General features: G+C 69.9%; 49 protein-coding genes, 3 tRNA genes and 1 pseudogene. 21 read left to right on the top strand and 32 right to left on the bottom strand.

What is annotated here, in order from left to right; all coding sequences use genetic code 11:
* Positions 1-150: 150 nt before the first annotated feature.
* From OKJ99_RS35420 to pdhA, 4 genes are all read right to left on the bottom strand, one after another.
* Positions 151-1,146 carry a DUF6457 domain-containing protein gene (locus OKJ99_RS35420; RefSeq protein WP_326022369.1) on the bottom strand — a complete coding sequence of 332 codons (996 nt, stop codon included), beginning with the start codon at positions 1,144-1,146 and terminating at the stop codon, positions 151-153.
* 72 nt (positions 1,147-1,218) lie between these two features.
* Positions 1,219-2,649 (bottom strand): dihydrolipoamide acetyltransferase family protein, encoded by a 1,431-nt coding sequence (locus tag OKJ99_RS35415; RefSeq protein ID WP_326022367.1) that lies wholly within the window; start codon positions 2,647-2,649, stop codon positions 1,219-1,221.
* A gap of 14 nt (positions 2,650-2,663) precedes the next feature.
* Positions 2,664-3,686 carry an alpha-ketoacid dehydrogenase subunit beta gene (locus OKJ99_RS35410; RefSeq protein ID WP_326022366.1) on the bottom strand — a complete coding sequence of 341 codons (1,023 nt, stop codon included), beginning with the start codon at positions 3,684-3,686 and terminating at the stop codon, positions 2,664-2,666.
* Positions 3,683-4,825 (bottom strand): pyruvate dehydrogenase (acetyl-transferring) E1 component subunit alpha, encoded by a 1,143-nt coding sequence (gene pdhA / locus OKJ99_RS35405; RefSeq protein WP_326022365.1) that lies wholly within the window; start codon positions 4,823-4,825, stop codon positions 3,683-3,685. The genes OKJ99_RS35410 and pdhA overlap by 4 nt, the downstream gene beginning before the upstream one ends.
* Positions 4,826-4,999: 174 nt before the next feature.
* On the opposite strand from pdhA, the gene OKJ99_RS35400 reads away from it, so the two are divergent.
* On the top strand, positions 5,000-5,509 hold the full coding sequence (locus OKJ99_RS35400) for an Lrp/AsnC family transcriptional regulator (protein WP_326022364.1): 510 nt from the start codon (positions 5,000-5,002) through the stop codon (positions 5,507-5,509).
* Positions 5,510-5,562: 53 nt separating this feature from the next.
* Here OKJ99_RS35400 and OKJ99_RS35395 read toward each other — a convergent pair whose 3' ends face one another.
* Positions 5,563-6,171 (bottom strand): TetR/AcrR family transcriptional regulator, encoded by a 609-nt coding sequence (locus tag OKJ99_RS35395; protein WP_326022363.1) that lies wholly within the window; start codon positions 6,169-6,171, stop codon positions 5,563-5,565.
* Complete coding sequence (locus tag OKJ99_RS35390) at positions 6,168-7,676, bottom strand: 3-hydroxyacyl-CoA dehydrogenase (protein WP_326022362.1); 1,509 nt, start codon at positions 7,674-7,676, stop codon at positions 6,168-6,170. Before OKJ99_RS35390 ends, OKJ99_RS35395 begins: the two co-directional genes overlap by 4 nt.
* Before the next feature lie 205 nt (positions 7,677-7,881).
* Between OKJ99_RS35390 and paaN the strand changes: the two genes are divergently transcribed.
* On the top strand, positions 7,882-9,609 hold the full coding sequence (paaN, locus tag OKJ99_RS35385; RefSeq protein ID WP_326022361.1) for a phenylacetic acid degradation protein PaaN: 1,728 nt from the start codon (positions 7,882-7,884) through the stop codon (positions 9,607-9,609).
* On the opposite strand, the gene OKJ99_RS35380 is transcribed toward paaN, so the two are convergent.
* The 3 genes from OKJ99_RS35380 to OKJ99_RS35370 are packed head-to-tail and all read right to left on the bottom strand — an operon-like array spanning position 9,606 to position 12,539.
* On the bottom strand, positions 9,606-10,397 hold the full coding sequence (locus OKJ99_RS35380; RefSeq protein ID WP_326022375.1) for a TrmH family RNA methyltransferase: 792 nt from the start codon (positions 10,395-10,397) through the stop codon (positions 9,606-9,608). The two genes, paaN and OKJ99_RS35380, sit on opposite strands and share 4 nt — an antisense overlap.
* Before the next feature lie 46 nt (positions 10,398-10,443).
* Positions 10,444-11,634 (bottom strand): HTTM domain-containing protein, encoded by a 1,191-nt coding sequence (locus tag OKJ99_RS35375; protein WP_326022374.1) that lies wholly within the window; start codon positions 11,632-11,634, stop codon positions 10,444-10,446.
* Between the two features lie 23 nt (positions 11,635-11,657).
* A complete protein-coding gene (locus OKJ99_RS35370) occupies positions 11,658-12,539 on the bottom strand; it encodes a DUF5819 family protein (RefSeq protein ID WP_326022359.1) in 882 nt (293 codons plus the stop codon).
* Positions 12,540-12,827: 288 nt separating this feature from the next.
* On the opposite strand from OKJ99_RS35370, the gene paaA reads away from it, so the two are divergent.
* The 6 genes from paaA to OKJ99_RS35340 all read left to right on the top strand — a co-directional run bounded on the left by paaA (position 12,828) and on the right by OKJ99_RS35340 (position 17,892).
* Positions 12,828-13,838 carry a 1,2-phenylacetyl-CoA epoxidase subunit PaaA gene (gene paaA, locus OKJ99_RS35365; protein WP_326022358.1) on the top strand — a complete coding sequence of 337 codons (1,011 nt, stop codon included), beginning with the start codon at positions 12,828-12,830 and terminating at the stop codon, positions 13,836-13,838.
* Positions 13,835-14,146 (top strand): 1,2-phenylacetyl-CoA epoxidase subunit PaaB, encoded by a 312-nt coding sequence (gene paaB / locus OKJ99_RS35360; protein ID WP_326022357.1) that lies wholly within the window; start codon positions 13,835-13,837, stop codon positions 14,144-14,146. Before paaA ends, paaB begins: the two co-directional genes overlap by 4 nt.
* Complete coding sequence (gene paaC, locus OKJ99_RS35355) at positions 14,143-14,895, top strand: 1,2-phenylacetyl-CoA epoxidase subunit PaaC (protein WP_326022356.1); 753 nt, start codon at positions 14,143-14,145, stop codon at positions 14,893-14,895. The genes paaB and paaC overlap by 4 nt, the downstream gene beginning before the upstream one ends.
* Complete coding sequence (paaD, locus tag OKJ99_RS35350; protein ID WP_326022355.1) at positions 14,889-15,485, top strand: 1,2-phenylacetyl-CoA epoxidase subunit PaaD; 597 nt, start codon at positions 14,889-14,891, stop codon at positions 15,483-15,485. Before paaC ends, paaD begins: the two co-directional genes overlap by 7 nt.
* The gene (gene paaE, locus OKJ99_RS35345) at positions 15,485-16,621 is read left to right on the top strand and encodes a 1,2-phenylacetyl-CoA epoxidase subunit PaaE (protein ID WP_326022354.1); all 1,137 of its coding nucleotides are present in this window, start codon (positions 15,485-15,487) and stop codon (positions 16,619-16,621) included. The genes paaD and paaE overlap by 1 nt, the downstream gene beginning before the upstream one ends.
* A gap of 116 nt (positions 16,622-16,737) precedes the next feature.
* The gene (locus OKJ99_RS35340) at positions 16,738-17,892 is read left to right on the top strand and encodes an acyl-CoA dehydrogenase family protein (RefSeq protein ID WP_326022353.1); all 1,155 of its coding nucleotides are present in this window, start codon (positions 16,738-16,740) and stop codon (positions 17,890-17,892) included.
* 19 nt (positions 17,893-17,911) lie between these two features.
* Here the strand turns inward: OKJ99_RS35340 and OKJ99_RS35335 are convergent, their stop codons facing one another.
* The 4 genes from OKJ99_RS35335 to OKJ99_RS35320 form a co-directional block, all read right to left on the bottom strand.
* Complete coding sequence (locus tag OKJ99_RS35335; RefSeq protein ID WP_326022373.1) at positions 17,912-18,241, bottom strand: rhodanese-like domain-containing protein; 330 nt, start codon at positions 18,239-18,241, stop codon at positions 17,912-17,914.
* A 61-nt stretch (positions 18,242-18,302) separates the two neighbouring features.
* Positions 18,303-19,121, bottom strand: coding sequence for a hypothetical protein (locus tag OKJ99_RS35330; RefSeq protein WP_326022372.1), 819 nt, complete (start codon positions 19,119-19,121; stop codon positions 18,303-18,305).
* A gap of 208 nt (positions 19,122-19,329) precedes the next feature.
* Positions 19,330-20,790 (bottom strand): DUF2252 domain-containing protein, encoded by a 1,461-nt coding sequence (locus tag OKJ99_RS35325; protein WP_326022352.1) that lies wholly within the window; start codon positions 20,788-20,790, stop codon positions 19,330-19,332.
* A 164-nt stretch (positions 20,791-20,954) separates the two neighbouring features.
* Positions 20,955-21,344, bottom strand: coding sequence for a winged helix-turn-helix transcriptional regulator (locus tag OKJ99_RS35320; RefSeq protein WP_326022371.1), 390 nt, complete (start codon positions 21,342-21,344; stop codon positions 20,955-20,957).
* Positions 21,345-21,493: 149 nt separating this feature from the next.
* On the opposite strand from OKJ99_RS35320, the gene OKJ99_RS35315 reads away from it, so the two are divergent.
* Positions 21,494-22,147 (top strand): FMN-dependent NADH-azoreductase, encoded by a 654-nt coding sequence (locus tag OKJ99_RS35315; protein ID WP_326022351.1) that lies wholly within the window; start codon positions 21,494-21,496, stop codon positions 22,145-22,147.
* A 190-nt stretch (positions 22,148-22,337) separates the two neighbouring features.
* On the opposite strand, the gene OKJ99_RS35310 is transcribed toward OKJ99_RS35315, so the two are convergent.
* A tRNA-Leu gene (locus OKJ99_RS35310) sits at positions 22,338-22,420 on the bottom strand.
* A gap of 333 nt (positions 22,421-22,753) precedes the next feature.
* On the opposite strand from OKJ99_RS35310, the gene OKJ99_RS35305 reads away from it, so the two are divergent.
* From OKJ99_RS35305 to OKJ99_RS35275, 7 genes are all read left to right on the top strand, one after another.
* Complete coding sequence (locus OKJ99_RS35305; RefSeq protein ID WP_326022349.1) at positions 22,754-23,608, top strand: DUF3662 and FHA domain-containing protein; 855 nt, start codon at positions 22,754-22,756, stop codon at positions 23,606-23,608.
* A gap of 10 nt (positions 23,609-23,618) precedes the next feature.
* Positions 23,619-24,140, top strand: coding sequence for an FHA domain-containing protein FhaB/FipA (locus tag OKJ99_RS35300; RefSeq protein WP_326022348.1), 522 nt, complete (start codon positions 23,619-23,621; stop codon positions 24,138-24,140).
* Positions 24,141-24,289: 149 nt separating this feature from the next.
* Positions 24,290-25,804: a Stp1/IreP family PP2C-type Ser/Thr phosphatase gene (locus OKJ99_RS35295; RefSeq protein WP_326022347.1), complete on the top strand. Its 1,515-nt coding sequence runs from the start codon at positions 24,290-24,292 to the stop codon at positions 25,802-25,804.
* A gap of 25 nt (positions 25,805-25,829) precedes the next feature.
* Positions 25,830-27,257, top strand: coding sequence for an FtsW/RodA/SpoVE family cell cycle protein (locus tag OKJ99_RS35290; RefSeq protein WP_326022346.1), 1,428 nt, complete (start codon positions 25,830-25,832; stop codon positions 27,255-27,257).
* Positions 27,254-28,720: a peptidoglycan D,D-transpeptidase FtsI family protein gene (locus OKJ99_RS35285; protein ID WP_326022345.1), complete on the top strand. Its 1,467-nt coding sequence runs from the start codon at positions 27,254-27,256 to the stop codon at positions 28,718-28,720. Before OKJ99_RS35290 ends, OKJ99_RS35285 begins: the two co-directional genes overlap by 4 nt.
* A gap of 199 nt (positions 28,721-28,919) precedes the next feature.
* Entirely contained in the window at positions 28,920-30,920 is a 2,001-nt protein-coding gene (gene pknB, locus OKJ99_RS35280; RefSeq protein WP_326022344.1) for a Stk1 family PASTA domain-containing Ser/Thr kinase, read from the top strand.
* Positions 30,921-30,994: 74 nt separating this feature from the next.
* On the top strand, positions 30,995-32,182 hold the full coding sequence (locus tag OKJ99_RS35275; protein ID WP_326022343.1) for a restriction endonuclease: 1,188 nt from the start codon (positions 30,995-30,997) through the stop codon (positions 32,180-32,182).
* Positions 32,183-32,278: 96 nt separating this feature from the next.
* Here OKJ99_RS35275 and OKJ99_RS35270 read toward each other — a convergent pair whose 3' ends face one another.
* From OKJ99_RS35270 to OKJ99_RS35245, 6 genes are all read right to left on the bottom strand, one after another.
* The gene (locus OKJ99_RS35270) at positions 32,279-33,022 is read right to left on the bottom strand and encodes a class E sortase (protein ID WP_326022342.1); all 744 of its coding nucleotides are present in this window, start codon (positions 33,020-33,022) and stop codon (positions 32,279-32,281) included.
* A gap of 61 nt (positions 33,023-33,083) precedes the next feature.
* Entirely contained in the window at positions 33,084-34,340 is a 1,257-nt protein-coding gene (locus OKJ99_RS35265) for a class E sortase (RefSeq protein WP_407700825.1), read from the bottom strand.
* Positions 34,341-34,345: 5 nt separating this feature from the next.
* Entirely contained in the window at positions 34,346-34,993 is a 648-nt protein-coding gene (locus OKJ99_RS35260; RefSeq protein ID WP_326022340.1) for an aminodeoxychorismate/anthranilate synthase component II, read from the bottom strand.
* Positions 34,990-35,151, bottom strand: a complete 162-nt coding sequence (locus tag OKJ99_RS35255) for a hypothetical protein (RefSeq protein WP_326022339.1) — start codon at positions 35,149-35,151, stop codon at positions 34,990-34,992. The genes OKJ99_RS35260 and OKJ99_RS35255 overlap by 4 nt, the downstream gene beginning before the upstream one ends.
* A gap of 41 nt (positions 35,152-35,192) precedes the next feature.
* Positions 35,193-35,888, bottom strand: a complete 696-nt coding sequence (locus OKJ99_RS35250; protein ID WP_326022338.1) for a class E sortase — start codon at positions 35,886-35,888, stop codon at positions 35,193-35,195.
* Positions 35,889-35,918: 30 nt separating this feature from the next.
* A complete protein-coding gene (locus OKJ99_RS35245; RefSeq protein ID WP_326022337.1) occupies positions 35,919-36,686 on the bottom strand; it encodes a DUF881 domain-containing protein in 768 nt (255 codons plus the stop codon).
* Between the two features lie 153 nt (positions 36,687-36,839).
* On the opposite strand from OKJ99_RS35245, the gene crgA reads away from it, so the two are divergent.
* Positions 36,840-37,097, top strand: coding sequence for a cell division protein CrgA (gene crgA / locus OKJ99_RS35240; RefSeq protein ID WP_326022336.1), 258 nt, complete (start codon positions 36,840-36,842; stop codon positions 37,095-37,097).
* A gap of 275 nt (positions 37,098-37,372) precedes the next feature.
* Here the strand turns inward: crgA and OKJ99_RS35235 are convergent, their stop codons facing one another.
* Positions 37,373-38,272: a rhomboid family intramembrane serine protease gene (locus OKJ99_RS35235; RefSeq protein WP_326022334.1), complete on the bottom strand. Its 900-nt coding sequence runs from the start codon at positions 38,270-38,272 to the stop codon at positions 37,373-37,375.
* Positions 38,273-38,452: 180 nt separating this feature from the next.
* Positions 38,453-38,980 carry a peptidylprolyl isomerase gene (locus OKJ99_RS35230; protein WP_326022332.1) on the bottom strand — a complete coding sequence of 176 codons (528 nt, stop codon included), beginning with the start codon at positions 38,978-38,980 and terminating at the stop codon, positions 38,453-38,455.
* A gap of 281 nt (positions 38,981-39,261) precedes the next feature.
* Between OKJ99_RS35230 and OKJ99_RS35225 the strand changes: the two genes are divergently transcribed.
* Positions 39,262-39,960, top strand: a complete 699-nt coding sequence (locus OKJ99_RS35225; RefSeq protein WP_326022370.1) for a DUF5324 family protein — start codon at positions 39,262-39,264, stop codon at positions 39,958-39,960.
* A 61-nt stretch (positions 39,961-40,021) separates the two neighbouring features.
* Here OKJ99_RS35225 and OKJ99_RS35220 read toward each other — a convergent pair.
* Positions 40,022-40,094: transfer RNA gene (locus OKJ99_RS35220), tRNA-Ala, on the bottom strand.
* A 183-nt stretch (positions 40,095-40,277) separates the two neighbouring features.
* Here OKJ99_RS35220 and OKJ99_RS35215 point away from each other — a divergent pair.
* The gene (locus OKJ99_RS35215; RefSeq protein ID WP_326022331.1) at positions 40,278-40,826 is read left to right on the top strand and encodes a helix-turn-helix domain-containing protein; all 549 of its coding nucleotides are present in this window, start codon (positions 40,278-40,280) and stop codon (positions 40,824-40,826) included.
* 54 nt (positions 40,827-40,880) lie between these two features.
* Positions 40,881-42,587, top strand: a complete 1,707-nt coding sequence (locus OKJ99_RS35210; RefSeq protein WP_326022330.1) for a protein kinase domain-containing protein — start codon at positions 40,881-40,883, stop codon at positions 42,585-42,587.
* A 57-nt stretch (positions 42,588-42,644) separates the two neighbouring features.
* Here the strand turns inward: OKJ99_RS35210 and OKJ99_RS35205 are convergent, their stop codons facing one another.
* Positions 42,645-44,150 (bottom strand): hypothetical protein, encoded by a 1,506-nt coding sequence (locus OKJ99_RS35205; protein WP_326022329.1) that lies wholly within the window; start codon positions 44,148-44,150, stop codon positions 42,645-42,647.
* A 148-nt stretch (positions 44,151-44,298) separates the two neighbouring features.
* A complete protein-coding gene (locus tag OKJ99_RS35200; RefSeq protein WP_003999697.1) occupies positions 44,299-44,427 on the bottom strand; it encodes a DLW-39 family protein in 129 nt (42 codons plus the stop codon).
* 251 nt (positions 44,428-44,678) lie between these two features.
* Between OKJ99_RS35200 and OKJ99_RS35195 the strand changes: the two genes are divergently transcribed.
* On the top strand, positions 44,679-45,011 hold the full coding sequence (locus OKJ99_RS35195) for a DUF6344 domain-containing protein (RefSeq protein WP_326022328.1): 333 nt from the start codon (positions 44,679-44,681) through the stop codon (positions 45,009-45,011).
* A gap of 345 nt (positions 45,012-45,356) precedes the next feature.
* Here OKJ99_RS35195 and OKJ99_RS35190 read toward each other — a convergent pair.
* From OKJ99_RS35190 to OKJ99_RS35160, 7 genes and pseudogenes are all read right to left on the bottom strand, one after another.
* A tRNA-Ile gene (locus OKJ99_RS35190) sits at positions 45,357-45,430 on the bottom strand.
* Between the two features lie 131 nt (positions 45,431-45,561).
* Complete coding sequence (locus OKJ99_RS35185) at positions 45,562-46,251, bottom strand: DUF3566 domain-containing protein (protein WP_326022327.1); 690 nt, start codon at positions 46,249-46,251, stop codon at positions 45,562-45,564.
* Positions 46,252-46,269: 18 nt separating this feature from the next.
* Positions 46,270-48,897 carry a DNA gyrase subunit A gene (gyrA, locus tag OKJ99_RS35180; RefSeq protein ID WP_326022326.1) on the bottom strand — a complete coding sequence of 876 codons (2,628 nt, stop codon included), beginning with the start codon at positions 48,895-48,897 and terminating at the stop codon, positions 46,270-46,272.
* 41 nt (positions 48,898-48,938) lie between these two features.
* Positions 48,939-50,987: a DNA topoisomerase (ATP-hydrolyzing) subunit B gene (gene gyrB, locus OKJ99_RS35175; protein WP_326022325.1), complete on the bottom strand. Its 2,049-nt coding sequence runs from the start codon at positions 50,985-50,987 to the stop codon at positions 48,939-48,941.
* A 299-nt stretch (positions 50,988-51,286) separates the two neighbouring features.
* Positions 51,287-51,847, bottom strand: coding sequence for a DUF721 domain-containing protein (locus OKJ99_RS35170; protein WP_326022324.1), 561 nt, complete (start codon positions 51,845-51,847; stop codon positions 51,287-51,289).
* On the bottom strand, positions 51,844-52,968 hold the full coding sequence (gene recF, locus OKJ99_RS35165; protein ID WP_326022323.1) for a DNA replication/repair protein RecF: 1,125 nt from the start codon (positions 52,966-52,968) through the stop codon (positions 51,844-51,846). Before recF ends, OKJ99_RS35170 begins: the two co-directional genes overlap by 4 nt.
* A gap of 55 nt (positions 52,969-53,023) precedes the next feature.
* A pseudogene (locus OKJ99_RS35160) lies at positions 53,024-53,143 on the bottom strand (6-phosphogluconate dehydrogenase); the annotation flags it as partial.

The raw sequence follows: 53,143 nt of genomic DNA, 5'->3' as shown, positions 1-53,143 counted from the left end.
CGGCGGCCCGGGTGCCGCCGGGCCGCGTGTCGTCGGGCCGGTTGTGGTGGGGCCGGTGGTCGTTCGCCAGGGCGAGCGCCTCGTCCACGTCGACGTCCATCGGGTCGACATCCACCGGGGCGGTCTGCGCGGACCGCCCGCTGTGGGCGTTCATCCCGCGTCCGGCTTGGCGTCGGACTCCGGCTCGGAATCGGCCTCTTGCGCCCAGCGGTTGGCGAGCTCGGCCGCCTTCGCCGCGGCCGACGCGACGGCTTCGGGGCCGCCTCCTGCCTGCGCCGCGGCGTATCCCACGAGGAACGTCGTCAACGGCGCCGCGGGGCGCGCGACGCCGTGCGCGGCGTCACGGGCGAGGTCGAGCAGGACGCCCGTGTCGACGTCCAGGTCGATGCCCAGTTCGTTCTTGGCTGCGGTGATCCATTCGTCAAGCACTCGTCCATGCTCCCTGATACGTGACCGGGCGGCGGCGATGTCGTCCCAGGTGTCGCAGTCGAACGACGCGACGGGGTCGATGATGCGGGTGAGGCTGAGGTTACGGGTGAGCAGGCGCAGCGGCAGTCCATTGAGGTCACCGTGCTCGGCCGCGAGTTCGCCGAGTACGCGGCGCAGCGCCGCGTACCGGTAGACGGCGACGAGCGGCTGGTCACGGCCGTCTCCGTCGGCCAGCAGGGCGCCGTCGATCGCGCGGTTGGCTGCGCCGCCGATCGCGCCGTTGTTCACGCCGCCGATCGCGCTGCTGTCGGCGCCGCCGATCGCACTGTTGCTGGCGCCGCCGTTTGCGCCGCCAGGTTCGCTCTCGGATTCGAGCGCGTCGAGGAGTCCTCGTACGGTGTGCTCGCCCAGGAACGGCAGATCGGCGGAGAGCACGAGGACGCTCTCCGCCACCGGGGCCGGTGCGGACTCGAGCCCCCGGATCCCCGCCTCCAGCGCGGCGAGCGGCCCCCCGCCCGGCGGCTCCTCGCGGGCCCAGACGACGGGGCGCGCGGTGCGGCGCGGCTCGGCGACCACCACGGTGGCGCGGGCCCCGCCGCACGCGTGAAGGACCCGGTCGAGCAGCGCGCGACCGCCGACCCGCACACCGGGCTTGTCCGCGCCGCCGAGACGGCGCGCGCCGCCCCCGGCGAGGACGATGGCGTCGTACGCGTTCATCCCCCGAGTATGGGCTTACGGGCGATCATTGCCACCAGGCGGGCGGACGATCCTTGCCACCGGGCCGGTCGGTCACAGGGTGCGCAGCAGCACCGCCGGTTGTTCCACGCAGTCCGCGACGTACCGCAGGAAGCCACCCGCCGTGCCTCCGTCGCACACCCGGTGGTCGAAGGTGAGCGAGAGCTGGACGACCTGACGGACCGCCAACTCCCCTTCGTGCACCCAGGGCTTGGCGGCTATGCGGCCGACACCGAGCATGGCCGCCTCGGGGTGGTTGATGATCGGCGTGGAGCCGTCGACGCCGAACACCCCGTAGTTGTTCAACGTGAAGGTGCCGCCGGTGAGTTCCGCGGGCGACAGCTTCCCGTCCCGTGCGGCCTCGGTGAGCCGGGCGAACTCGGCGCTCAGCAATTCGGCTCCGCGCGCGTGGGCGTCCCGTACGACGGGCACGACCAGGCCGCGGTCGGTCTGCGCGGCGAACCCGAGGTGCACCTCGTCGAGCCGGACGATCTCGCGCCGCTCCATGTCGACCGTGGCGTTCAGCTCCGGGTAGCGGGCCAGGGCCGCGGTGCAGATGCGGGCGAGGAGCGCGAGCACGGAGATCTTGGGACCCGCGGAGGGGCCGGTCGCGGAATTCATCGCCACGCGCGCGTGCATGAGTTCCGTGGCATCGGCGTCCACCCAGCAGGTCGCGTCGGGTATCTCGCGCCGGCTGCGGGACAGCTTGTCGGCCACGGCGCCGCGGATGCCGCGCAAGGGAGTGCGGTGCTCCTGCCGGGTGGCAGCCGGAGCGGGGGCGGGGGCGGGAGGGGGGGTGCGCTCAGGGGCGGCGGGAGCCTCGGTGGCGGCGTTCGCTGTGTTGGCCGTGTTCGTTGCGCTGGCCGCGGTCGCCGTGTTGGTCGCGTTCGTTGCGCTGGCCGCGTTTTCTACGTCTCCCCTGAGGATGAGCCCGTCGGGCCCGGAGCCGGTCAGCTCTCTGAGGTCCACGCCGCGGTCGCGGGCGAGCTTGCGGACGAGCGGGGAGATCACGGGGACCGGCCCCTGGGCACGCGGTGCGCTCTCCGGCACGGCGGGCACGCTGTCCAGCGGCGCGGGCCGTACCCGCCTGCGCCGGGTCGGCGCGGTGGTGGTCCCGTACCCCACCAGCACGTTCCCCGAGCCCTGCGAGCCCTCGGCCTTCTCCGCCTTCGCGGGCTCCTCGGCGGCGGCGGAAGACGGTGCGGGTACATCCGACAGCGGCACGTCCGACGGCGACTCCGCTCCCACGGCCACCATCAACAACGGCGCCCCGACCGGCAGTTCGCTGCCCTCGTCGCCGAAGCGGGCCGTGACCACACCTCCGTACGGGCACGGCACCTCGACCATCGCCTTGGCCGTCTCCACCTCGACGACGGGCTGGTCAACGGCGACGACGTCACCGACCTTCACCAGCCACTGCACGATCTCCGCCTCGGTGAGCCCCTCCCCGAGGTCGGGCAGCTTGAACTCGAGCACCTGCGCCATTACCCCACCGTCCCTCACTGATCCCATTGCAGCCGGGCCACCGCGTCCAGTACCCGGTCCACTCCGGGCAGATGGTGCCGCTCCAGCATGGGCGGCGGATACGGAATGTCGAAACCGGCCACCCGCAGCACCGGAGCCTCCAAATGATGGAAGCAACGCTCGGTCACGCGCGCGGCGATCTCCCCGCCGGGCCCGCCGAAGCCACCCGACTCGTGTACGACGACCGCGCGTCCCGTGCGCCGGACGGACTCGGTGACCGTCGCGTCGTCGAACGGCACCAGCGAGCGCAGGTCGACCACTTCAAGATCCCACCCCTCCTCCCGGGCCGCCTCGGCCGCCTCCAGGCAGACGGGGACGGACGGTCCGTACGTGAGCAGCGTGGCACTGGTGCCGGGGCGGCGAACCACTGCCGTACCTATCGGAAGAACGTCTTCCGGTGCCTCCGGGTTCCAGGAATCCCTCGTCCAGTAAAGGCGCTTGGGCTCCAGGAAGATGACCGGGTCGTCGGAGGCGATGGACTGCCGCAGCAGCCCGTACGCGTCCGCGACCGTGGCCGGTGTGACGACGGTCAGGCCCGGTGTCGCCATGTAGTACGCCTCGGACGAGTCGCTGTGGTGCTCCACGCCGCCGATCCCGCCGCCGTACGGCACCCGCACGGTGATGGGCAGCGGCATGGCGCCGCGCGTGCGGTTGCGCATCCGCGCGACGTGCGAGATCAGCTGCTCGAAGGCGGGGAACGCGAACGCGTCGAACTGCATCTCCACGACCGGCCGGAGCCCGTACATGGCCATGCCCACGGCGGCGCCGAGGATGCCCGCCTCGGCGAGCGGGGTGTCCGTGCAGCGGTCCTCGCCGAACTCCTTCGCGAGCCCGTCGGTGATCCGGAAGACGCCGCCCAGGGTGCCCACGTCCTCGCCCATGACGTGCACGGCCTGATCCTCGGCCATGGAGTCGCGCAGCGCGCGGCCGAGCGCCTGAGCCATGGTGGCGGGCTTGGTCGCGGGTTTGCTTCTGGGCGGACGGGCCACGGTGGTCATGCCTGTTCCCCTTCCGCCTCGGCGTCGAGCTCGGCCCGCAACAGTGCCGCCTGCTCCCGCAGTTGGGGGGTCTGCTCGGCGTACACGTCACCGAAGAGGTCCATCGGGTCCAGGGCGGGGTCCTGGTTCATGCGCGCGCGCAGCTCGGCCGCCTGTTCCTCGGCGCCGTCGCGCACGGCCCGGATGCCGTCCTCGTCGATGAGCCCGCGGCCGGTCAACTCCCGCTCCAGGAGCAGGACCGGGTCGTGCGCCCGCCACATCTCGACCTCGGCCTCGCTGCGGTAGCGCGTCGCGTCGTCGGCGTTCGTGTGCGCGTCCATCCGGTACGTGACGGCCTCGACCAGCGTCGGACCACCGCCCCCGCGCGCGCGGGCGACGGCGTCGGTGAGCACCTCGTGCAGCGCCGCCGCGTCGTTCCCGTCGACCAGGCGGCCCGGCATCCCGTATCCGACGGCCTTGTGGGCCAGGGACGGCGCCGCGGTCTGCTTGGCCAGCGGCACGGAGATGGCGAACCCGTTGTTCTGCACGAGGAAGACGACCGGCGCCTGCCACACGGCGGCGAAGTTCAGCGCCTCGTGGAAGTCGCCCTCGCTGGTGCCGCCGTCGCCGACCATGGCGAGCGCCACCACATCGTCGCCCTTGAGCTGCGCGGCATGTGCGAGGCCCACGGCGTGCGGGAGCTGCGTCGCGAGCGGGGTGCACAACGGCGCGATGCGGTGCTCGCGCGGGTCGTACCCGGTGTGCCAGTCGCCCCGCAGCAGGGTCAGGGCCTGTACGGGGTCGAGGCCGCGGGCGACGGCGGCGAGGGTGTCGCGGTAGCTGGGAAAGAGCCAGTCCCGCTCCTCCAGGACCAGCGCCGCGGCGACCTCGGCGGCCTCCTGGCCGGTCGTCGAGGGGTACACGGCGAGGCGGCCCTGCTTGGTCAGCGCGGTCGCCTGCGCGTTGTACCTACGGCCGCGCACCACCTCCGCGTACAGGCGGCGCAGCAGCCCGGGGTCCACGCGGGCGGCGGAGTCGGTGCCCAGGACCCGGTGGGGCTCGGCGTCGGGCAGCAGCGGCGCGGGGTCCGTGCGGGGCTGCCAGGCGGGCGGCGGGACGGGACTGCCCTCGCGCGCGGCCCGCTGGTCCATGACCGTCATGACGACACCTCCTCGTGGGAGCGGCTCGGACGGCGCGTCGGATGTGATGCGCCTCACCTACCGATTGTTCGGTCGACGGCACATTTTGGCTACAGGCACCTCCAGGCTGTGGACAATCGGTTCTCCACAGCCTGAGATGAACGCAGTACGTCCATGGTAAGGAGGCGGGGGCGGATGGCATCTGAACAAATGGCCGACGGCTCCGGGAGCCCGGTCCCGGACCCCGCGGCCCGCCCGCTGGACGCCATCGACCGGGACATCCTGCAGCTGCTGCTGAAGGACGGTCGCGCGTCGATACGCTCCGTCGCCGAGCAGGTCCATGTGTCCCGGGCGAACGCCTACGCACGGATCAACCGCCTCATCGAGGACCGTGTGATCCGCGGGTTCGGCGCCCGCGTCAACCACGAGCGGGCCGGCCAGGGCGCCTCCGCCTACATCACGCTAAAGATCGTTCAGAACACCTGGCGGACCGTGCGCGAGCAGCTGCGCCGACTGCCGGAGGCCTCGCACATCGCACTGGTCAGCGGCGATTTCGACGTCCTGATCCTGGTGCACACGGAGGACAACCGCGCCCTGCGCGAGCTGGTCCTCACCAAGCTCCAGTCCATCCCCGAGGTGCTGAGCACGCGCACGCTGCTGGTCTTCGATGAGGAGGACCTCGAAGGGAGCGCACCGGACCTCTGAGGGCCCACAAGGGCCCCCCGAAGGACCCACGGGCGGCTCGGGGCGGCTCGGGGTCAGCCGGCCTTACGCAGCCCCTGGAAGACCAGCTCGACCACGGCGTCCGCCACTTCACGGTCGCCGATCCCGCCGCCGTCCGGCCGGTACCACTCCACCAGCGAGTTGATCATCCCGAAGACGAGCCGCGTGGCGAGCCGCACCTCGATGTCACCGCGTACGTCCCCGTCGGCCGCGGCCGCCCTGAGCAGCTGGGCGACCTGGTGGTCGAACTCCCTGCGCCGCTCCATGGCCCACCGCTCGGTGTCGGTGTTGCCGCGCACCCGCAACAGGAGCGTCACGTACGGCAGTTCACCGGTGAGCACCTCGACCATGCGCCGTGTGACGTACTCCAGGCGCTCGATCGCGCGTCCCGCGCGCGCGGGTTGCTCGTCGAGGATCCCGAAGAGGCCGTCGAGCGCGCGGCTCACGGCGCGGCGCAGCAGCTCCTCCTTGCCCGTCACATGGTGGTAGATCGACGACTTGGAGATGCCGGCCGCCTTGGAGAGGTGCTCCATGGACGTGCCGTCGTAGCCGCGCTCGTTGAAGACGGTGACCGCGACCGCGAGCAGACTCTCAGGCGTGTAGGTGTCGCGGCGCGCGCCCGTGTCCCGTCGTGCGGTGGTCATGCGGAGCCCTCCCACTTCTTGGGGGTGTACGAGTGCCGGAAGAGGGCCAGGGACGGCGCGTGCCGCCCCGAGGGGTCGCGTTCGTGCAGTTCCTCGAGCAGCCCGCAGGCCCAGCCCCGGCCGAGCCTGCGACCCCACTCCAGGGGTCCCAGCGGGTAGTTGACGCCCAGGCGCATCGCGGTGTCGATGTCGCCCTCGGTGGCCACCCCGCGCGCGAGGGCGTCGTGCGCCAGGTCGATGATCCGCGCCACGGTCCGGGCCACGATCATGCCGGGCACGTCGCCGATGACGCTGACTTCCTTGCCGAGCGCCTGGAAGAGACCGACGACCTCGCCGAGGGTGCGCGGGTTGCTTTCCTGGCTGGTGGCCAGGGCGATGCGGGTCGCCCTGCGGTAGTCGACGGCGAGGTCGAAGTAGACGACGTCGCGGAACTCGATGGACGTCTGGCCGTCCGCCTGCACGAGCTGGCCGCCGCTGGGCAGCACGATGCGCGTGCCCTTGTCCTCGTCCTCCTGGACGACCTCGATGCCGGCCTCGCGCATCATCGGGATCAGCTCGCCCGCGGACTCCAGGTCGCCCTCGACGGTCACGCGCGCGGGCGGCTCGGCAGGACCCGCGGTGTGCGGCTCGGGACGCTCGGCGTCCTCCCCGTACGCGTACCAGCCCTGGCCCGACTTGCGGCCCAGGCGGCCGGCCTCCACCAGGCGGCGCTGGGCCAGCGAGGGCCGGAACTTCGCGTCCTGGAAGAAGCCCTCCCACACGGAGCGCGTCACGGCCTCGTTGACGTCCTGCCCGATCAGGTCGGTGAGCTCGAACGGCCCCATCCTGAAGCCGCCGCTCTCGCGCAGCACGGCGTCGATGGTGGCGGGGTCGGCGCCCTGCTCCTCGTACACGGCGAACGCCTCCGCGTAGAAGGGCCGCGCGATCCGGTTGACCAGGAAGCCGGGGGTGTCCGCGCAGGCCACCGGGGTCTTGCCCCAGGCGCGGGCGGTCTCGTACGCGCGCGTGGCCGCGGTGACGTCGGTGGCGGCGCCGGAGACGACCTCCACCAGCGGCATCAGGGGCGCCGGGTTGAAGAAGTGCAGCCCCACGAAGCGGCCCGGCCGGCGCAGTGACCCGCCGATCGCCGTCACGGACAGGGACGAGGTGTTGGTCGCGAGCAGACAGTCCTCCGCGACGACGTCCTCCAGCTCACGGAACAGGTCCTGCTTGACGTCGAGTCGCTCCAGGACGGCCTCGACGACGAGCGTCGCGGGCGCCAACTCGCCGAGCGTCTGCGCGGGTTCGAGCCGCGCGACCGCGGCCGCCCGCCCGGCGGCGTCCATGCGGCCCTTCTCGACGAGCCGGTCGAGGCGCGCGGCGATCGACTCGGCGGCGCTCCTCGCACGCCCTGGCACGGCGTCGTACAGCCGGACGGGATGCCCGGCGACGAGGGCGACCTGGGCGATGCCCTGCCCCATGGTGCCGGTGCCCACCACGCCGACGAGACGGTCATGTGCTGTCATGCACGTGATCCTCCCGTACCTCGTCCGACCCCAGGGTTCCGGGGCTCATCGGGACGGTTCCGGCGCGGGTTTTCCACAGCTTTTCCGCACCCTCTTGTCCCGACCGATCGTTCGGTTACTCTAACCCTGTTGGTCCGTTCCTGCCCAGTCCCGCCCAGCTCGCCGGCTCGACGAGGAGCCGCAGCCCAGGAGGAGTTGGTCCCCCATGGCCGCCGCCGAACTCACCGCGCACGACCTGATCGCCAAGCACCGGCCGACGCTCGACCAGACGCTGGAAGCGATCCGCACGCGCGCGTACTGGTCCCCGCACCCGGAGCACCCCAAGGCCTACGGGGAGAACGGGAGCCTGAGCATGCCCGAGGGCAAGGCCGCCTTCGACGCCCTGCTCGGCACCCGCCTCGACCTCGCCCAGCCCGGCACGGACGGGTTCGTGGGCGGTGAAGTGTCGCCGTACGGGATCGAGTTGGATGTCACGTATCCGCACGCCGACATCGACGTGCTGCTTCCGGCCATGCGCGCGGGCATGCGCGCGTGGCGCGAGGCGGGCGCCGAGGTGCGCGCGGTGACGTGCCTGGAGATCCTGGCCCGGATCAGCGCGCGGACGCACGAGTTCGCGCACGCGGTCATGCACACCAGCGGCCAGGCCTTCATGATGGCGTTCCAGGCGGGCGGCCCGCACGCGCAGGACCGCGGCCTGGAGGCGGTGGCGTACGCGTACGCGGAGCAGGTACGCACCCCGGACACCGCGGAGTGGTCCAAGCCCCAGGGCAAGCGCGACCCCCTGGTCCTGGACAAGCGGTTCACGCCGGTCGCGCGCGGCATCTCCCTGCTGGTCGGCTGTAACACGTTCCCTACGTGGAACGGGTATCCGGGCCTGTTCGCCTCCCTGGCCACCGGCAACCCGGTCCTGGTGAAGCCGCACCCTCGCGCGGTGCTGCCCCTCGCGCTCACCGTGCAGGTGGCCCGCGAGGTCCTCGCCGAGGCGGGCTTCGACCCGAACCTGGTGGCGCTGGCGGCCGAGCGGCCCGGGGAGGGAATCGCCAAGACCCTGGCCGTACGCCCCGAGATCAGGATCATCGACTACACGGGGTCCACGGCCTTCGGCGACTGGCTGGAGACGAACGCCCGGCAGGCGCAGGTCTACACGGAGAAGTCCGGCGTCAACACAGTGGTGATCGACTCGACCGACAACTACAAGGGCATGCTGACGAACCTGGCGTTCTCGCTGTCCCTGTACAGCGGCCAGATGTGCACCACACCGCAGAACCTCCTGGTGCCGCGCGAGGGCATCACCACGGACGAGGGCCCGAAGGCGTACGACGAGGTGGTGGCCGACCTCGCGAGGTCGGTCGGCGGTCTGCTCGGCGACGACGCCCGGGCGAACGGGCTGCTGGGCGCGCTGGTCAACCCGGACGTGAAGGCCCGGCTCGACGCGGCACCCGGCATCGGCGAAGTCGCCTTGCCCTCACGGGAGATCAGCAACCCCGACTTCCCTGACGCCGTGGTCCGTACGCCGGTGATCGTGAAGCTGGACGGAGCGCGGAAACAGTGGGAGGGGGCCGACGCGGAGGCCGCCTACATGAGCGAGTGCTTCGGCCCGGTCTCCTTCGCGGTCTCCGTCGACTCGACCGGCGACGCGGTGGACCTCCTGCGCCGCACGGTGCGCGAGAAGGGCGCCATGACGGTCGGCGCGTACACCACCTCCGAGGAGGTGGCGCAGTCCGTCGAGGAGGTCTGCCTGGAGGAGTGCGCGCAGCTCTCGCTCAATCTGACGGGCGGGGTGTACGTGAACCAGACGGCGGCGTTCTCCGACTTCCACGGCTCGGGCGGCAACCCCGCGGCGAACGCGGCCCTGTGCGACGGCGCCTTCGTGGCGAACCGCTTCCGGGTGGTGGAGGTGCGCCGGGAGGCCGCACAGGCCGTGTCCGCCTAGGGCGCGTTCGTGCTGTGCGCGCTCCAGTGGAAGAGCGTCATGCCGACGCTGGTGGCCAGGTTGTAGCTGGAGACCTGGGGCCGCATCGGCAGCGACACCAACTGGTCGGCACGCGCGCGTAGTTCGGCGGAGAGGCCACTGCGCTCGGACCCGAAGGCGAGCAGGGCGTCGTCGGGCAGCTTCAGGCCGCGGATGTCCGCGCCTTCGGGGTCGAGCGCGTACAGCGGCCCGCTCGGCAGCTCCTCGACCGCGAGCCGCTCCACGGCGGTCGCGAAGTGCAGCCCTGCCCCGCCCCGTACGACGGTGGGGTGCCAAGGGTCGAGGTCACCGGTGGTGACGACCCCGGTGGCGCCGTAGCCGGCGGCGAGGCGGATCACGGCACCCGCGTTGCCGAGGTTGCGCGGGTTGTCGAGCACGACGACGGGGGTGGTGCGCGCTTGGCGTCCGAGGGCGGCCAGGTTGTCGGCCCGCGCGGGGCGCCCGGCGAGTGCGGCGACCCCGGTGGGATGCAGCCGCGGCACGAGACCGCGCAGCACCTCGCCCGGAACCTCCACGAGGAGCCCCGCCAGGTCCCGTACGACATCGGGGGCGAGCTCGTCGGCGAGGGCGAGCGCGGACGCACGGTCGACGGCCAGCGCGACCGGGACGTCGGCGCCGAAGCGTACGGCGTGCTTGAGGGCGTGGAACCCGTCGAGCAGCACCGCGGAGTCCGCGAGCCGCCGCCAGGCACGCACGGCGTCCTCGGCGGCCCCCGCGCTCCGTGGACCCTCGGGCCGCTCGTCCCGCATGCCGCCCGCACCGTCCGCCGTACTCGTCCCGTTCACGGCAGGAAGCCTACGTGCGCACGGCCGACTGCTCCGCCGCCACCGGTTCGCCGTCGGCCTGCGCGGGCCGGTCGGGTGCGGCCGCGGTCTTCGTAGGGGCGAAAACGCGACCACGCGCGCGTGCCACCCAGCCGCCGACGCGCACCAAGAAGGACGTCGGCAGGAACACCGCGTCCGCGGCGATCATCGCGAGCGAGAAGAAGGGAAGACCGAGCACGACGGCGATGACCGCGTGCTCCAGCATCATGAACACCAACAGGACGTTCTTGAGGCGCCGGTTGAAGACGGTGAACGGAAAGGCGACCTGGACGGCCACGGTCCCGTACGTCACGAGCAGCACCATCGGGCCGAACGTGGTCAGCAGCTCGCCCAGGGCGGGCCAGGGCGAGAAGTAGTCCAGGTGAAGCGGGTAGTAGACCGCGGTGCCGTCCTGCCATCGGCTGCCCTGGATCTTGTACCAGCCCGCCGTCGCGTAGATCAGACACGCCTCGACCATCACCACGAGCAGTCCGGCGTTGTGCAGCAGGTTGGCGACGACGTCGCACAGGAGGCGGGATTCGCCCTGCGGATCGCGGCGGTTCACGGACCACCACACCGCTTGGGCCGCCCACATTCCCCAGAAGAACAGCAGCCAGCCGCCGCCGACCTTCCCCGTGAACGTCATCGCGGCGAGTACGAGCCCCATGACCCACCACAGCACGATGCCGAACCGGTCGTCGGTGCCACCACGCCGCGCCCTGCGGGCGTCCAGCGACCAGACCTGCCCGCACCGCGTGAAGACGAGATAGATCGACATGAGGTGGATGACGTTGTCGCCGCCGTCACCCATGAAGACGCTGCGGTTCTGCAGGGACAGCACGCCGATCATGAAGACGACCGACATGGTGCGGGTGCGCCAGCCCAGCATCAGCAGCGCGGACGACACCACCGCCACTATGTAGACCAGCTCGAACCAGCCCTGCCCGTCGGACCACATGAGCGCGCTGAACGCGTGGTTGTCCTCGGTGAGCTGCTGCGCCATGCCCCAGCTCCACGGCCCGTCGGGGCCGTACATCTCCTGGCGGTGCGGGAATTCACGCAGCAGGAAGAGCAGCCAGGTCGCGGAGAACCCGATGCGGATCACGGCGCTCTGATACGGGGCGAGCGCGGACGCGGTGATCCACTGGAGGCCGTCTCCCAGCCGCCGCTGCATGCGGTCCATGAGTCCCACGGGGGGTGCGCCGTTCATCGGTCACCGCCCGCCGAGGTCTCCAGCGATGACTGCACCCGCACGCGCGCGCCGCTGTCGAGCGGTGCGTCGCTGGAGGTGACCGTCCACCACGGCACCTGCCGGTACACCGGCTTCTGGTTCACCTTCTCGTCACTCCACTTCGGGGGCTCGACCATGGTCGTCTTCGAGCGGATCTGGACGCGCTCGACGGTCTCGCCCTTGCCCGCGGCCCCGAGCCGGTCGAGGCGCAGCACGAGGATGCGGCGCAGGTACTGCTCGGACAGGGTGCCGCGCAGGCCGTTCGGCCGGTTCTGCGCGTTGTGGGTGTCGGTGTAGACGTCCCAGGCGCGGCGCAGCTCGTTCTGCTGCGTGTGGCTGGGCAGCAGGTTTCCGTCGATGGCGGCGCCGTCCTGCGCGGACAGGCCGTACCAGCGGGTCGCGCTCAGCTCCCCGTCGGGCGTGCGCACCTCGGCGCGGGCCTCCACCGCGATGTTCTGCTGGAGCGGGTTGGGCGCGAACAGCTTCCAGTTCTGCTCGAACTCCGGGTAGACCCACGCGCCGACGAGCTCACCGTGCTGCTTGCTGATCGTGTTCGACGGCGCGACGTGCAGGAACACCATCAGGATGTGCACGCAGGTGACGAGCGCGACGCCGATGAGCGCGAGGACGGCGGTCAGCTGATGACCGGGGGAGAGCGCCGCGAGCCCGCGTCGCTCGGGTGCCCCGGCCGGCCCCCCGCCCGACTCCGACCCCGACGGTTCCGACGGTTCCGACGGTTCCAATGGCTCCGACGGCTCCGACGGTTCCGACGGCTCGGGCGGACGGGGTCGCGGCGGAGCCGCCGGCTCCGTCCTGAGCCGGGCGCCCTCGCCCGCGGCGCCTGCTTCTGTCTCCATCGGTGCTCCCCGATCCCGATCCGGTTCTGCCGGTCCCCGGCCCATCCGCCGATCGGCGCCCCCGCGACGAACCGATCCCGCGCCGTCGCCCCGCGGGACGACGCACCGGAACCGTACTGGGGAGCGCCCGCACGGCACAGACGTCCGAGGTTATCCACAGGCCGACCGCGCAGGGTTGACACCCTACGGCGCCGAGACCCACCATTGAATCCGACGAACCGAACGATCGGTCGGGAGCTGGTGAGGCCCCGACCCGAGGTCGGGCACCCAAGGTCGAGGGGACCGGGCATGGCGACAGCAACCCCGCAGCACCGCGCAGCCGAAGCACGGGCGGACGGCACCGCCGAGCTGGGCGACGCCGCGTTCCAGGCCGTGTTCGACGCGGCGGTGGCCGCGGACGAGCGCATCGAGCCCCGCGACTGGATGCCCGACGCCTACCGCGCGACGCTCGTGCGACAGATCGCCCAGCACGCGCACTCCGAGATCATCGGCATGCAGCCCGAGGCGAACTGGATCACGCGCGCCCCTTCGCTGCGCCGCAAGGCGATCCTGATGGCGAAGGTCCAGGACGAGGCGGGGCACGGCCTCTACCTCTACAGCGCGGCGGAAACGCTCGGCACCGGCCGCGACGAACTGCTCGACAAGCTGCACAGCGGTCGCCAGAAGTACTCCTCGATCTTCAACTACCCGACGCTGACCTGGGCCGACGTCGGAGCGATCGGCTGGCTCGTGGACGGCGCGGCGATCACCAACCAGGTGCCGCTCTGCCGCTGCTCGTACGGGCCGTACGCGCGGGCGATGGTGCGGGTCTGCAAGGAGGAGTCCTTCCACCAGCGCCAGGGATACGAGCTGCTGCTCGCGCTCAGCCGCGGCACCGAGGCCCAGCACGCGATGGCTCAGGACGCCGTGGACCGCTGGTGGTGGCCCTCCCTGATGATGTTCGGCCCGCCGGACGACGAGTCCGCGCACTCCGCGCAGTCCATGGAGTGGAAGATCAAGCGCCATTCGAACGACGAACTGCGCCGGCGCTTCGTGGACATCTGTGTCCCCCAGGCCGAGTCCCTCGGACTCACGCTCCCCGACCCGGAGTTGAGGTGGAACGAGGAGCGGGGGCAGCACGATTTCGGACCGATCGACTGGTCGGAGTTCAAGGCCGTCCTCAAGGGCAACGGGCCGTGCAACGAACAGCGCATCACCCAGCGCAGGCGCGCCCACGACGAGGGCGCGTGGGTCCGCGAGGCCGCCGCGGCCCACGCGGCCAAGCACTCCCCGGCAACACGAGAAGGCAGGGCGGTATGAGCGACACCCCGAGCAGCGCCTCCGGCACCGCGGACTGGCCCCTGTGGGAGGTCTTCGTGCGCTCCCGCCGCGGCCTCTCCCACACGCACGCCGGCAGCCTGCACGCCCCGGACGCGGAGCTGGCGCTGCGCAACGCGCGGGACCTCTACACCCGCCGCGGCGAGGGCGTCTCCCTGTGGGTCGTGCCGTCCGCGGCGATCACCGCCTCATCGCCGGACGAGAAGGACCCGTTCTTCGAGCCCGCCGCCGACAAGCCCTACCGGCACCCGACGTTCTACGAGATCCCGGAAGGGGTGAAGCACCTGTGACGCAGCCTGGTACGACGCAGCCGCGCACGCCCGCCACGACGGACACCGCATCCGCCGCCCTGGCCCTCGGTGACGACGCCCTGGTGCTCTCGCACCGCCTGGGGGAGTGGGCGGGCCACGCACCGGTCCTCGAAGAGGAGCTGGCCCTCGCGAACATCGCGCTCGACCTGCTCGGCCAGGCCCGCGTCCTGCTGAGCCTGGTGGGCGACGAGGACGAACTGGCATACCTGCGCGAGGAGCGCGCTTTCCGCAACGTGCAACTGGTCGAGCAGCCGAACGGGGACTTCGCCCACACCATCGCCCGGCAGCTCTACTTCTCGACCTACCAACAGCTCCTCTACGCCGAACTGGCCCAGACCGGGTCCGAGTTCGCGCCCCTGGCCGCCAAGGCCGTCAAGGAGGTCGCCTACCACCAGGACCACGCCCGGCAGTGGACGCTGCGCCTCGGGGACGGCACACAAGAGAGCCACACACGGATGCAGCGCGCGGTCGACGCGCTGTGGCGGTACACCGGCGAGATGTTCCAGCCGGTCCCCGGCCTGGACATCGACCCGCAGGGACTGCAAGCGAGGTGGACTACGACCGTCGCCGACGTGCTGCAAGAGGCGACGCTGACCGTGCCCGAGGGACCGCAGCTCGGCGCCTGGAGCGCCGGAGCCGGCCGGCAGGGCGTGCACACCGAGTCCTTCGGCCGGATGCTGGCCGAGATGCAGCATCTGCACCGCAGCCACCCGGGGGCGTCATGGTGACCACGGCCCGCGCCCACCAGGCGCATCAGACCCAGCAGGAGACCCAGCAAGAGGCCCAGCAGGAGACCCCGCTCGAAGCCGAACTGCGCAGGCTGGCCGGGTCCGTGCCCGACCCCGAGCTGCCCGTCCTGAACCTGGAGGAGCTGGGCGTGCTGCGCGCCGTGCACACACGCGGCCCCGGCCGCGTGGAGGTCGAGCTGAGCCCGACGTACACCGGGTGCCCCGCGATCGAGGCGATGTCGGCCGACATCGAGCGGGTGCTGCACGAGCACGGCATCCCGGAGGTCACCGTCCGCCCGGTGCTCACCCCGGCCTGGTCGACGGACGACATCACGCCTGAAGGCCGTCGCAAGCTCCGGGAGTTCGGCATAGCGCCTCCGCGCACCACCCGGACACCGGCGGACCCGGTCACGATCCCCCTCGGCCCCACCCGGCACGCCGCCGCCCCGGCCACCGCGGAACCCCTCGCCTGCCCGCACTGCGGGTCGACGGACACCGAACTGCTGAGCCGGTTCTCCTCCACCGCCTGCAAGGCGCTGCGCCGCTGCCTGTCCTGCCGCGAACCCTTCGACCACTTCAAGGAGTTGTGATGGCGCACGAAGGGGGACGGGCCCGCTTCCACCGGCTCCGCGTCGCGGCGGTCGACCGGCTCACCGACGACTCGGTGGCACTGACCCTCGCCGTACCGCCGGAGCTGCGCGAGGCATACCGCTTCACTCCGGGACAGCACCTCGCCCTGCGCCGCACCGTGGACGGAGCGGAGATCCGGCGCACGTACTCGATCTGCTCGACCGCCCCGGCACACGAGGCACCGAGCAGGCTCCGGGTCGGCGTGCGCCTGGTCGACGACGGCGCCTTCTCCACGTACGCGCACAAGGAGATCGCCGTCGGCGACGAGCTGGAGGTGATGACCCCGGCCGGCCGCTTCACCCTCGACCCGAGCCCCGCGGCCGACACCGACACCGGCGCCGCCCCCGCCCCCACCTCCGGCCACTACGCCGCGGTGGTCGGCGGCAGCGGCATCACGCCCGTCCTGTCCATCGCCGGCACCCTCCTGGAGCGGGCGCCGCGGGCGCGGTTCTGCCTGATACGCAGCGACCGCAGCACCGCGTCGACGATGTTCCTGGAGGAAGTGGCCGACCTGAAGGACCGGTACCCGGACCGGTTCCAGCTGGTCACCGTGCTCTCCCGGGAGGACCAGCAGGCGGGTCTCGCGTCCGGCCGGCTCGACCAGGAGCGGCTCACCGCGCTGCTGCCCGCGCTGCTGCCGGTGGAGCGGGTGGCGGGCTGGTACCTGTGCGGGCCGTACGGGCTCGTGCAGGGCGCCGAGCGGGCGCTGCGCGCACTCGGCGTGCGGCGCGAGCGCGTCCACGAGGAGATATTCCACGTCGACGACAGCCCGGCCCAGGACCGGCAGGCCGCGTCGGCTCCCCACGCGCCGACGCCCGCGCACAGCACGGTGTCCGCGCAGCTCGACGGCCGGTCGGGCAGCTGGCCCGTCCGGGACGGCGAGTCCCTCCTGGAGGCCGTGCTGCGTAACCGGCCGGACGCGCCGTACGCCTGCAAGGGCGGCGTCTGCGGGACCTGTCGCGCGTTCCTGGTCTCCGGATCGATCCGCATGGACCGGAACTTCGCGCTGGAGGCCGAGGAGACCGAGGCGGGCTATGTACTGGCCTGCCAGTCGCATCCGACCACGGAGAAGGTGGAGCTGGACTTCGACCGCTGAGCCCGCCGAACGCGGTGAGCCCGCTGTTCCCTTCTCGTAGAACCTGTTCTATCTTGACGACCCGTCAGATCACGGACGCGGTACGGCAGGAATGGCAGTAACGGGAGGAAAGGCCAGTGGACTTCACCTTCTCCGAGGAGCAACAGGCGGCCGTCGAGGCGGCGCAAGCGGTGTTCGGGCCGGTCGCGCCGGACGGTGTGCCCAGCCCCTCGCTCACCTCGGGCGCGGTCGCCGAGGACTTCGACCGGGCGCTGTGGGCGAAGGCCGCCGACGCCGATCTGCTCAGCCTGCTGATCGGGCCGGAACACGGCGGAGCGGGACTCGACGCCATCGCGCTCTGCCTGGTGCTGCGCGAATCGGCCAAGGTCCTCGCCCGGGTCCCGCTGCTCGAACACAGCGCGGCCGCGACGGTCGTACAGGCCTGCGGCGGAGCGGAGTTGCGGCAGGAGATCCTCCCCCGCGCCGCGCGCGGCGAGCTCGTGCTGACCGTCGCCTCCGCGGGCCACACCGGGCACGACCCGGCCGAACTGGCCGTCACCGCGCGCAAGGAGGCCGACGCGGGACCGGACGTCTGGGTGCTCGACGGCGTGCAGACGGCCGTGCCCTGGGCCTTCGGCGCCGACCGGATCCTCGTCCCCGCGCACACCGGCGAGGGCTCAGCGGTGCTCGCGGTACTCGCCGGGCCGTTCGCGGACGTACCGGGTCTCACGCTCGCCGAGCAGATATCGACGACCGGCGAGCGCCAGGCCGAGCTGCGCCTGGACGGCGTGCGCGTCGAGGGACCACACCTCATCGAGGACGCCACGGCCTGGCCCCGCCTGCACGACCTGCTCGCCACCGGAACCTGCGCGCTCGCGCTCGGCCTCGGTGAAGGCGTGCTCAAGATGACCAGCGACTACGCGGGCAAGCGCGAGCAGTTCGGCCACCCCATCGCCACGTTCCAGGCCGTGGCCGTGCAGGCCGCCGACCGCTATATCGACCTGCGCGCCATGGAGGCCACCCTGTGGCAGGCGGCCTGGCGCATCAGCAGCAACGCGGGCGGTCCACTACCGGTCGCGGGAGACGTGGCGGTCGCCAAGACCTGGGCGTCCGACGGCGTACGACGCGTCGTGCAGACCGCACAGCACCTGCACGGCGGCTTCGGCGCGGACACGGACTACCCGCTGCACCGCTATCACGCGTGGGCCAAGCACCTGGAGCTCTCGCTCGGCCCGGCCGCCGCCCACGAGGAGGCACTCGGCGACCTGCTGGCGGCGCACCCCCTGGGGTGATCGACCCGGAGAACGGATCTCAGGCCACGGCGCCCGGCTGCCCGTTGTCGTCCACGACGGCGCGGCCGGCCGCCTCCCAGGCCTGCATGCCCCCGTCGACGTTCGCCGCGTCGACGCCCTGCTGCGCCAGATACATCGTCACCTGGGCGGAGCGTCCGCCGGAGCGGCAGATCACGTTGACACGGCCGTCCTGCGGCGCCGCCTCGGCCAACTCGCCGTAGCGGGCGACGAATTCGCTCATCGGAATGTGCAGCGCACCCGCCGCGTGACCCGCCTGCCACTCGTCGTCCTCACGGACGTCGAGGAGGAAGTCCTCCTCCTTGAGCTCGTCGACAGCGACCGTGGGCACACCAGAACCGAAAACCATGCCCCCGACGCTACCCTCTCGGGCCACGAAGGTCAGGACGCGGTCAGGACGCGGTCAGCCGCACCAGCTCGGCCTCCCGCTCGGCGACCTGTGCAAGCAGCTTCTCGCCGATCTCGTCGAGCAAGGTGTCCGGGTCATCGGGAGCCATCCGCAGCATCGAGCCGATCGCGCTCTCCTCCAGCTCCTGCGCCACCGCCGTGAGCAGTTCCTTGCGCTGTGCCAGCCACTCGAGGCGGGCGTACAGCTCCTCGCTCTCGGTCGGCTGCTGCTCGGCCGGCTTGGGACCCGCGGCCCACTCCTCGGCCAGCTCACGCAGCAACGCCGCGTCACCCCGGCCGTACGCCGCGTTCACCCGGGAGATGAACTCGTCGCGCCGCTCCCGCTCCCGGTCGTCCTGCGCCAGATCCGGGTGCGCCTTGCGGGCCAGCTCGCGGTAGAGCTTGCGCGCCTCCTCGCTGGGCCGCACCCGCTGCGGCGGCCGCACCGGCTGATCGGTCAGCATCGCGGCGGCCTCCGGGAACAGTCCGTCCCCGTCCATCCACCCGTGGAACAGCTCCTCGACGCCCGGCATCGGCATCACCCGCGCCCGCGCCTCGTCGGCCCTGCGGTGGTCCTCCGGATCACCGGTGCGGGCCGCCGTCGCCTCCGCGATCAGCGCCTCCAGCTCGTCGAGCCGCGTGTACATCGGCCCGAGCTTCTGGTGGTGCAGACGCGAGAAGTTCTCCACCTCGACCCGGAAGGTCTCCACGGCGATCTCGAACTCGATCAACGCCTGCTCGGCGGCGCGCACGGCCCGCTCGAGGCGCGCCTCAGGACGCTCCGCGCTCCGCTCTTGGGCCCGCTCGTTGAGGCGTTCCTTCAGGCGGTCCTTGAGGCGCTCCCGAGGTTGCTCCTCCGGTCGCCCTGCCGCATCGTCGGTCTCCGGGGTCGTCACACGACCAGCGTAGGGCACGGTGTTGACCGGGCCGGCACGGCGGAGCGACCCCTTCCTCAACGAAGCAGCCCCGGCTTCCTCGTCGAAGCAGCCCCGCCTTCCTCGACGAAGCAGCCCCGGCGCGGCCGCCCGCTCCTCAGACGCCCGCGTCGGCCGCCACCCGCCCCTCGCGCACGGCCCGCACCAGTTCCCCGTGGTCGGCCTCGGTCCGGTCCGCGTAAGTGACGGCGAACGCGGCCACCGCCTCGTCCAGCTCCTCGTTCTTTCCGCAGTACCCGGCGACGAGCCGTGGGTCGGCGCTGTGCGCGTGGGCGCGGGCGAGCAGGGCGCCGGTCATCCGGGCGTAGTCGTCGATCTGGTCGGCGGCGAGGGCGGCCGGGTCGACGCTGCCCTTGCGGTTCCTGAACTGCCGCACCTGGAAAGGCCGTTCATCGACCGTTGTCCATCCGAGCAGGATGTCGCTGACGACCTGCATCCGCTTCTGCCCGAGCACCACCCGCCGGCCCTCGTGCCCCACGGGCTCCGCCGCGAACCCGGCCGCCGGCAGGTGCGGAAGCAGTACCGAGGCCCGCGCCTCCTTCACCTGCAGCACGAGCGGTTCGCCCCGGTGGTCGAGGAGCAGCACCACGTAGGAGCGGGTGCCGACGCTGCCGGTGCCGACGACGCGGAAGGCCACGTCATGGATCGCGTACCGCCCGAGCAGCGGCAGCCGGTCCGCGGACAGCGTGTCCAGATAGGGGCCCAGCGCACTCGCGACGGCCGCGGCCTCCCCGTCGGGCACCGAGCGCAGCACCGGCGGCGCGTCCACGAACCGCCGCCCGCCGCCTTCCACGGCGACCGTGGACTTGGCCGCGTACCGCCCGCTGGTGTTCCTGCTGGCCTTCTCGGAGACCCGCTCCAGGGTGCCGAGCAGGTCACGGGCGTTGGCGTGGGAGACGAGTTCCTCGTCGGCGATCGCGTTCCACGCCTCCAGGGCAGGGAGTTTCGCGAGGAGCCGCATCGTGCGCCGGTAGGCGCCGACGGCGTCGTGCGCCGCTTCCTTGCAGGTGTCCTCGTCGGCCCCCGCCTCCCTGCCCGCGAGCACGAGTGACGTGGCGAGCCGCTTCAGGTCCCATTCCCAGGGGCCGTGCACCGTCTCGTCGAAGTCGTTGAGGTCGATGACGAGACCGCCACGCGCGTCCGCGTACAGACCGAAGTTGGCCGCGTGCGCGTCACCGCATATCTGGGCGCCGATGCCGGTCACCGGGGTGCGCGCGAGGTCGTACGCCATCAGGCCCGCGGAACCCCGCAGGAACGCGAAGGGGGTGGCGGCCATGCGTCCGACGCGTATCGGCGTGAGCTCGGGGATCCTGCCGCGGTTGGACTCCTCGACGGCGGCAGGACCGTCGGGCCGGTCCGGGTCCGCCGCGAAGTCCCGGTGCGCGCTCCGCGGTACCTTCTCGCGCAGCGACTTGCCCGCCGTCTTGGGCGTGCCGCCCGCGCCTTCCGCGCCGGCCACCGCGAATCCCGGCACCCGCGGCAGTCGCCGCGCCCCGGCCTCCGCGGACTCCGGCTTCCCGCCCTGCCGCGGCACCGCCACGTGATCCGATCCGCCCATGACCGACCGCCTCCCCCGTCCCGTACGGACGTCGCGCACGAGGTCGTCCCCGCACGTCGCGTGTAATCGGTCACGACCGTACCGCCAGGCCGGAAAACCCGTCAGGGCCTGTGGAAAACCCTCAGCACGTGCACAACTCACTCACTCCACAAGCCGGTTACCGCCTACTTCCGGAACTCCTCCGGGCACGTCCCGCCTTCGGCCCCCAGATACGTCCCGGCCCAGTCCCCCAGCTCCCGCAGCGCGGGCTCCAGCGCGGCGCCCGCCGCCGAGAGCCGGTACGAGACGCGCAGTGGCGGCCCCTCGTCGACGTGCCGCACGACGAGGCCGGCCGCGCCGAGTTCGGTCAGCCGGTCGGAGAGCATGCGCTCGCTGATGCCCGGAATGGCCCTGCGCAGATCCGCGAAGTGCCTGGGGCCGCTCATCAGGACGGACACGATCAGCCCCGTCCAGCGCTTGCCCAGTAGTCCGAAGACGCGCGTCATCCCGATGTCGACCGTCGAACACCTCTGCGGTTCGTGGGTCACGGCGCCTCCCGCACACGCCTCACTCATCTCTTCCCCGTTGCCCACCATGCCTCCAGGGTACTGCGTTCCCGTATGTGGATGAAAAAAAGTAAGCTCCTGTGCTATTAGTAGTTACATACTCAATTACGGCGCCCCCAATCCTCGCAGGGGGCCCTCAACCCTCACGGGAGAGAACCATGGCCACCCTGCTCCACATCGACTCCTCCGTCTTCGACGGCCAGGCCTCCGCGTCCCGCGCCGTCACTGACGCCTTCCGCAAGGCCTGGGAGGAGCAGCACCCGGAGGGCACCGTCGTCTACCGCGACCTGGCCGCGACCCCGGTGCCGCACATCACCGCCGACGCCCACCTGGCCGGCTTCGTCCCCGCCGACGCGCACACGCCGGAGCAGGCCGCCGCCTTCGCCGAGCGCGTCAAGCTCATCGAGGAGCTGGAGCAGGCGGACGCCATCCTGATCGGCGCCCCGATGTACAACTTCTCGATCCCCTCCACGCTGAAGGCATGGCTGGACAACGTGATCCTCATGGGCCGCACCTCGGGCCCCGAGACCCAGTCCGCCAAGGGCACCCCGGTCACCGTCGTCGCCAGCCGCGGCGGCTCCTACGCGCCGGGCACCCCGCGCGAGGGCTTCGAGTACGTACAGAACTTCCTGGGTGCGGCCCTGCGCGACGGCCTCGGCCTCGACCTGGACTTCATCGTCCCGGAGCTGACCATGGCCCCGCAGAACCCGGCGATGGCCGAGCTCGTCCCGCTCTACGAGGCCTCCCGCGCCAAGGCCCTCACGGACGCCGAGGAGAAGGGCAAGGCACTCGCCTCCCGCTTCGCCGCCTGAGCACGCCTCCCGCAAGCACGCCTCCCGCAAGCACGCCTGCCGCACGCGCGAGCACGCGCGCGTAGTGACGTGACATAACCCACAGGGCCCCACGACCGACCGGTCGTGGGGCCCTGTGGGTCAGCGCACCCGCCAACTGCGGGCAACGCAAAAGACCCGCAGATCCGAAGATCTGCGGGTCTTTTCGCTGTGCGCGAGGGGGGATTTGAACCCCCACGTCCCGAAGGACACTGGCACCTGAAGCCAGCGCGTCTGCCGTTCCGCCACTCGCGCAATCGAGTGTGTCTTCCGGCCCCCTGCCCTTGTGGGCCCGGCGCCTTCCGACGAACAAAACATTAGCACGCTGCGAAGGGCGGATTCACATCCGTTCTGGCGGGCTCCCAGCGGCCTCCCGGGGCCTGGATCGCCCACGGCCCACAGCCGCGTACGGGACACTGTGTGGAGGCCACCTCTACGATCCCCAGACAAGGGGCCCGGTTGAGGGGCTGTGAGCGTCGACACTCATCGAGCAGGCGGACAGGGGGAACCAGCCGATTTCCCGACGCGTGGATACGATCAGTAAGCAGTACCAAGTAGGCAGGACGGCAAAGAAGGAGGAGGTGCCCCATGGGAGTCCTGAAGAAGTTTGAACAGCGCCTCGAGGGGCTGGTCAACGGCACCTTCGCCAAGGTCTTCAAGTCCGAGGTGCAGCCCGTCGAGATCGCCGGAGCGCTGCAGCGCGAGTGCGACAACAACGCGACGATCTGGAACCGCGACCGGACCGTCGTCCCCAATGACTTCATCGTGGAGCTCAGCGCGCCCGACTACGAGCGGCTGAGCCCCTACTCGGGCCAGCTCGGTGACGAGCTGTCCGGCATGGTGCGCGACTACGCGAAGCAGCAGCGCTACAGCTTCATGGGCCCCATCAAGGTGCACCTGGAGAAGGCGGACGACCTGGACACGGGTCTGTACCGGGTACGCAGCCGCACCCTCGCGTCCTCCACCAGCCAGGACAGGCCCCCGCAGCGCCCCGCCCCGGCCGCCCGGCCGAACCAGGCGCCCGGCGGCTACGGTTACCCGCAGCCCACCGCGGCCCCGCCGATGCCTTCGGCCCCACCGCCGGGCCGTCCGGCACACGCACCGCAAGCGGCACCCGCGGCACAGGAGCAGCAGCCCGACCCGGGCCCGCTGCCCGGCGCCCGCGTGCGCCACTGGATCGAGATCAATGGCACACGCCACCAGATCTCTCGCGCCACCCTCGTGCTCGGCCGGTCCACCGAGGCCGACGTGCGGATCGACGACCCCGGCGTATCGCGCCGGCACTGCGAGATCCGGACCGGAACGCCCTCGACGATCCAGGATCTTGGATCCACCAACGGCATCGTGGTGGACGGGCAGCACACCACCCGCGCTACGCTCCGCGACGGCTCGCGGATCGTCGTGGGCCAAACCACCATCGTTTATCGGCAAGCCGAAGGGTGAAGCGGGGGCAATGTCAGAGCTGACCCTGACGGTCATGCGGCTGGGTTTCCTGGCCGTTCTGTGGCTGTTCGTGATCGTGGCCGTCCAGGTCATCCGAAGCGACCTGTTCGGTACGCGCGTCACCGCACGCGGCTCACGCCGTGAAAGCGGGCGCTCGCAGCAGGCCGCACGACAGGCCGCCGCGCCTCCACAGCAGCGGCAACAGCAGCAAGGGGGCGGTGGCCGCCAGCGGCGCGGCGCCCCCACCAAGCTGGTCGTCTCCGAAGGAACGCTCACCGGTACGACGGTGGCGCTCCAGGGGCAGACGATCACGCTCGGCCGTGCGCACGACAGCACGATCGTGCTCGACGACGACTACGCGTCGAGCCGGCATGCCAGGATCTACCCGGACCGGGACGGTCAGTGGATCGTCGAGGATCTCGGGTCCACCAACGGCACATATCTCGACCGGACCCGCCTCACGACGCCCCAGCCGATTCCGCTGGGTGCGCCGATCCGCATCGGCAAGACCGTCATCGAGCTGCGGAAGTAGTGCTACGTCATGAATGAGCGCGATCGGGCCGACGCGGACGTCCGGGCCCTTGCTGCCCCGGACACCGGCGCGCTCCCGACCGGAGGGTGGGCAGTGTGGTTCGACACGACCGGCTGTACCCGGAGTCTGAGCCAGCTGGGCAGGTGCGCATGAGTCTGTCACTGCGCTTCGCCGCCGGATCACACAAAGGCATGATCCGCGAGGGCAACGAGGACTCCGGCTACGCCGGCCCCCGGCTGCTCGCGATCGCCGACGGAATGGGCGGCCAGGCCGCCGGTGAGGTCGCCTCGTCCGAGGTGATCTCCACCATCGTCGCGCTCGACGACGACGTGCCCGGCTCGGACATCCTGACCTCGCTCGGCACCGCCGTGCAGCGGGCCAACGACCAGCTCCGGATGATGGTCGAGGAGGACCCCCAGCTCGAGGGCATGGGGACCACCCTGACCGCGCTGCTGTGGACGGGCCAGCGGCTCGGCCTCGTACACGTCGGCGACTCGCGCGCGTACCTGCTGCGCGACGGCGTGCTGACGCAGATCACCCAGGACCACACGTGGGTGCAGCGCCTCGTCGACGAGGGCCGCATCACGGAAGAGGAAGCCACCACGCACCCGCAGCGCTCGCTGCTCATGCGCGCGCTGGGCAGCGGCGACCACGTCGAGCCCGACCTCTCCATCCGTGAGGTCCGGGCCGGCGACCGGTACCTGATCTGCTCCGACGGCCTGTCCGGCGTCGTCTCCCACCAGACGATGGAGGAGACCCTCGCCAGCTACCAGGGCCCGCAGGAGACGGTCCAGGACCTGATCCAGCTGGCGCTGCGCGGCGGCGGACCCGACAACATCACCGTGATCGTCGCGGACGTCCTCGACATCGACAGCGGGGACACCCTCGCCGGTCATCTCTCGGACGCACCCGTGATCGTCGGCGCGGTCGCCGAGAACCAGCAGGCGCTGCACGAAGGCAGCGCGATGGAGACCCCCGCGGGCCGCGCCGCCGGACTCGGCCGCCAGGCCCCCGGTGGATCCCCCGGCGGGGGCGGCGAGTTCGGCCCGCCCGACAGCGGCGCCATGGACGGCTTCTCCTACTCGGACGAGGACTTCGTGAAGCCGCGGCCCCGCCGGAGGTGGCTCAAGAGATCCCTCTACACGGTGCTCGCGCTGGCCGTCATCGGCGGCGGGCTCTACGGCGGCTACCGCTGGACGCAGACGCAGTACTACGTCGGCACCAACGAGGCGCACGTGGCGCTGTACCGCGGCATCAGTCAGGACCTCGCCTGGGTGAGCCTGTCCGACGTCGAGAAGGACCACCCGGAGATCGAGCTCAAGTACCTGCCGCCCTACCAGCGCAAGCAGGTCGACGCGACGATCGCCGAAGGTGACCTGGCCGCCGCCCAGGACAAGATCCAGGAACTGTCCGCGCAGGCCACCGCATGCGAGAAGCAGGCCGCAAGGGACAAGGCCGAGAACGAGAAGAACGCGAAGACCGGCGAGGGCGAAGCCGGCGGAACCTCCACCGGAGGCACGGCGTCCAAGGCGTCGTACCGCACCGCCACACCCACGCCGAACCCGTCGTCGTCCGGCAAGTCCAAGACCTCTCCCACGCCCACCCCCGGCCCCACTCTTTCCGAGGAAGAGCAGCAGCTGGCCAAGGCGTGCGCACAGCAGTAGAAGCCGTTGGGGGCCTCAGCACGCCATGAGTAGTAACTCCACGACCCATACGTCGACCATTGGAGCGATCGGAGCACCCAGCCGGCGCAACACCGAGCTGGCACTGCTGGTGTTCGCCGTGATCATCCCGGTGTTCGCGTACGCCAATGTCGGCCTCGCCCTCGACGGCGAGGTCCCCACCGGCCTGCTCGGCTACGGCCTCGGCCTCGGCCTGCTCGCGGGCGTCGCCCACATCGTCGTACGGAAGTTCGCGGCGTACGCGGACCCCCTGATGCTGCCGCTGGCCACGCTGCTCAACGGGCTCGGGCTCGTCGTCATCTGGCGGCTCGACCAGTCGAAGCTGCTGCAGTCGATCGACCAGGCGGGCAGCGCCGCGCCGAAGCAGCTGATGTACACGGCCATGGGCATCGCGCTCTTCATCGTGGTCCTGATCTTCCTCAAGGACCACCGCGCCCTGCAGCGCTACACCTACATCTCCATGCTCGGCGCCGTCGTCCTGCTGCTGCTCCCGCTGGTTCCGGGCCTCGGCCAGAACATCTTCGGCGCGCGGATCTGGATCAACATCGGCGGTTTCTCCATCCAGCCCGGTGAGTTCGCGAAGATCGTTCTCGCGATCTTCTTCGCCGGCTACCTGATGGTGAAGCGGGACGCCCTGGCGCTCGCCTCGCGCCGCTTCATGGGCATTTACCTGCCGCGCGGCCGCGACCTCGGACCGATCCTCGTCGTCTGGGGGATCTCGATCCTCATCCTGGTCTTCGAGACCGACCTCGGTACGTCGCTGCTGTTCTTCGGAATGTTCGTCATCATGCTGTACGTCGCCACCGAGCGGACCAGCTGGATCGTCTTCGGTCTGCTGATGTCCGCGGTCGGCGCCGTCGGTGTGGCCACGTTCGAGCCGCACATCCAGCAGCGCGTCGACGCCTGGCTCGACCCGATGAAGGAGTACATGCTCAGCCGGCAGGGCGTGCCCGGCCACTCCGAGCAGGCGATGCAGGCGCTGTGGGCCTTCGGTTCGGGCGGCACCCTCGGCACCGGCTGGGGCCAGGGTCACTCCGAGCTGATCCGCTTCGCCGCGAACTCCGACTTCATCCTCGCCACCTTCGGCGAGGAGCTGGGCCTGGCAGGGCTGATGGCGCTGCTGCTGATCTACGCACTCATCGTGGAGCGCGGCGTACGCACCGCGCTGGCGGCCCGCGACCCCTTCGGCAAGCTGCTCGCCGTCGGCCTGTCCGGCGCCTTCGCGCTGCAGGTCTTCGTCGTCGCGGGCGGTGTCATGGGGCTCATCCCGCTGACCGGTATGACGATGCCCTTCCTCGCGTACGGCGGTTCCTCCGTCATCGCCAACTGGGCGCTCATCGGCATCCTGATCCGGATCAGTGACACCGCGCGGCGGCCCGCCCCCAGCCCCACGCCAAGTCCCGACGCCGAGATGACCCAGGTGGTCCGACCGTGAACAAGCCCCTGCGCCGCATCGCGATCTTCTGCGGACTCCTGGTCCTGGGCCTCCTGATCCGCGACAACTGGCTCCAGTACGTGAAGGCCGACTCGCTCGCCTCCGACAAGGAGAACCGTCGCGTCGCCATCGAGCGGTACTCGACGCCGCGCGGCGACATCATCGTCGACGGCAAGTCGATCACCGGCTCCAAGGCGACCACCGGCACCGACCTGAAGTACAAGCGCACCTGGAAGGACGGGCCCATGTGGTCGCCCGTCACCGGATACGCCTCGCAGGTCGTCGGCGCCAGCCAGATCGAGAACCTCGAGGACGGCATCCTCAGCGGCAACGACGACCGCCTCTTCTTCCGCAACACCCTCGACATGGTCACGGGCAAGGAGAAGGAGGGCGGCAACGTCGTCACCACCCTCAACGCCGACGCCCAGAAGGCCGCCTACGACGGTCTGAAGACCCGGGGCAAGGGTGCGGTCGCCGCCATCGAGCCGTCCACCGGCAAGATCCTCGCGCTCGCGTCCACGCCGTCGTACGACCCGTCGTCCTTCGCCGGGAACGCGGTCGACGACGGCAAGACGTTCCAGCGGCTCGACAAGGACAAGGACAAGCCGCTCGTCAACCGCGCGCTGCGCGAGACGTACCCGCCCGGTTCGACGTTCAAGCTGGTGACGGCCGCGGCCGCGCTGGAGAGCGGCAAGTACGACACGGACAAGGCGACGGACACCCCGCTGCCGTGGATCATGCCGGGCACCACGCAGCCGCTGCCGAACGAGGGCGACATCCCTTGTAAGAACGCGACGCTGCGGAACGCCCTGAAGGTCTCCTGCAACACGGTCTTCGGCAAGATCGGCTCGGACCTCGGCGTCGACACGATGCGTGAGGAAGCGGACAAGTTCGGCTTCAACAAGGAGCAGTTCATCCCGGTCCGCTCGAACAAGTCGAACTTCGACAAGGACATGAACAAGTCGGAGACCGCCCTCTCCTCGATCGGCCAGTTCAACACCGCCACGACGCCGCTCCAGATGGCCATGGTCGCCTCGGCGATCGCTAACGACGGCAAGCTCATGGAGCCGTACATGGTGGACGAGCTGAAGGCCCCGAACCTCGACACCATCGAGAAGACGGACCCCAAGGAGATGAGCCGGCCGCTCTCCGCGGAGAACGCGACGAAGCTCCAGTCGATGATGGAGACGGTCGTCAACGACCCGGGCGGCACCGGCTCCAAGGCCAAGATCCCCAACGTCACCGTCGGCGGCAAGACCGGTACCGCCCAGCACGGTGTCGACAACAGCGAGAAGCCGTACGCCTGGTTCGTCTCCTACGCCAAGACCAGCTCCGGTTCGCCGGTCGCCGTGGCCGTGGTGGTCGAGGACGGCAGCGCCAATCGTGACGACATCTCCGGTGGTGGTCTCGCCGCCCCCATCGCGCGAGACGTGATGAAGGCGGTCGTGGACAGCAAGAAGTGACCCGATGGAACCCGGCTTCACCACCCCTTGTGAGCCCGGTCACTCGTCGTTCACATAGATGCACGTGGCGATACCGGTCCTGTCACGGGTCACGGTGGTGGCCAGGTCACGCTGACCAAGCCGGGTACGGTATGCCCGGACAGCACACCGGCAGAGCCCGCACGGGACGGTCGGGACCGACGGAGAGGGCTGGTAGGTAATGGAAGAGCCGCGTCGCCTCGGCGGCCGGTACGAGCTGGGCCAGGTGCTCGGCCGTGGTGGCATGGCGGAGGTCTACCTCGCCCATGACACCCGGCTCGGCCGCACCGTGGCGGTGAAGACGCTGCGGGTGGACCTCGCGCGCGACCCGTCGTTCCAGGCCCGGTTCCGCCGGGAGGCCCAGTCGGCCGCCTCGCTCAACCATCCCGCGATCGTGGCGGTGTACGACACGGGCGAGGACTACGTCGACCAGATCTCCATCCCGTACATCGTGATGGAGTACGTCGACGGATCCACGCTCAGAGAGCTGCTGCACTCAGGCCGCAAGCTGCTGCCCGAGCGCGCCATGGAGATGACCGTCGGCATCCTCCAGGCCCTCGAGTACTCGCACCGCGCGGGCATCGTGCACCGCGACATCAAGCCGGCCAACGTCATGCTGACCCGCACCGGTCAGGTGAAGGTCATGGACTTCGGCATCGCCCGCGCGATGGGCGACGCCGGCATGACGATGACGCAGACCGCGGCGGTCATCGGCACCGCGCAGTACCTGTCGCCCGAGCAGGCCAAGGGCGAGCAGGTCGACGCGCGCTCCGACCTGTACTCGACGGGCTGCCTGCTGTACGAGCTGCTGACCGTGCGGCCGCCGTTCGTCGGCGACTCCCCGGTCGCCGTCGCGTACCAGCACGTCCGCGAGGAGGCCCAGGCCCCGTCGGTCTTCGACTCCGAGATCACGCCCGAGATGGACGCCATCGTCCTCAAGGCGCTGACCAAGGACCCGGACTACCGCTACCAGTCGGCCGACGAGATGCGCGCCGACATCGAGGCCTGCCTCGACGGCCAGCCCGTCGCCGCGACCGCCGCCATGGGCGCGGTCGGCTACGGCGGGGGTCACCCCGACGACCAGCAGACCGCGATGCTGCGCCCGCAGAACGGCGCGGGCCAGACGTCGATGCTGCCGCCGACCAACCCGGACGACGGCGGCTTCGGCTACGACGACCGGGCCGACCGGCGCAGACAGGGCAAGAACCGCACGTCGACGATCTTCCTGGTCCTCGCGGGCATCCTGGTGCTCGTCGGCGCCGTCCTGATCGGCAAGTGGATCTTCGGTGGTGACGGCGTCGGCAACGAGTCGTTCAAGGCCCCGAACTTCGTCGGCAAGACGGTCGACGAGGCCGAGAAGATGGCCGAGAACCGCGACCTCAAGCTGGACTCCAGCAAGTCGGGCCCCTGCGAGGACTACCCCAAGGGCCAGATCTGCTCGCAGGACCCGGAGTCCGGCACCACGGTCGAGAAGAACGACACGGTCACGGTGTCGGTCTCGACGGGTGCGCCCAAGGTCTCCATCCCGGACGTCACGGGCCTCTCCTACGACGAAGCCCGTTCCGAGCTGAACGACAAGGGCTTCGACAACATCACCAGGACGACCGAGGAGTCCGAGCGGACGCCCGGCACGGTCACCAAGCAGGACCCCGCGAGCGGCAAGGTCGAAAAGGGCACCGAGATCACCCTGACCGTCGCCAAGAAGAAGGCGCTCGTCACCGTCCCGAACGTGGCCGGCGGCAACCTCTCCTGCGACGAGGCCACCCAGCAGCTCAAGGACAGCAAGCTGGAGGCCAGCTGCACCGAGGAGGAGAGCACCGCGGCCGAGCCCGGCAAGGTCTTCGCCCAGAGCCTCCCCGCGGACAGCCAGGCGGAGCCCGGCTCCACCGTCACGCTGAAGGTCGCCAAGGCGGGCGCGCAGACCCCGGTCCCGAACGTGGTCGGCCAGAAGGTGAAGGACGCCAAGAAGATCCTGGACGACGCCGGCTTCAAGAACGTCCAGTTCGCCGACGGCGCCGACCAGGGCGACGAGGCCCGGGTCATCACTCAGGACCCGGCGGCCAACACCGCGTCCGACCCCGCCAACACCACGGTCACCCTGACCACGGTCGGCGGCGGCGGAAACGGCAACGGCGGGAACGACAACGGCGGCGGCATCTTCGGGGGCAACCTCGGCGGCTGACGCCCCGCCACCCGCTTACGGCCGGAGCCCCGGCCCCCTCCACGCGAGGGGGGCCGGGGCTCCGGCCGTTCGGCATGTGCGGCAACCCGGAGGAACAATCACACGCGGTTGCGAATATCGACCGTATCTTCATATGTCCCGATTCATCGATCGAGGTGCGGCGGAGTATCCGAACTCCCCGCGACGAAAGGACATTTGAAGTGATCAACGAGACGGCTCTGATCGAGTCGAAGGCCCTCCGTGACAGCGTGCTCGAACGCACGGACACTCTCGACAAGGTGAAGGCGTTGTCGCTGCTGCCAGACGGGATGCATGTGACGACGGCGGTGATCGCCGCCTACTTCGGTGTCACTACCGAAGTCATCCGGCAGCTCAAGCGTCGACACCACCAGGAGCTGACCACCAACGGAATGATCACGCTTCAGGGCTCTGAACTGGAAGAATTCAAGCGTGACACCCTGTCACGCTATCCAACGAGTTATCCACAGCCCCGTTCCAGCCTGACCCTCTACTCCCGCCGAGCCGTCCTCAACGTCGCCATGCTCCTGCGCGACAGCGACGTCGCCCGCCAAGTCCGCGCCTACCTCCTCGACATGGAATACCTGGCACGCACCCAACCAGCCGACGCTCAGGACACGGCAGGCAACGACGCGCTCGACGCCCGTATCGACCAACGCATCGATCAACGCATCGCCGACACCCTCGGCAAGACCGTCGTCCCCATGTTCAACGCCCTGATCGCAACCTCCGGCGAACACCGCCGGGAACTGATCGACCTCCGCGCCGGGATCCAGCACGTCGAGCACCGGATCCGCCGCCACCAGGCCCGCCTCCAGAGGCTGGAGGCGGGCCTGGCGAGCAGCACCCCCACCGTCACCATGGCGGCCATGGACGCAATGAACGGCTCGGAGTTCGAGGACCACGTCGCCGCCCTGCTCCGCCGCGACGGCTGCACCGATGTCGTCGTCCGAGGCGGCCGTGGAGACCACGGCGTCGACATCACCGCCGTCACTCCTGATGGCCGCCGTGTCCCCGTCCAGTGCAAGAGGTTCGCCCCCTACCTCTCGGTCACCAGCGCAGACATGCAGAAGTTCATCGGCGGCTCCAAGGTCCTTCGCATCTCCGACGTCTCGCTCTTCGTGGCCACATGCCGCTTCACCACAGAGGCAGTCGACATCGCCGCGGAGACCGGCGTCACGGTCGTACCCCGAGGCCTGCTGGAGGAATGGAGCACAGGAGCTCCACTCACCATCCTGAAGTGATCTCGCCGGACGTCGGCACCGCAGAAGACAGAGGGCCCGAAGCCGCAAGAGCAAGTTGCGGCTTCGGGCCCAGCTCTTATCGGGAGTGACGTCCTGTCACTCCCGCAGTTCCTTCGGCGGCGTCCGGTCCGCGTCCACCTTGTCGACCCGCTCCAGCTCGCCCCACACCACGTACCGGTACGTGGACGTGTAGACCGGCGTGCAGGTCGTCAGCGTGATGTACTTCCCGGGCTTCTTCTTCCCCGACTCCTTGGGCACCGCGCCGAGGACGTCCACGTTGTACTTCGAGGTCTCCGGGAGGATGTCGTAGACCTTGTAGACGTACCAGTCGTCCTTCGTCTCGAAGACGATCGGGTCGCCCTTCTCGATCTTGTCGATGTTGTGGAACTTGGCACCGTGCCCGTCCCGGTGCGCGGCCAGCGAGAAGTTGCCGTTCTTCCCGTTCGTCGGCAGCGCCGCCTTCACGGGGTCCGTGTAGTAGCCGGCCACACCGTCGTTGAGGATCTTGGTGTCGGTGCCCTTCTCGACCAGCACGTCGCCCTGGCTCATCGCGGGCACGTGCAGGAAGCCGATGCCGTTCTTGGTGTCCAGGGCGCCGGGGCCGTTGTTGCCCTTCCACTGGTCGCGAATCTTGTCGCCCTGCTTGCCCGCCGCACGATCGGCGACGACGTTGGTCCACCACAGTGAATAGGCGACGAAGAGACCGAGGATCACGCCTGCGGTGATGAGCAGTTCGCCGAAGACGCTGACGGCGGTCGCGATCCGACCGCGCCGGGGCGAGGGCGGACGCGAGGGGCCCTCTGGTGCGGCTTCTTCCCCATGGTCGGTCGTCGCTGCCACTGCGTCATGCCCCGTCTCTGTGCGCCGTACTGCCCGATGCCTGGTGCCCGGTGTGCCCCGGTTATTCGACGAGCGCGTCCGGCTTGCCCTTGCTCCGCGGACGCTCCTCGACCATCTTGCCCCAGACGATCATTCGATACGTACTGGTGAATTCCGGAGTGCACGTCGTCAGAGTGATGTAGCGCCCCGGCTTGGTGAATCCGGAGCCCGCCGGGATCGGGTTGAGCACGGCCGTGTTCGACGGCATCGTCTGCGGGAGGATGCTCGCCATTTTGTACACGTAGTACTTGTCCTGCGTCTCGACCACGATCGGGTCGCCCGGTTCGAGACGGTTGATGAAGCGGAACGGCTCTCCGTGGGTGTTGCGGTGCCCGGCGACAGCGAAGTTCCCCTTCTTCGCGTCCGGCATCGCGGTCGGAATGCTGTCCTTGTCGTAGTGCCCGACCATGCCCTTGTCGAGGACCTGCGGCTTGCTGATGCCCTCGGCGATCGGCACGACGACGTCCAGCTTCGGGATGTAGAGGATCGCGAAGCCCTGCCCCGGCTCGAACGCGCCGGGCTTGCGCTTGCCGTTGGCCCAGTCGTCCTCGAGGCTGTGCCGGGCGCTGCCGGCGATGTCGTGGGCCCTTATGTTCGACCACCACAGCTGGTAGGTGACGAACAGCAGCATCAACACCCCGATGCTGATGAAGACTTCGCCGACCGCCCGGCTCGCGATCACCCCGGCACCCGGCTTGGCCGCGCGCGCCGCGGCGCGCGCCTCGACTCGGGTCAGCGGTTTGCCGTCCGCTCCCGTCTCCGACTCCTGCTCGGTGGCGGTCGCCCCCGAATGCCGTCCGCCGCCCCGCTTGGCGGCCTTCCTGCGCGCGGCCCGGCCCCCGGTGGGCGGCGGGGTCTCGACTATTCGCCGGGTGTCCGCGGTGCGCAGGGCGACGGTCTCGTCGTCCCGTACCGGCTCGGGCCCGGGTTCTTCCTGTACGGGGGTGTAGGCGGGCTCAGGGGCCTGCTCCGGGGTGTGGCGCGCGGCCGCGGGGGCAGCGGGCGCCGGTTGCGGGTCCTGCTGCCGTGCGCTCCCGTACCAGTCCTGTGCGTACCCCTGCGGGTCGTACCACTCGGGCTCCGGCTCGATGCGGCGCTTCGGCTCCTCGGCCCGCGGCTGCTCCTGCTGTGGCTCCGGCTGTGGCTCCTGCTCCTGCGCTCCCGGCGGCCGGAACCACGGCGACGGGTGCTGCCCCGGCAACGGGTCGTTCAGCGGGTCGTCGAGGCGACGCACGGCGTCCTCGAACCCGCCGGCCTCACCGTCCTGCTCGGGGCGCAACGCGGTCACGCCGAGGCCCTGCCCACGACCGGCGCGAGCCCGGCAGATCTGGACACGGCGCCCTTGTCCCCACACTCGACGAGCCAGTTCGCGAGCATCAGGTGCCCGTGCTCGGTGAGCACCGACTCGGGGTGGAACTGCACGCCCTCGACGGGCAGTTCACGGTGGCGCAGGCCCATGATGATGCCGTCCTCAGTGCGCGCCGTGACCTCCAGCTCCTCCGGTACGGTGCCGGGCTCCGCGGCCAACGAGTGGTAGCGGGTGGCCGTGAACGGGTCGGGGAGGCCCGCGAAGACGCCCTTGCCCTCGTGGCCGACGAGCGAGGTCTTGCCGTGCAGCAGCTCGGGGGCGCGGTCCACGACGCCGCCGTACGCCACCTGCATCGACTGCATGCCGAGGCAGACACCGAAGACGGGCACACCGGTCGCCGCGCAGTGCCGCACCATCTCGATGCAGACACCGGCCTGTTCGGGGGCGCCAGGACCCGGGCTGAGCAGCACGCCGTCGAAGCCGTCCTGCGCGTGCGAGGTCGTCACCTCGTCGTTGCGCACCACCTCGCACTCGGCACCCAGCTGGTACAGGTACTGGACGAGGTTGAAGACGAAGCTGTCGTAGTTGTCGACGACGAGAATGCGGGTCTTTCGGGTGCTCACTGGCCGTTCACCGTCACATCGTTGAAGGGCAGCAGCGGCTCGGCCCAGGGGAAGATGTACTGGAAGAGGACGTACACGACCGCCAGGGCCAGCAGGACCGAGATCCCTGCCCTCACCCAGGTGTTCCCCGGCAGATGCCGCCAGATCCAGCCGTACATGCCGGGCTCCCCTTCCACCGTTCTGCGATTACGGCACCAGACTAACGGCGCAGCGCTTTCGGTTTGCCTGCCTCCACAGGCTGAGTGGCATCGAGATGTGCCCAGACGATCAGCCGGTGACTGTGGCCCCACTCCGGCTCACAGGTCGTCAGCGTCAGATAGCGGCCCGGCTCCTGGTAGCCGGACTTGGGCGGCACCGGATCGATCACCCCGACATCGCTGGGCAGCGTCTTGTACGGCTTGGTGTCGATGACGTACGTGAACCAGGTGGTCCCGTCGGTGACCACCACCGGGTCCCCGGGCCTGAGCTTCGGGAAGTCCTTGAACGGGTCGCCGTACGTGCGCCGGTGTCCGGCGACCGCGAAGTTCCCCTTCTCCCCGAGCTGGGCCGTGCCGGCGTAGTGCCCGAGCCCCTTCTTGAGGGTGTCGACCTTCGTGTCCTGCAGCACGGGCTTGTTCCACGTGAAACCGAGCCGGGGGATGTACATCACACCGAAGGGCTTGCCGTCCTTGTACGGGCCCTGCTCCGGCGGCGCCGTACTGGTCCCGCCATCGGGCGCCGCACTGGCCACCGGCCGCTTCGCCCACTGGTCCTGGAGGTCGTCGATCTGGCTGCCCATCGCGCTGTCCGCCTTCACACCGGTCCAGAACAGCACGTACGCGACGAACAGCACGATCAAGGCGCCGACGGTGATGCAGAGTTCGCTGAATGTCCTGATGGCGACACGTACCGACACAGGCCCCCCAGTACGGCGGCTACTCCATGGCTAGTTCACGGGCTTCGCGTAGTGGAGATCCACTGTGCCCGAGTAACCGGGAAGAGTCATCGCCCCGTCGTCCTCGACTTTCCAGCCCAGCCCGTACGCGTTGACGTACAGCATGTAGTTCTGGATCTCCGGCGAGGCCGCGACCGCCTGCTTCAGCTTCTCCGGATCCCCGACCGCGGTGATCTTGTATGGGGGCGAGTAGACCCGGCCCTGGAGGATCAGGGTGTTGCCGACACAGCGGACGGCGGACGTGGAGATGAGGCGCTGGTCCATGACCTTGATGCCCTTGGCGCCGCCGTGCCACAGGGCGTTCACCACGGCCTGCAGGTCCTGCTGGTGGATCACCAGGTCGTTGGGCTGGGGGTCGGGGTAGCCGGGGAGCTTGGGGGCGGCGTTCGGCGGGGCGTCGTCGAGTGTGACGGAGATCGCCTCGCCCTTCAGCTTCTTCGTCCCGGACGCCTTCTCCAGGCCGGACAGCTCCTCGTCGTCGGCCTTGGTCGAGCCGTTGTCGCGCTCGGCGAGGCGCTCGACGTCGCCGCGGACCCCGCTGTTGACCGCTTCCAGGTCCTTGTTCTTGCGGCTGCGCTCCTGGATGAGGTCGGAGAGCTTCAGCAGGGACCCGTCCGTCCGGATATTGGTGCCCTTGGCCGTATTGAAACTGGTGAAAAAGATGAGGCCGGCGAGCGCGAAAACGCCGACAGTGAGCAACCGCACGGGCCGCAGGCGCCCACGTGCGGAACTCTTGGCAGAGTCGGCGGAATTGCTCAACGTACCCTTATCTCCTTCGACGCCACGGAAGCACTACGCTAACGGACGCCCGGAGGAGCACGGGGAATCCCCACAACTTCCCCTTGTACGCTGCTCCGAAGCCAGCCCACGTACTCTGCGCGGCCACGCAGCGCATCGACAGGAGAGACCCTCGTGCCGAAGTCACGTATCCGCAAGAAGGCCGACTACACGCCGCCGTCGGCGTCGAAGCAGGCAGCCAATATCAAGCTGACCAACCGCGGCTGGGTGGCACCAGTAATGCTGGCGCTGTTCCTCATCGGACTCGTCTGGATCGTCGTCTTCTACGTTGCCGACGGCACGCTGCCGATCAAGGCGCTCGGTAACTGGAACATCGTCGTGGGCTTCGGCTTCATCGCCGGAGGCTTCGGCGTCTCCACCCAGTGGAAGTAGCCGTGGAAGTAGCTCTGCCCTGAGCTATCCACTGAGTTATCCACAGACTTTCGATGATTTTCCACAGCCGTGGAAAAGGTCGCATGATCTGTGGATAACCCTCCGAGTGTTGACGCCGGTGTGACTGGATCGACGTCGCTCGACCACCTGTTCGCCCCTTGTCCCTCCTGGTCAAACCCGGGTTGATGACAAGGGGCACAGCTGTTCCCCACGGGATGCACAAGATCCGCCACTCGCTGTGGACAACCTCGGTCATCATCCGTGGATAACCGGGCTCAGGTGAGCTGCGCGGTCCTGACCACGACGGTGACCAGCACGGCGACCAGAACCAGCGCACAGGCCCCGTACTGCACCAGCGCGCGACGCTCTCGCGGGGCGTGCACCATGGCGTAGCCGACGATCAGGCCGCCGGCGAGGCCGCCGATGTGCGCCTGCCAGGCGATGTTGAAGGCCGGGTTGAACGTGAAGATCAGGTTGATCACGAGCAGCGCGATGACCGGCCGCAGATCGTAGTTGAGCCGCCGCATCAGGATCGCCGTCGCACCGAACAGACCGAAGATCGCCCCGGAGGCGCCGAGCGAGGGCTGGTTCTGCGCGGCGAGCAGATAGGTCAGGGCGCTGCCCGCCAGGCCCGAGACCAGATACAGCGCGATGTAGCGGGCGCGGCCAAGGGCCGCTTCCAGCGGGCCGCCGATCCACCACAGGCTGAGCATGTTGAAGGCGATGTGGACATAGGAGCCGTGCAGGAACATCGCGGTGAGCAGCCGGTACCACTGCCCCTCCGCCACGCCTTCGAGGCCGCCGAGGTCGGGCACCCAGGCGAGGCCGAGCATCTCGAACCGCTCGGTGAACCGATCGCCGACCGTCATCTGCACCACGAACATGGCCACGCAGAGCCCGAGCAGCACCTTGGTGACCAGGCGCGGATCGGAGGTGACCGTGCCGCCCGCCATGGTCCTCGGCTGGTTCGCGCTCGGTGCGTGCCCGGTCCCCGAGCCGCTGCGCACACACTCAGGGCAGTGGAATCCGACGGACGCGCTGACCATGCACTCGGGGCAGATGGGCCGCTCGCAGCGGGTGCAGCTGATGCCGGTCGGGCGGTCCGGGTGCCGGTAGCAGCCGGGCAGGCCCTGGGCATCCTTCGGTTCCTGCGGGCTGCCGGGCGCCTGGTCCATGGCGGTCGTCCCCTTGGGTCTCGGGTCTCGGGTCTCGGGTCGAGTGGTCGGTTGGTCAGTGGTCAGTGGTCAGTGGTCGGGTGTGGTGACGTCGTCTCCGCGCGGCTGCGCAACGCACCGCCCCGCCCCCGTGCCTACGAACAGGCGACGGACGGCGGGGCGCATTGGTTCCCTGGGGGACTACCGGGTCTCTACGGAGACGGTCTCGATGACCACGTCGTTGACCGGCCGGTCGGTGCGCGGGTTGGTCTGCGTCACGGCGATCGCGTCGACGATCTTCTGGCTGGCCTCGTCGACGATCTCACCGAAGATCGTGTGCTTGCGGGTCAGCCAGGCGGTGGGCGAGACGGTGATGAAGAACTGCGAACCGTTCGTACCGGGTCCCGCGTTGGCCATCGCCAGCAGGTACGGCTTGACGAAGGCCAGGTCGGGGTGGAACTCGTCCTCGAACTGGTAGCCCGGGCCGCCCGTGCCGTTGCCCAGCGGGTCGCCGCCCTGGATCATGAAGCCGCCGATGACGCGGTGGAAGATCGTGCCGTCGTAGAGAGGCGCCATGGACTTCTCCCCGGTCTCCGGGTTGGTCCATTCACGCTCGCCCTTGGCGAGCTCCACGAAGTTCTTGACCGTCTTGGGGGTGTGGTTCGGCAGCAGCCGGACCTCGATGTCTCCCTGGTTGGTCCTGAGAGTGGCGTACAGCTGCTCGGCCACGATCTGCCTTCCGTTGACATTTGTGCCCCCCGATCCTCGCACGGCGTACCCCCGGTGGCCCCGGACGGACTTGTCAGGGTTGTGCGGGGGTTTCAGCCGCCGAAAACCGGTCTACTCGTAGTCGAAGAGGCGCGCCCTGCCGCGATCCGTGGCATTGTCGTCGCCAAGTCCCTTTATCAAGCCGTACCAAGCCTTACCACCGCATTGACGCTCCTGGCAGGCATGATCCGTAAAAGGGTGGAAAGGTGAAAAACCTGTACGCCACCGAGGAGGAGGATCCCGTGACCCGCATCGACAGCGTGCGCGCCGCGACCGGCTCGGCGAAGGACAGCGTGCTGCATGCCGCGGAAGTGGTGGCGCCCTACGCCGAGTCGGCCAGGGACCGGGCCACGACGTACGCGCAAGAGGCGCGCGTCTCGCTCGGGCCCAAGGTTTCGCAGGCCGCGCACCAGGCGCGTACCCAGTACGACACGCACCTCGCTCCGCGCCTCGAGCAGGCACGGACGCATGTCCCGCCGAAGCTGGACCAGGCCGCGCACGACGCGGCGGCCCGCACCCGTGAGGCCGCCCGGCAGGCGGCGGCGTACTCGAAGCCGCGCATCGAGCAGGCGGTGGCCGCGTCCGAGCCGGTACGCAAGGAGGCCGCGGCCCGCGGCAGCGCCGCCTACTCCGGACTGCGCGGCGACGTCTCGCCGAAGGAGATCCGCAGGCTGGTGCGCAAGCACGAGCGGCGGGCCCGCTCCGGCCGTCTCGCCAAGCGTCTCGTCGTGCTCGGCATCATCGCGGGCGGCGCGTTCGCCGCGTGGAAGTGGTGGGACAAGCAGGCCAACCCGGACTGGCTGGTGGAACCGCCGGCCGCCACCGAGGTCCCCGACAGCACTCCGCTGACCTCCGTCGACAGCAGCGGTCGGGACATCCTCGACCCGGAGGTGCAGGCGAAGCAGGCCGCGGCGGACACCTCCGCGGAGGACGAGCGCTGACGCCCGATACGACGAAAGCCCCTCCGACCAGGGAGAACCTGGTCGGAGGGGCTTTTTTCTGTGGAGCCTAGGGGAGTCGAACCCCTGACATCTGCCATGCAAAGACAGCGCTCTACCAACTGAGCTAAGGCCCCGAAAACGATGCGTCCCACCGGAAGCTTCATGCTCCGGTTCGGCACCGCAGACCAGAGTACCGGGTCACCCCCTGAATCCTGCAAAAAGATTGGGGGTCCCGGCGGGCGACCACTCTCCGTAAGATGCCCCACGTGCTTCGCGGCAGCGAAGGACCGTACTTGGGGAAGCGATGGGGAGACGCAATGGACGCCGCACAGCAAGAAGCCACCGCAAGAGCCAGGGAGCTCCAGCGGAACTGGTACGGGGAGCCGCTGGGGGCGCTCTTCCGTCGGCTGATCGAGGATCTGGGGCTCAACCAGGCCCGCCTCGCGGGAGTGCTCGGGCTTTCCGCCCCCATGCTGTCGCAGCTGATGAGTGGTCAGCGCGCGAAGATCGGCAACCCTGCCGTGGTGCAGCGCGTGCAGCTGCTGCAGTCCCTCGCGGGACAGGTGGCCGACGGCAGCGTCAGCGCGGCCGAGGCCACCGAGCGGATGGACGAGATCAAGAAGTCGCAGGGTGGTTCGGTGCTCACCAACACCGGGCAGGCGTCGAACAGTTCGGGCGCGCCGACGGTGAAGCGCGTGGTGCGTGAGATCCAGTCGCTGCTGCGCTCCGTCTCCGCCGCCAGCGACATCATCGAGGCCGCGGACACCCTCGCCCCCAGCCACCCCGAACTGGCAGAGTTCCTCCGGGTGTACGGCGCGGGGCGCACCTCCGACGCGGTCGCCCACTACCAGTCGCACCAGAGCTGACCCCGGCCCGGCGCGGCTCCGTGTCCGGCTCCGGGAGGGGAGCGACGCTCGACCATGGGTGAGGTCTTCGCCGGCCGGTACGAACTGGCCGATCCGATCGGCCGCGGGGGAGTGGGCGCGGTCTGGCGCGCCTGGGACCACCGGCGCCGCCGCTATGTGGCGGCGAAGGTTCTGCAGCAGTCCGACGCCCACACCCTGCTGCGCTTCGTGCGGGAGCAGGCGCTTCGCATCGACCATCCGCACGTCCTGGCCCCGGCCAGCTGGGCCGCGGACGACGACAAGGTCCTGTTCACCATGGACCTGGTCTCCGGCGGTTCGCTCGTCCATCTCGTCGCGGACTACGGGCCGCTGCCGCCCCAGTTCGCCTGCCTCCTGCTCGACCAACTCCTCTCCGGGCTCGCCGCCGTGCACGCCGAAGGCGTGGTGCACCGCGACATCAAGCCCGCCAACCTGCTGCTGGAGGCCACCGGTACCGGGCTGCCGCATCTGCGCGTGTCCGACTTCGGCATCGCGATGCGCAAGGGCGAGCCCCGCCTGACGGAGGCGGACTATGTGGTGGGCACGCCGGGGTACTTCGCTCCCGAGCAGGAGATGGGCGCGGAGCCGGACTTCCCCGCGGATCTCTTCGCCGCGGGGCTCGTCGCGCTCTATCTCCTCGAGGGCGCCAGGCCGGACTCCAAGGCGCTGATCGAACACTTCGAGGAACACGGCACCCCGCGGGCTCCGCAGGGCGTGCCCGGCCCGCTGTGGGGCGTCCTCGCCGGGCTGCTGCAGCCCGATCCCGATACGCGGTTCCGCACCGCGACCGGCGCCCGCAAAGCGCTCCTCGCCGCCGTCGAACTCCTCCCGGAGCCGGGCCCCGACGACGAGTTGATCGAAGTCTTCGACCAACTCGGCCCTCTCCCCCCGGGCTTCGGCCCCGGCGGCCCAGCGGTACGGGGCCGCCGGGCCCGGCCGGTGAGTGGGGCGGGGACGCCGATGCGCGAGGCAGGTACCCCGGCGAGCGGGGCCGAAGCGGCGGGTCACGGAGCCACCCCTTCCCCGCACGGGGCGGGGACGCCGATACACGAGCAATCGACGGCAGGACGCGGCGCCGACTCCCCGACTCACGGGGCGGGCCCGGCTGCGGTTGGGCAGGACGCGGGTCCGGCTGGCCAGGGCACGAGTCCGGGTGGGCAGGGCACGGGTCCGGCCGGGCAGGGCACGGGTCCAGTTGGGCAGAGCGCGGGATCCGCGAGCCCGGGGGCCGACACGGGCACATCGCTGCCGCATGTTCCGCCACCACCTACCAACACCCCGCTCCCGCCGCGGCCTTCGGCACCGCCCGAGGCCTTGGCGTCCCCCACGCCCCCCACGCCCGCGGCGCCACCAGTACCCCCGGCCCCCCGGATGCCTCCCGTTCCCTTGCCCGAGATGCCCTCTGCGCCACCAACTGGCCTCACCCCGCCGCCGATCAGCCGCACCCCGCCACCAGCCACGCACACCCCGCCACCGCACAACCCGGAACCGACGCCCGCCCCGGAACCCGACCCCGTACCCGATCCCACTCCGGAACCGGCCGCCGAACCATCGCTTCTCGCCCCTCACCCCTCCGCCCCCTCCCCGCTCAACCCTTCCCAGGCCCGTCACTCTCTGTACGCATCCGACGACGGAGAAGTTCCCCGGCCCCGGCCAGGACCACCCGTGAGGGTGACGGTCCCGGTATTGCTCCTGGCCCTGGCCTGCTTCGCGGTGGGCATCTGGGCACTGACCCGCCCCTGACCTGACCTGACCGGCCCTGACCGGTCAGGTCGGGGGCGCGACCGGAGCCCGCCCCGCTCAGCCCTGCGCCCGCCGCACCTTCCGCACGGCGACGACCCGCCACGCCCCCAGCCACAGCACCAGCGCACTCCCGGTCCCGACCCCGGCCACCCCCACCAACGTCATCAGGTCACTCCCCGGCGACGTAGCGGACGAAGCCACCGCGCCACCGGAAGCCCCACCACGCCCACTCACAGAACCAGAACCAGAACCAGAACCAGAGCCGGCGTCAGCATCCGGACCAGACCCCGAACCGGTGCCAGAGCCCGTGCCCGATTCGGACCTGGAGCCAGAACCCGAGCCCGCCCCGAAGTCCCACTCCGCCCCGCCTTCCCCTCGCTCGGCGGCCGCCAGATCCGCGTCCTTCACCTGGAACTCCCCCGGATCCCGCACATAGTCGGGCGCCTGCTTCGCCGCCCCGTCGACGGCCACCCGCAACGTCATCCCGAGGCCCCCGGCCTTCCCCACCATCGCCGGGTTGAGCGTGACCTTGAGCCAGTACCAGCCGGCGAGCCCCATCGCCGCCTCGTCCTCGCGCGACAGCAGACGGTTCCCGTACGCCACGGGCGGCAGCGGGTCGAACGCGGCCGACGTCGTGCCACCCGAGTACGTGGCGCCCTTCGTCGCGACCGGCGCCCGCGCGGGGTTGTACAGCTCCATGTCGAGCGCCCCCGGCACCACTCCCCGCCGGGCACCGCCATCCGCCGAACCGTCCAAGTCGGCGCCGAGCGAGAGTTGTTGTCCCCAGTCCACCGGCACCCGATAGAAGTGGCTCTGCCCCGGCCCGATCCGGTCCTTCCAGGCGCCGGACGTCAGCGCCCTCGCATCGTTGAACCCGGTGCCCCCGCTGCGCCGCGCACCCACACCCGACGGCAGCGCCGCCGGCTCCGAAGGCCAGGACCGCGCCCCCGCGCCGGGGACGGCGGACACGAGGCCCGGCTCGGTGGCCACCCGCAGTTCGAGCCCCCAGTCCCGCTCGCTGGATCCGGCGGCCGCCGCCCGCTCCACGACCACGTAGTACGTCCCCGCCGCCTGGCACCGCAGCCCTCCCGGACGTACGGGACGCTCGACCGCCACAGCGATCGGCCGCGGATAGGAGCCGGAGCGGAACGTCGCACGCTCCGCGTCGCACTGATTTCCCTGGCCGTCCCGCAGCGACACCGCGATGCCGTCCGCGGCCGCCGCCTTCACGCCCGAGCCGAGCGGCGGGACGGCCACGACCGAGGCGTACGCGGTGGCGGCCCCGTCCAGCTCGACACGGTAGTAGGAGGTGACGCCGTCCCCCGCCGCGAGTGAACTCCGGTAGGTCTCACCTGTCTTGAGCTGCGCCGCCGTCGCGCCACTGCGCGCCCCGTCGACCGTCCGGGCGCCTTCGGCGAAGTCATACGGATTGCCGTTCCCCGCCGCCGTCGCCGCCCCCGGCAGCGCCAGTACCAGGGCCGCGCACAGCCCCGCCCCGGCAGCGCCCCTCGCCGGGACCCGGCCGCGCCGCCCCTTCCCCAGCCGCCTCAGGAGTCTCCCCATGGACGGTCATCCTGCCGTTCCCCTGCGCACGGTGTCCCGCGTGCGACGGATTCCCGCCATGCCATCGCATACGTAAAGGCGCCACGGACAGCACAAAGCCCCGGCCGCTGCTGCGACCGGGGCCCTATGAAGAGACTGTTGTCGATACTCACGAACCCGTGGGCACGGAGTCAGTCGCCTCCGTCCACAGATCCTGCTCGGCGCGATCCGCCTGGATCTGGCGGTACACGAGGAGCCCGCCGATGGCGGCCAGTGCGACCAGGAGAAGCTTCTTCACCGCGCGACCTCGTCTTTCCTTGGCGTAGGGGACTTCTGGCGCCCGACTATACACACCGACCGATACCGATCGGTGACCTGGATCCACCTCAACTCGGCCCCTGAAGACCGCAGTAGAAACGGCCGTTTGCGCCCATCCGAGTGGTGTTCATCTGAATATCGACGCCCCGCGAGCGTCGGTCCCGCACTCCCGGGCCCCCATCCACATCATGAGGAAAGTAAGCAAATCGCCCAACCTGAAAGCGAGGGGCCATGACCAAGCAGAAGGTCATGACGCTGTGGACCGTCATCATCTCCACATTCATCGCGCTCTTCTCGGCGCTCGGACTCATCTCCCCGGCCACCGCGGCCACTCCGGTTCAGCAGACGGAGAAGACCCAGACCGCGGCGGTCAGCACCCCCGCCCCTGCGGCGGTCCGCCCGTACTGGTCGCTCAAGCGGTCCCTGCCACCGACGATGAAGCAGCGCATCCGGGCCGAGGCCCACGGTTCCTCCCCGAGCGCCCGCCACCGCCCGCCGGCCGACACCGAGCAGCGCAACGCCGACAGCCACCTGGCGTCCGAGACCCTCACCTCGCAGCAGTAGACCGCACCACGCAGCAGAAGCAGCAGGACAGCACGAAACAGACGAAACAGACGGAACAGCAGGAACAGCAGGAACAGCAGTAGAGACGGAACAGCCGGGCGGCCAACGCCCGGACAGGCACTGCCGCACAACAGCGACACACAGCAGCGCCACGCAACAGCGCCACACAACAAAGACGCACAGCAGAGACGCACAACAGCAGCGCCCAACAGAAGAGCAGGACTGTCGAACGAGGCCCCAGCCATCCCCTACGGCTGCGCGGGCCCATCGGCATGTCCGCCCACCGCCCCGCACTGCGCACAGCAGAAGACCCCCAAGCGATTCCGCTTGAGGGTCCTCGTGATGTGGGGCTAACAGGATTTGAACCTGTGGCCTCATCCTTATCAGGGATGCGCTCTAACCAACTGAGCTATAGCCCCGCCGCGCTCTGCGGTGTGTGTCCCGCGCGCTGACTCCTGAAGATTAGCGCACTGGGGGGCCAGTCCCAAAATCGATAGTCCTGGCCCGCCCACCAGCGGGTCTTTCAACCCTCAGCAAGCCGGGGGAACGCTCACTCGTCCTCAGCGAGCGTGAGCTCGATGCCGCCGACGAAGCCCGCGGAGAGGTTGTAGATGAACGCGCCGAGCGTCGCCAGGGCCGTGGCCAGCACGACGTCGATGACGGCGATGACCGTCGTGAACATCAGGACGCGCGGCAGCGACAGGAACGACTGCAGGTCGAAGCCATTGGACTCGTTCGAGCCCGTGGCCTCGGAGATCGTCCCGCCGACCGTGGAGAAGACCCCCATGGCGTCCATGACCATCCACAGCACGGCGGCCGCGATGATCGTGCAGATGCCGAGCGCGATGGAGAGCAGGAAGCTGACCTTCATCACGGACCACGGGTCCGCCTTGGCGACCCGCAGACGGGCCTTGCGCGTACGCGGGGTGGTGCGCGCCCCGGTGCGCGGCCTGCGGGTCGCGTCCGGAGCGTTCTGGTACGCCTGCGGCGGGTGATACGGCTGGGCCGGCTGCTGCGGCCTCTCGCCCGGCAGGGCACCGCCGCCACCGGCCGCGTACTGCTGGGTCTGCGGACCTCGGGTGTCCGTCACAGTTCCCCCCTGGGATCCATGAGACTCGTTCGAGTCGGTCGAGTCGGTAGCGCCTTTGACGTCATCGACGTCATGAGCGGAGCCACGGCCGCTCTCGGTTTCCGTACCGGTGGATGTCCCGGTAGAGCCTGCGCCCGTGGCTCCGCTCACGATGACTCACTCCTCGCGCTACTCGGCCGAGGACGCTCCGCCCTCGTCCGTTCCGACGGCCGTCTCGCCCACGGTGGAATCGTCGAACTCGGCACCGTCCGCGTCCTGCGCGACGTCACCATCGACTTCCTCCGCCTCACGGCCGGCCTCGGCGTTACGAGCGATGCCGACGACGGCATCGCGCTTGCCCAGGTTGATCAGTTGGACGCCCATGGTGTCACGGCCCGTCTCCCTGACCTCGTTGACTCGCGTGCGAATCACACCGCCGGACAGCGTGATGGCGAGGATCTCGTCGGTCTCCTCGACCACCAGGGCGCTGACGAGCTCTCCGCGGTCCTCCACGATCCTGGCGGCCTTGATACCGAGGCCGCCGCGACCCTGGACGCGGTACTCGTCCACGTTGGTCCGCTTTGCGTACCCACCGTCGGTGGCGGTGAACACGAACGTACCGGCACGGACGACATTCATCGAGAGCAGTTCGTCTTCCTCGCGGAAGCTCATGCCCTTGACGCCCGAGGTGGCACGCCCCATGGGACGCAGCGCCTCGTCCGTGGCGGTGAACCGGATGGACTGCGCCTTCTTACTGACGAGCAGCAGATCGTCCTCGGACGAGACCAGCTCGGCGCCGATCAGCTCGTCGTCCGAACCATCCGGCGCTTCCCGAAGGTTGATGGCGATGACACCGCCGGAGCGCGGCGAGTCGTAGTCCTTGAGCGGCGTCTTCTTTACAAGGCCCGCCTTCGTGGCGAGGACCAGGTAGGGCACGGCTTCGTAGTCGCGGATCGCGAGGATCTCGGCGATCGACTCGTCCGGCTGGAAGGCGAGCAGGTTCGCGACATGCTGGCCACGCGCGTCCCGCCCGGCGTCCGGGAGTTCGTACGCCTTCGCGCGGTAGACGCGTCCCTTGTTGGTGAAGAAGAGCAGCCAGTGGTGCGTCGTCGACACGAAGAAGTGGTCGACGATGTCGTCTTCCTTGAGCTTCGTGCCGCGTACGCCCTTGCCGCCGCGCTTCTGGGAGCGGTAGTCGTCGGTCTTGGTGCGCTTGACGTAACCGCCACGCGAAATGGTGACGACGATGTCCTCTTCGGCGATGAGGTCCTCGACGGACATGTCGCCTTCGAAGGGCACCAGCTTGGAGCGCCGATCGTCGCCGAACTTGTCGACGATCGCCTGCAGCTCCTCGCTGATGATCTGCCGCTGCCGCTCGGGCGAGGCCAGGATCGCGTTGTACTCGTTGATCTTCAGCTGGAGCTCGTCGTGCTCCTGGACGATCTTCTGGCGCTCCAGGGCGGCCAGTCGGCGCAGCTGCATCTCGAGGATGGCGTTCGCCTGGATCTCGTCGATCTCCAGGAGCTCCATGAGGCCCCCGCGAGCGACGTCGACGGTGTCACTGCGCCGGATGAGCGCGATGACCTCGTCGATGGCGTCCAGGGCCTTCAGGAGGCCACGCAGAATGTGCGCGCGCTCCTCGGCCTTGCGCAGGCGGAACTTCGTCCTGCGGACGATGACCTCGACCTGGTGCGCCACCCAGTGGCGGATGAACGCGTCGAGCGAGAGCGTGCGCGGCACGCCGTCGACGAGCGCCAGCATGTTGGCGCCGAAGTTCGTCTGCAGGTCGGTGTGCTTGTACAGGTTGTTCAGGACGACCTTGGCGACGGCGTCGCGCTTCAGGACGATGACCAGGCGCTGGCCCGTACGGGACGACGTCTCGTCGCGGACGTCCGCGATGCCGCCGACCTTGCCGTCCTTCACGAGGTCGGCGATCTTCTGCGCGAGGTTGTCCGGATTGACCTGGTAGGGCAGCTCCGTGACGACCAGGCACTGGCGGTTCTGGATCTCCTCGACCGCGATGACCGCGCGCATCGTGATGGAGCCGCGACCGGTGCGGTAGGCCTCCTCGATGCCCTTACGGCCCACTACGAGGGCGCCGGTCGGGAAATCGGGGCCCTTGATGCGCTCAATGAGCGCGTCAAGGAGCTCCTCGTGCGAGGCCTCCGGGTTCTCCAGGCACCACTGGGCGCCGGCGGCGACCTCGCGCAGGTTGTGCGGCGGGATGTTGGTCGCCATGCCGACCGCGATACCGGCCGAGCCGTTGATCAGCAGGTTCGGGAAGCGGGCCGGCAGGACGGTGGGCTCCTGGGAGCGGCCGTCGTAGTTGTCCGTGAAGTCGACGGTGTCCTCGTCGATGTCACGGACCATCTCCATGGACAGCGGCGCCATCTTGCACTCGGTGTAGCGCATGGCGGCCGCGGGGTCGTTGCCCGGAGAGCCGAAGTTTCCGTTGGAGTCCACCAGCGGCATGCGCATCGACCACGGCTGGGCCAGGCGGACCAGGGCGTCGTAGATCGAGGAGTCGCCGTGCGGGTGGTAGTTACCCATGACGTCGCCGACGACGCGGGCGCACTTGTAGAAGCCCTTCTCGGGCCGGTATCCGCCGTCGTACATGGCGTACAGGACGCGGCGGTGGACGGGCTTGAGGCCGTCGCGTACGTCGGGCAGCGCGCGGGACACGATGACGGACATCGCGTAGTCCAGGTAGGAGCGCTGCATCTCGGTCTCGAGCCCGACGGGCTCGATGCGCATCGCGATGGCGCTGCCGTCCTCGTTCTCCGAAGGCGGCGGGGTGGGGGTGTTCTCGTCGGCCATTGCTGGTCAAGATCCTTTCTGCGCGGTCAGCTGAGACCGACTCAGATGTCGAGGAAGCGGACGTCCTTGGCGTTGCGCTGGATGAACGAGCGACGGGCCTCGACGTCCTCGCCCATGAGGACCGAGAACAGGTCGTCGGCCTGGGCGGCGTCATCCAGGGTGACCTGGCCGAGCACGCGGTGCTCCTGGTCCATGGTCGTGATGCGCAGCTCCTCGGCGTTCATCTCACCGAGACCCTTGAAGCGCTGGACCGAGTCGTCCCGGATCCGCTTGCCCGCCTGCCTGCCCATCTCGATCAGGGCGTCGCGCTCACGGTCCGAGTACGCGTACTCGAAGTCCTCACGGCCCCACTTGATCTTGTAGAGCGGCGGGCGCGACAGGAACACGTGGCCGGCTTCGACGAGCGGCCGCATGAAGCGGAACAGGAAGGTCAGCAGCAGGGTGTTGATGTGCTGGCCGTCGACGTCGGCGTCCGCCATCAGGATGATCTTGTGATAGCGGAGCTTCTCGATGTCGAAGTCCTCGTGGACTCCGGTGCCGAAGGCCGAGATCAGCGCCTGGATCTCCTGGTTCTGAAGGATCTTGTCGATCCGCGACTTCTCGACGTTGAGGATCTTTCCTCGGATCGGGAGGATCGCCTGGTACTGCGGGTTACGGCCGGACTTGGCCGAGCCGCCGGCGGAGTCACCCTCGACGATGAAGATCTCGCACTTGACGGGGTCGTTCGACTGGCAGTCGGAGAGCTTGCCCGGCAGGGACGCGGTCTCCAGGAGGCCCTTGCGACGGGTCAGGTCACGGGCCTTACGGGCCGCCACGCGCGCGGTGGCCGCCTGGATGGACTTACGGATGATGTCCGTGGCCTCGACAGGGTTCCGGTCGAGCCAGTCCTGGAGGTGCTCGTAGACGACCTTCTGGACGAAGGTCTTCGCCTCCGTGTTGCCCAGCTTGGTCTTGGTCTGGCCCTCGAACTGGGGCTCGCTCAGCTTGATCGAGATGATCGCCGTCAGACCCTCGCGGATGTCGTCACCCGTGAGGTTGTCGTCCCTCTCGCGCAGCAGCTTCTTGTCGCGCGCGTACCGGTTGATGAGGCCGGTCAGCGCGGACCGGAAGCCCTCTTCGTGCGTGCCGCCCTCGTGCGTGTGGATCACGTTGGCGAAGGAGTAGACGCCCTCGCTGTAGCTGGTGTTCCACTGCATCGCGACCTCGATGGAAAGGAGCTTGTCCTTGTCCTCGGCCTCGATGTCGATCACGGAGGGGTGAACGACCTCTCCCTTGCGGGAGTTCAGGTACTTCACGAAGTCGACGATGCCGCCTTCGTAGTGGTACGACACCGACCGCGGCTCGAAGGCGGTGTCGTCGCCCGCCTCGTTCGTGTCCGCTCCGGCCGTGGCCTTCGCCGTGTCGCGCTCGTCCGTGAGGTTGATCCTCAGGCCCTTGTTGAGGAAGGCCATCTCCTGGAAGCGCCGCGACAGCGTCTCGAAGGAGTACTCGGTGGTCTCGAAGATGTCGCCGTCGGCCCAGAAGGTGACCGAGGTGCCGGTCTCCTCGGTGGCCTCGTGCTTCGCCAGCGGCGCCGTCGGAACGCCGGCCTTGTACTCCTGCGTCCAGCGGTAGCCCTCGGTCCTGATGTCGACGGAGACCTTCGTGGACAGCGCGTTCACGACGGAGACGCCCACACCGTGCAGACCACCGGAGACGGCGTATCCGCCGCCTCCGAACTTGCCGCCCGCGTGCAGGACGGTGAGGACGACCTCGACTGCGGGCTTCCCCTCTGAGGGGATGATGCCCACGGGGATGCCACGGCCGTTGTCGACGACGCGGACGCCGCCGTCGGGCAGGATCGTGACGTCGATCGTGTCCGCGTGGCCCGCCAGGGCCTCGTCGACGGAGTTGTCCACGACCTCCTGCACCATGTGGTGAAGGCCACGCTCACCGGTCGAGCCGATGTACATGCCGGGTCGCTTGCGGACCGCGTCCAGCCCTTCGAGGACGGTGATCGCACTGGCGTCGTACGAGGCCTCTGTGGCCCCGACGTGCTCTTCGGCGTCGGTGGACGGGATGTTCTCGTTGGGGTTGCCGGAATCGGCCACGAAGCGCCCTTTCTGGCACAGCACAAGCCAAGCTCCCGGTTGGTGGCCGGAGCGGCTGCGGCGTGTTTGTTCGGTAAGCCCTGATCAGCGTTGCTCGGTGCGTCCCACAAGTGGGGCGGGAATGCCTCTCAGTGTACCGGTAGCTCGGACATAGATGGGGGTTTGGCGGTGCCTGAGTCCTCACGTGCCGCCCTCAACCGGTCTCGGCCGACTCCCCCTATGCGGTGCGGGGCTCCAAGAGGCTCACAGCGGCACTCAGCGCTTCGAGGTGTGAACCACCAGCTACGGCGGCCGATCGCTCACCCGTAGGTGTCGCCGGGACCCTTGCTTCCGGGGGCTCGCAAGGGGCCGTAGCGGCGCGGGCCGCCGCCGGGATTCTTGATGTCGATGCGCCGCACGGCGCCGTGCCCGAGATCCTCGTTCAACCGTCTGACCAGCTGCGGAGCCAGCATCCGCACCTGCGTCGCCCAGGCCGTCGAATCGCACTGCACCACCAGGACCCGCTCGTCCTCGTCGTACTTCTGCGGAACGCAGTGCTTGGCGAGATCCTCGCCGACGATCTGCGGCCAGCGCCCCATGACGCCGCCGACCGCGGCCGGCGTCTCCCAGCCGCGCTCGGTGATCAGCCGGTTGATGGCGGACCCGAGACCCATCGGATCCCGCCCGTCGGAGCGCGCCCCGGACCTCAGACCGCCGCCGCGCCGCGCCTGCTTCTTCTGCTGCGCGGAGTCACCACGCGCGCGTGCCGCCTCTTTCGCCGCGCGTAGGGCGACACGGGCCAGGTCGACACCAGAAGGCTCGGGATCGCCTTTTGGTTCCCGTGGATCCTTCGCACCTTCGGGGGAATCGCCGACACTCACAGTCGCTCCACCGTTCCGTCCGACACCGCGTAGCGGGTGCCTGCCAGCACGCCCGGTACGTCGTCGTCGACGGCGGCCGTGACGAGAACCTGCTCACCGGGCGCCACGAGCTCCGCCAGGCGCTCCCTGCGGCGCGCGTCCAGCTCGGCGAAGACGTCGTCAAGGACGAGCACCGGCTCGTTCCCCTCGGCCCGCAGCAGGTCGTACGAGGCCAGGCGCAGCGCCAGTGCGTACGACCAGGACTCGCCGTGGCTCGCGTAGCCCTTGGCGGGCAGCTGGCCGAGCTTGAGGACCAGTTCGTCGCGGTGCGGGCCGACCAGCGTGACGCCCCGCTCGATCTCCTGCTTGCGCGCCCCTTCGAGGGCGACAAGAAGTTGCTCGTAGAGCTCCTCACGCGCGTGCCCGACGATTTCGGCGGACGAGGGCTTGTACTCCAGGGCGATCGGCCCGCCGCCGGGCGCCAGCTGTTCGTACGCCTTGTCGGCCAGTGGCTGCAGTGTCGCGATCAGGTCGAGCCGCTGCGCGAGGAGTTCCGCGCCCGCGCGCGCGAGGTGCTGGTCCCACACGTCGAGCGTGGACAGGTCCATGGAGCGCCCGCCGTGCCGCCGCGCGAGCGCCGCGGTCTTCAGGAGCGTGTTGCGCTGCTTCAGGACACGGTCGTAATCGGAGCGCACGCCCGCCATCCGGGGCGAGCGCGCTGTGACCAGCTCGTCGAGGAAGCGCCGGCGCTCGCCGGGGTCGCCCTTCACCAGGGCCAGGTCCTCGGGCGCGAACAGCACCGTCCGTACGATCCCCAGCACGTCACGCGGCTTAACCTGCGATGACCTGTTGATCCTGGCGCGGTTCGCCTTGCCCGGGTTCAGCTCCAGCTCGACGAGTTGCTGGCGCTCCCCCTGCCGTACCTGCGCCCGGATCACAGCGCGCTCGGCGCCCATGCGCACCAGCGGAGCGTCCGAGGAGACGCGGTGGCTGCCGAGCGTGGCGAGGTAGCCGACGGCCTCGACGATGTTCGTCTTGCCCTGCCCGTTCGGGCCCACGAACGCGGTGACGCCCGGGTCGAGAGGGACCTCGACCCGGGCGTACGAGCGGAAGTCGGCCAGTGACAGATGCGTGACGTGCATGGTCGTGGGCCGACCTCCCCCAGAGTTCTGAACAGCGGTTTTCTACAGGTGTGGATTACTTCTTCTCGACGGCGTGGCCGCCGAACTGGTTGCGCAGTGCCGCGATCATCTTCATCTGCGGCGAGTCCTCCTGGCGGGAGGAGAAGCGGGCGAAGAGCGACGCGGTGATCGCGGG

This window comes from Streptomyces endophyticus, from assembly GCF_035798155.1.
Classification (GTDB): domain Bacteria; phylum Actinomycetota; class Actinomycetes; order Streptomycetales; family Streptomycetaceae; genus Streptomyces; species Streptomyces endophyticus.
Note: the sequence above shows the minus strand (reverse complement) of the source record. Positions and strands in the feature narration are given on the sequence as shown.

Bases quoted from the DNA above. Each gene is read 5' to 3' on its own strand.
- recF (WP_326022323.1), bottom strand. From the start codon at position 52,968: ATGCACGTCACGCATCTGTCACTGGCCGACTTCCGCTCGTACGCCCGG.
- OKJ99_RS35210 (WP_326022330.1), top strand. From the start codon at position 40,881: ATGGGTGAGGTCTTCGCCGGCCGGTACGAACTGGCCGATCCGATCGGC.
- OKJ99_RS35290 (WP_326022346.1), top strand. From the start codon at position 25,830: ATGAGTAGTAACTCCACGACCCATACGTCGACCATTGGAGCGATCGGA.
- OKJ99_RS35390 (WP_326022362.1), bottom strand. From the start codon at position 7,676: ATGACAGCACATGACCGTCTCGTCGGCGTGGTGGGCACCGGCACCATG.
- paaN (WP_326022361.1), top strand. From the start codon at position 7,882: ATGGCCGCCGCCGAACTCACCGCGCACGACCTGATCGCCAAGCACCGG.
- OKJ99_RS35300 (WP_326022348.1), top strand. From the start codon at position 23,619: ATGTCAGAGCTGACCCTGACGGTCATGCGGCTGGGTTTCCTGGCCGTT.
- OKJ99_RS35420 (WP_326022369.1), bottom strand. From the start codon at position 1,146: ATGAACGCGTACGACGCCATCGTCCTCGCCGGGGGCGGCGCGCGCCGT.
- OKJ99_RS35295 (WP_326022347.1), top strand. From the start codon at position 24,290: ATGAGTCTGTCACTGCGCTTCGCCGCCGGATCACACAAAGGCATGATC.
- OKJ99_RS35375 (WP_326022374.1), bottom strand. From the start codon at position 11,634: ATGGACCGCATGCAGCGGCGGCTGGGAGACGGCCTCCAGTGGATCACC.
- OKJ99_RS35275 (WP_326022343.1), top strand. From the start codon at position 30,995: ATGTGCGGCAACCCGGAGGAACAATCACACGCGGTTGCGAATATCGAC.
- paaB (WP_326022357.1), top strand. From the start codon at position 13,835: ATGAGCGACACCCCGAGCAGCGCCTCCGGCACCGCGGACTGGCCCCTG.
- paaA (WP_326022358.1), top strand. From the start codon at position 12,828: ATGGCGACAGCAACCCCGCAGCACCGCGCAGCCGAAGCACGGGCGGAC.
- OKJ99_RS35325 (WP_326022352.1), bottom strand. From the start codon at position 20,790: ATGGGCGGATCGGATCACGTGGCGGTGCCGCGGCAGGGCGGGAAGCCG.
- OKJ99_RS35395 (WP_326022363.1), bottom strand. From the start codon at position 6,171: ATGACCACCGCACGACGGGACACGGGCGCGCGCCGCGACACCTACACG.
- OKJ99_RS35195 (WP_326022328.1), top strand. From the start codon at position 44,679: ATGACCAAGCAGAAGGTCATGACGCTGTGGACCGTCATCATCTCCACA.
- OKJ99_RS35235 (WP_326022334.1), bottom strand. From the start codon at position 38,272: ATGGACCAGGCGCCCGGCAGCCCGCAGGAACCGAAGGATGCCCAGGGC.
- gyrA (WP_326022326.1), bottom strand. From the start codon at position 48,897: ATGGCCGACGAGAACACCCCCACCCCGCCGCCTTCGGAGAACGAGGAC.
- paaE (WP_326022354.1), top strand. From the start codon at position 15,485: ATGGCGCACGAAGGGGGACGGGCCCGCTTCCACCGGCTCCGCGTCGCG.
- OKJ99_RS35320 (WP_326022371.1), bottom strand. From the start codon at position 21,344: ATGAGTGAGGCGTGTGCGGGAGGCGCCGTGACCCACGAACCGCAGAGG.
- OKJ99_RS35255 (WP_326022339.1), bottom strand. From the start codon at position 35,151: ATGTACGGCTGGATCTGGCGGCATCTGCCGGGGAACACCTGGGTGAGG.
- OKJ99_RS35410 (WP_326022366.1), bottom strand. From the start codon at position 3,686: ATGACCACCGTGGCCCGTCCGCCCAGAAGCAAACCCGCGACCAAGCCC.
- OKJ99_RS35415 (WP_326022367.1), bottom strand. From the start codon at position 2,649: ATGGCGCAGGTGCTCGAGTTCAAGCTGCCCGACCTCGGGGAGGGGCTC.
- OKJ99_RS35370 (WP_326022359.1), bottom strand. From the start codon at position 12,539: ATGGAGACAGAAGCAGGCGCCGCGGGCGAGGGCGCCCGGCTCAGGACG.
- paaD (WP_326022355.1), top strand. From the start codon at position 14,889: ATGGTGACCACGGCCCGCGCCCACCAGGCGCATCAGACCCAGCAGGAG.
- pdhA (WP_326022365.1), bottom strand. From the start codon at position 4,825: ATGACGGTCATGGACCAGCGGGCCGCGCGCGAGGGCAGTCCCGTCCCG.
- OKJ99_RS35205 (WP_326022329.1), bottom strand. From the start codon at position 44,150: ATGGGGAGACTCCTGAGGCGGCTGGGGAAGGGGCGGCGCGGCCGGGTC.
- OKJ99_RS35215 (WP_326022331.1), top strand. From the start codon at position 40,278: ATGGACGCCGCACAGCAAGAAGCCACCGCAAGAGCCAGGGAGCTCCAG.
- OKJ99_RS35380 (WP_326022375.1), bottom strand. From the start codon at position 10,397: ATGCGGGACGAGCGGCCCGAGGGTCCACGGAGCGCGGGGGCCGCCGAG.
- OKJ99_RS35400 (WP_326022364.1), top strand. From the start codon at position 5,000: ATGGCATCTGAACAAATGGCCGACGGCTCCGGGAGCCCGGTCCCGGAC.
- OKJ99_RS35315 (WP_326022351.1), top strand. From the start codon at position 21,494: ATGGCCACCCTGCTCCACATCGACTCCTCCGTCTTCGACGGCCAGGCC.
- pknB (WP_326022344.1), top strand. From the start codon at position 28,920: ATGGAAGAGCCGCGTCGCCTCGGCGGCCGGTACGAGCTGGGCCAGGTG.
- OKJ99_RS35305 (WP_326022349.1), top strand. From the start codon at position 22,754: ATGGGAGTCCTGAAGAAGTTTGAACAGCGCCTCGAGGGGCTGGTCAAC.